Annotated in this window: 35 protein-coding genes and 1 pseudogene; 8 read left to right on the forward strand and 28 right to left on the reverse strand. The window is 48.1% G+C overall.

The window, feature by feature from the left end; translation table 11 throughout:
- The 3 genes from L696_RS0107475 to L696_RS0107485 form a co-directional block, all read right to left on the reverse strand.
- Positions 1-815, reverse strand: an 815-nt coding sequence (locus L696_RS0107475; protein ID WP_025683087.1) for an NAD-dependent malic enzyme, incomplete at its 3' end; no start/stop codon positions are given.
- 235 nt (positions 816-1,050) lie between these two features.
- Complete coding sequence (locus L696_RS0107480) at positions 1,051-1,806, reverse strand: response regulator (RefSeq protein ID WP_025683088.1); 756 nt, start codon at positions 1,804-1,806, stop codon at positions 1,051-1,053.
- Complete coding sequence (locus L696_RS0107485; protein ID WP_025683089.1) at positions 1,799-3,397, reverse strand: ATP-binding protein; 1,599 nt, start codon at positions 3,395-3,397, stop codon at positions 1,799-1,801. Before L696_RS0107485 ends, L696_RS0107480 begins: the two co-directional genes overlap by 8 nt.
- An 87-nt stretch (positions 3,398-3,484) precedes the next feature.
- Between L696_RS0107485 and L696_RS0107490 the strand changes: the two genes are divergently transcribed.
- Positions 3,485-4,519 (forward strand): DctP family TRAP transporter solute-binding subunit, encoded by a 1,035-nt coding sequence (locus tag L696_RS0107490; RefSeq protein WP_025683090.1) that lies wholly within the window; start codon positions 3,485-3,487, stop codon positions 4,517-4,519.
- Between the two features lie 114 nt (positions 4,520-4,633).
- Positions 4,634-5,935, forward strand: coding sequence for a dicarboxylate/amino acid:cation symporter (locus L696_RS0107495; RefSeq protein ID WP_209440942.1), 1,302 nt, complete (start codon positions 4,634-4,636; stop codon positions 5,933-5,935).
- A 213-nt stretch (positions 5,936-6,148) separates the two neighbouring features.
- On the opposite strand, the gene L696_RS0107500 is transcribed toward L696_RS0107495, so the two are convergent.
- The 13 genes from L696_RS0107500 to L696_RS0107560 all read right to left on the reverse strand — a co-directional run bounded on the left by L696_RS0107500 (position 6,149) and on the right by L696_RS0107560 (position 24,884).
- Positions 6,149-6,805: a DJ-1/PfpI family protein gene (locus L696_RS0107500; RefSeq protein WP_025683092.1), complete on the reverse strand. Its 657-nt coding sequence runs from the start codon at positions 6,803-6,805 to the stop codon at positions 6,149-6,151.
- A 250-nt stretch (positions 6,806-7,055) separates the two neighbouring features.
- On the reverse strand, positions 7,056-8,888 hold the full coding sequence (locus L696_RS0107505) for an ABC transporter ATP-binding protein (RefSeq protein ID WP_025683093.1): 1,833 nt from the start codon (positions 8,886-8,888) through the stop codon (positions 7,056-7,058).
- Positions 8,869-10,605 (reverse strand): ABC transporter ATP-binding protein, encoded by a 1,737-nt coding sequence (locus L696_RS0107510; protein ID WP_081750697.1) that lies wholly within the window; start codon positions 10,603-10,605, stop codon positions 8,869-8,871. The genes L696_RS0107505 and L696_RS0107510 overlap by 20 nt, the downstream gene beginning before the upstream one ends.
- 246 nt (positions 10,606-10,851) lie before the next feature.
- On the reverse strand, positions 10,852-11,988 hold the full coding sequence (locus L696_RS0107515) for a homocitrate synthase/isopropylmalate synthase family protein (RefSeq protein ID WP_025683095.1): 1,137 nt from the start codon (positions 11,986-11,988) through the stop codon (positions 10,852-10,854).
- Complete coding sequence (locus L696_RS0107520) at positions 11,966-12,730, reverse strand: HesA/MoeB/ThiF family protein (protein WP_025683096.1); 765 nt, start codon at positions 12,728-12,730, stop codon at positions 11,966-11,968. Before L696_RS0107520 ends, L696_RS0107515 begins: the two co-directional genes overlap by 23 nt.
- Before the next feature lie 92 nt (positions 12,731-12,822).
- Complete coding sequence (locus tag L696_RS0107525; RefSeq protein ID WP_025683097.1) at positions 12,823-13,212, reverse strand: NifB/NifX family molybdenum-iron cluster-binding protein; 390 nt, start codon at positions 13,210-13,212, stop codon at positions 12,823-12,825.
- Positions 13,209-14,516, reverse strand: a complete 1,308-nt coding sequence (nifN, locus tag L696_RS0107530) for a nitrogenase iron-molybdenum cofactor biosynthesis protein NifN (protein WP_025683098.1) — start codon at positions 14,514-14,516, stop codon at positions 13,209-13,211. The genes L696_RS0107525 and nifN overlap by 4 nt, the downstream gene beginning before the upstream one ends.
- Positions 14,506-15,867: a nitrogenase iron-molybdenum cofactor biosynthesis protein NifE gene (nifE, locus tag L696_RS0107535; protein ID WP_025683099.1), complete on the reverse strand. Its 1,362-nt coding sequence runs from the start codon at positions 15,865-15,867 to the stop codon at positions 14,506-14,508. Before nifE ends, nifN begins: the two co-directional genes overlap by 11 nt.
- Before the next feature lie 79 nt (positions 15,868-15,946).
- Positions 15,947-17,476 (reverse strand): nitrogenase molybdenum-iron protein subunit beta, encoded by a 1,530-nt coding sequence (gene nifK / locus L696_RS0107540; RefSeq protein WP_025683100.1) that lies wholly within the window; start codon positions 17,474-17,476, stop codon positions 15,947-15,949.
- Positions 17,473-18,921 (reverse strand): nitrogenase molybdenum-iron protein alpha chain, encoded by a 1,449-nt coding sequence (gene nifD / locus L696_RS0107545; RefSeq protein WP_025683101.1) that lies wholly within the window; start codon positions 18,919-18,921, stop codon positions 17,473-17,475. Before nifD ends, nifK begins: the two co-directional genes overlap by 4 nt.
- Positions 18,922-19,009: 88 nt before the next feature.
- On the reverse strand, positions 19,010-19,876 hold the full coding sequence (nifH, locus tag L696_RS0107550) for a nitrogenase iron protein (protein WP_025683102.1): 867 nt from the start codon (positions 19,874-19,876) through the stop codon (positions 19,010-19,012).
- Between the two features lie 6 nt (positions 19,877-19,882).
- Positions 19,883-21,355: a nitrogenase cofactor biosynthesis protein NifB gene (gene nifB, locus L696_RS0107555; RefSeq protein WP_025683103.1), complete on the reverse strand. Its 1,473-nt coding sequence runs from the start codon at positions 21,353-21,355 to the stop codon at positions 19,883-19,885.
- A 271-nt stretch (positions 21,356-21,626) separates the two neighbouring features.
- Positions 21,627-24,884: a glycoside hydrolase family 32 protein gene (locus L696_RS0107560; protein ID WP_025683104.1), complete on the reverse strand. Its 3,258-nt coding sequence runs from the start codon at positions 24,882-24,884 to the stop codon at positions 21,627-21,629.
- Positions 24,885-25,408: 524 nt separating this feature from the next.
- On the opposite strand from L696_RS0107560, the gene L696_RS0107565 reads away from it, so the two are divergent.
- Positions 25,409-26,458 (forward strand): substrate-binding domain-containing protein, encoded by a 1,050-nt coding sequence (locus L696_RS0107565; RefSeq protein ID WP_025683105.1) that lies wholly within the window; start codon positions 25,409-25,411, stop codon positions 26,456-26,458.
- 145 nt (positions 26,459-26,603) lie between these two features.
- Here L696_RS0107565 and L696_RS0107570 read toward each other — a convergent pair whose 3' ends face one another.
- The 4 genes from L696_RS0107570 to L696_RS0107585 form a co-directional block, all read right to left on the reverse strand.
- A complete protein-coding gene (locus L696_RS0107570; protein WP_049827305.1) occupies positions 26,604-29,051 on the reverse strand; it encodes a rhamnogalacturonan lyase in 2,448 nt (815 codons plus the stop codon).
- A 112-nt stretch (positions 29,052-29,163) separates the two neighbouring features.
- Positions 29,164-29,502: a hypothetical protein gene (locus L696_RS0107575; protein WP_025683106.1), complete on the reverse strand. Its 339-nt coding sequence runs from the start codon at positions 29,500-29,502 to the stop codon at positions 29,164-29,166.
- A gap of 175 nt (positions 29,503-29,677) precedes the next feature.
- The gene (locus L696_RS0107580; protein WP_025683107.1) at positions 29,678-32,893 is read right to left on the reverse strand and encodes a DUF5704 domain-containing protein; all 3,216 of its coding nucleotides are present in this window, start codon (positions 32,891-32,893) and stop codon (positions 29,678-29,680) included.
- A 4-nt stretch (positions 32,894-32,897) separates the two neighbouring features.
- Complete coding sequence (locus tag L696_RS0107585) at positions 32,898-33,842, reverse strand: copper amine oxidase N-terminal domain-containing protein (RefSeq protein ID WP_025683108.1); 945 nt, start codon at positions 33,840-33,842, stop codon at positions 32,898-32,900.
- 847 nt (positions 33,843-34,689) lie between these two features.
- Between L696_RS0107585 and L696_RS0107590 the strand changes: the two genes are divergently transcribed.
- Positions 34,690-35,235 carry a GNAT family N-acetyltransferase gene (locus L696_RS0107590; protein ID WP_025683109.1) on the forward strand — a complete coding sequence of 182 codons (546 nt, stop codon included), beginning with the start codon at positions 34,690-34,692 and terminating at the stop codon, positions 35,233-35,235.
- 60 nt (positions 35,236-35,295) lie between these two features.
- Here L696_RS0107590 and L696_RS31820 read toward each other — a convergent pair.
- A pseudogene (locus tag L696_RS31820) lies at positions 35,296-35,424 on the reverse strand (helix-turn-helix domain-containing protein); the annotation flags it as partial.
- A gap of 374 nt (positions 35,425-35,798) precedes the next feature.
- Here L696_RS31820 and L696_RS0107595 point away from each other — a divergent pair.
- Positions 35,799-36,089 (forward strand): DUF6809 family protein, encoded by a 291-nt coding sequence (locus L696_RS0107595; protein ID WP_025683110.1) that lies wholly within the window; start codon positions 35,799-35,801, stop codon positions 36,087-36,089.
- A gap of 336 nt (positions 36,090-36,425) precedes the next feature.
- On the opposite strand, the gene L696_RS0107600 is transcribed toward L696_RS0107595, so the two are convergent.
- From L696_RS0107600 to L696_RS0107610, 3 genes are read right to left on the reverse strand one after another with little or no spacing between them, the layout of a single operon-like run.
- Positions 36,426-37,178, reverse strand: a complete 753-nt coding sequence (locus L696_RS0107600) for an amino acid ABC transporter ATP-binding protein (RefSeq protein WP_025683111.1) — start codon at positions 37,176-37,178, stop codon at positions 36,426-36,428.
- 15 nt (positions 37,179-37,193) lie between these two features.
- Positions 37,194-37,853 (reverse strand): amino acid ABC transporter permease, encoded by a 660-nt coding sequence (locus L696_RS0107605; protein ID WP_025683112.1) that lies wholly within the window; start codon positions 37,851-37,853, stop codon positions 37,194-37,196.
- Between the two features lie 40 nt (positions 37,854-37,893).
- Positions 37,894-38,658, reverse strand: a complete 765-nt coding sequence (locus L696_RS0107610; RefSeq protein WP_025683113.1) for an amino acid ABC transporter substrate-binding protein — start codon at positions 38,656-38,658, stop codon at positions 37,894-37,896.
- Between the two features lie 497 nt (positions 38,659-39,155).
- Here L696_RS0107610 and L696_RS0107615 point away from each other — a divergent pair, with 497 nt between their 5' ends.
- Positions 39,156-40,127: a Fic family protein gene (locus L696_RS0107615; protein WP_025683114.1), complete on the forward strand. Its 972-nt coding sequence runs from the start codon at positions 39,156-39,158 to the stop codon at positions 40,125-40,127.
- Here L696_RS0107615 and L696_RS0107620 read toward each other — a convergent pair.
- The 3 genes from L696_RS0107620 to L696_RS31400 all read right to left on the reverse strand — a co-directional run bounded on the left by L696_RS0107620 (position 40,058) and on the right by L696_RS31400 (position 42,391).
- Positions 40,058-41,317: a HAMP domain-containing sensor histidine kinase gene (locus tag L696_RS0107620; protein WP_025683115.1), complete on the reverse strand. Its 1,260-nt coding sequence runs from the start codon at positions 41,315-41,317 to the stop codon at positions 40,058-40,060. The two genes, L696_RS0107615 and L696_RS0107620, sit on opposite strands and share 70 nt — an antisense overlap.
- Before the next feature lie 3 nt (positions 41,318-41,320).
- A complete protein-coding gene (locus L696_RS0107625; RefSeq protein ID WP_025683116.1) occupies positions 41,321-42,016 on the reverse strand; it encodes a response regulator transcription factor in 696 nt (231 codons plus the stop codon).
- Positions 42,017-42,205: 189 nt separating this feature from the next.
- A complete protein-coding gene (locus tag L696_RS31400; RefSeq protein WP_134902189.1) occupies positions 42,206-42,391 on the reverse strand; it encodes a hypothetical protein in 186 nt (61 codons plus the stop codon).
- Between the two features lie 540 nt (positions 42,392-42,931).
- On the opposite strand from L696_RS31400, the gene L696_RS0107635 reads away from it, so the two are divergent.
- Entirely contained in the window at positions 42,932-43,840 is a 909-nt protein-coding gene (locus tag L696_RS0107635) for an arginase family protein (RefSeq protein ID WP_025683118.1), read from the forward strand.
- Between the two features lie 113 nt (positions 43,841-43,953).
- A complete protein-coding gene (locus tag L696_RS0107640; RefSeq protein WP_025683119.1) occupies positions 43,954-44,577 on the forward strand; it encodes a TetR/AcrR family transcriptional regulator in 624 nt (207 codons plus the stop codon).
- A 79-nt stretch (positions 44,578-44,656) separates the two neighbouring features.
- Here L696_RS0107640 and L696_RS0107645 read toward each other — a convergent pair whose 3' ends face one another.
- The gene (locus L696_RS0107645; protein WP_025683120.1) at positions 44,657-44,914 is read right to left on the reverse strand and encodes a DsbA family oxidoreductase; all 258 of its coding nucleotides are present in this window, start codon (positions 44,912-44,914) and stop codon (positions 44,657-44,659) included.
- Positions 44,915-44,952: the final 38 nt, after the last annotated feature.

The following is a 44,952-nucleotide window of genomic DNA, read 5'->3' on the forward strand; positions in this document are numbered from 1 at the left end:
CATATTGATACACCGGCGGCACCAATTCCGTTCACAACGATTCGAACGTTTTCAATTCGCTTATTAACGACTTTCAAGGCATTCAGCAGGCCTGCAATCACCACGACCGCCGTGCCATGCTGATCATCGTGAAAGATAGGAATATCCAGCTCCTCGGCCAGCCGGGTTTCGATCTCGAAGCAGCGTGGGGAACTAATATCCTCTAAATTAATTCCCCCGAAAATAGGACTGATCGCCTTAATCGTACGGATGATTTCCTCCGTATCCTTCGTATCCAGACAGATAGGAAAGGCGTCGACTCCGGCGAGTTGCTTAAACAGCATCGCCTTGCCTTCCATCACCGGTGCAGCCGCATGCGGGCCGATATCGCCAAGCCCCAGCACTGCGGTACCATCGGTTATAACCGCGACCGTATTCCGTTTTATGGTCAGCGAGTACGCTTTTTTAGGATTCTCATGAATGGATGTGCACACCCGGGCCACCCCTGGAGTATACACCCGCGACAGATCATCCCGATTTTTGATCGGCAGGTTGGGTTGGATTGATATTTTACCCCCCAGGTGCGCAAGAAACGTGCGGTCAGAAACGTTAATGAGTTGAATGCCTGCTAACGATTTGAGTGATTCGATGAGCGAAGTCTCCGCTATTTCAGCGACGTGGACGGTGATGTCACGAACGGACGAATCCTGTCCGGGACGAATAACATCAATGGAAGTAATGTCTCCCCCAGCGCGGCTGATGGTTGATGCGACATCACCGAAGTTTACTTTGGAATGAACAAGCTCCAATCGAAGAATCAGACTATTAAAGGCCACGGTACATCCGCTCCTATTCTATTCATAGCACGTGTGCGGCCCAAAGGCAGACACATGTACTGTTCGTGTCCAGACGGTAACAGACACAATATGGTACAGCCAAAAAGTCGAACACTCAGGTAGTTGCCAGTTGCACCTCAGCACTCCCCTTTTCGTCTGAACATAATCATGTAGCTCCCCTGCTTTTACATGTTACCGCTTTCATAAAAGCGTTGGGAAGCTTTTGTTCATATTGTTATTTATGGTCATTTTGATCACGCAGCAGCTCATACCGATTAACGGGACGACCGACCCCGCCATAATGCACAACAAGGCGCACGATCCCTCTTTTCTCCAGATAATCCAGGTATCTTCTTGCCGTTACACGAGCAATCCCTACTCCCTCCGCGGTTTCTTCAGCAGACAGCTTGCCGCCATGCTGCTCCATGACCGCAAGCACCTGCTTCAAGGTGGCAGCATTCAAGCCCTTTGGCAGCTCATCGTAAGACATCGCCCATTCCTCGTACACTGGAGTAGGGACTACCGCTTCCTTGGCTGCTTCTCCATTTTGCATAATGAGGTCCAGCTCTTCCTGGGTTCCTACTTCTTCTGCCCATAATCCGGCCTGCTGTACCCGGTAACGCTCCAATGTATGGTGGATACGCTCTACCTTGAACGGCTTCATGATATAATCGAACGCTCCGTTTCGCATCATTTCACGGATCGTCTCCGTATCCTTCGCGGCGGTCACGACAACTACATCTACAGGCAATCCCATAGAACGGATGCGCTGCAAGGTCGTTATCCCGTCCAGCGACGGCATGAACACGTCAAGAAAAACCAGATCAGGCTTTAGCTCCTCGATCAGCTCCAACCCCCGAAGCCCATTGGAAGCCAGACCTACGACTTGGAACCCTTCAACCTGTTCGATAAACTGCCGATTCACCTCTTGTACCATCGGATCATCCTCGACCAGCAGCACACGAAAATGTGATTTAATAGGTTTACTCATCGTCGCTCCCTCTCTCCTTTAACGGAAATAGAATCTCTATCGAGGTTCCCAAGCCAAGGGATGACTCGCATGTCAGGCGGCCGTTCCCCTTGGTGACAATCCCGCTCAGTAAATGCAGCCCCATGCCGCGGCTCTCTCCGTCCTTGGTTGTAAATCCGCGGTCGAGCATTCGTTTCTTCGTGGTCTCCGACATTCCACAGCCGTTATCCTCAACCAATATGGACATATATTCGTCATCCTGCTGGATGCTGACATAAATCTCCTTGGAGCCGACTTCTGTATCCGCCAGTGCATCAAAGGCATTCTCCATTAAATTTCCGAGTAACAGAACAAAATCATGTCGGTCAATCAGCCGGGGAAACTGATTCATTCTGCTGTCAGGATCAATCCTAATATCAATGCCAAGCTCTTTACCACGGCTAATTTTACCCAATAGCAGACCTGCAACTCCGTCATCATCGAAATGCTGTTGAAGGAAGCGTGTAATCTCCTCCTGTTGTTCGGTCACCTCGAACAGATAGCTCAAAGCCTCATTCTGCTGCCCAAGCTGGAGCAAGCCGGCGACGGTATGCATTTTGTTCATATGCTCATGATTTTGTGCACGAAGCGCATGAACAAACTCTTTGACACCTGTGAGCTCCTCGGCCATTCTCGTCACCTCGGTCTTGTCCTGAAATATGGAGATTGCCCCCATCGTAACTCCCCGTTCGCGAATGGGAATTCGGTTGCTCCAAATAATAGTTCCGCCAATTTTTAGCTCCTGGCTCAAAATTGCGACTCCCGAATCCAGCACTTCCGGCAAACGAGTATCCGGGATGACCTCACGGATCGGCAATCCCGCTACATCGCGGTGCACATCGAAAATTTGTTTGGCCCGTTCGTTGAAAATCGTAATGATGCAGTTGCGGTCAATGGCAATGACGCCCTCGTGCATCGCCTGAAAGGCGGCGCTTCGCTCACGAAACATTCTCGCAATCTCCTGCGGCTCCAGATTGAACATCTGGAGCTTAATATGACGGGCCAGCAATGCAGAGCCAATCACACCAAACATCAACGACAGCAACGAAGTCATGACGATGGATTGTTTCTCCTGGCGGATAATCTCCGTCACGCTTGGCAGCAGGCCACCCGCCACGACGACGCCCACCTGCTCCGAGGAAGCATTCATAATCGGCACAAAGGAACGCAAGCCGATGCCCGCTTCGCTGCGCACTTTGGAGACATACGTATGTTCAGCGAATGCGGCATCATCATCCCGAGCCTCAAACGTTCCGCCGATTCGTTCCGAAAGCGGATGAGACAGCCGTTTGCGGTTCATATCGAGCACGATGATATAAGCCGCATCGTTTAATATCCGAATTTTGTCCGCCATAGGTGCAATCACGGCAGAAGCATTGGGGTCGTCAATTCTTTCCACTACGTCCGGCAGGTTCGCAACCGTCTGAGCTGTAATCGTAAGCCGCTGTTTGAGTTCTTCTTCCTTGAGCCGGGTGGCGCTACCGAACAGAAAAAGACCGCCGATCAAAAGAGAAAAAAGAACGACTCCAAATGAAAGTATCATTATTTTCCAATATATGCGAAGTCTGTTCATCCTCTTCACCTTCCCCTTAAACCGTTTACCTTTGAATATCATTGTGGAATAATGGGACTAAAATAGCAACAGATGGGAGGTTCCTTTGTGAAAAGAGCTGCTGGATTTGGTGTTTTGCTCGTACTGGGTATCCTGACGGCTTATCTAATCGGTTTTCAAAAGAATTTTGGTGAAGAGCTCCCTTATGATAGTGAATTTACCGGTCTTAAAGATCGGATCGTGATTAAATTTAGCCATGTGGTGGCGGAAAACTCGCCCAAAGGGCTGGCCGCCGCTTATTTTGCACAGCGGGTGAAAGAAAAATCCAACGATCGGATTGAGATTCAAGTGTTCCCCAATGGGATGCGCTATTCAGAAACCACAGAAGTTGCCGCACTTCAGCGAGGAGAAATCCAGATGATCGCTCCTTCGTTTTCCAATTTGAACGCGATTGACCCAGCCTGGCTGGTGATGGATCTTCCGTTTGCCTTTGAGGATCAGGCTGAAGTCGATCAGGCACTGAACGGAGAATTGGGCAAGCGGTTATCGCAAACACTTGACCCCTATGGCATGAAAGGCGTTGCCTTCTGGTCCAATGGCTTTCGACAGATCACGAATAACGCCCGTCCAATTGGCAAACCCGCAGACTTTGCGGGCTTGAAATTCCGTATCCAGCCAAGCCAGGTGTTGCAACGTCAGTTTGAAGCGCTTGGTGCATCAACCATTAGCACTCCTTTCAATGAAATATACCACAGCCTAGAAACGCGAACGGCAGATGGACAGGAGAACACGATATCCAATATCCTTACCAAACGGTTTTACCAAGTGCAACGCTATATGACCATCAGCAACCACAGCTATCTGGGTTATGCCGTCGTATTTAACAAATCTTATTGGGATCGCCTCCCAAGTGACGCTAAGCTGGTGCTGCAGGAGGCACTTGAGGAAACGACGCGTTGGAACAAACGGGAAACAGATGAAAATGCGGATCGACTTAGCCAGTTGCAGCAGACCGGAGACATTAAAATTACCCACCTGTCCGAGGGTGAGCGTAAGCTTTGGAGGGAAAAACTGCGCGTTCTCTATCAGGAGTTCACTCCCATCATCGGGTCAGACCTGATGGATATGATTCAAGGACCATAAAGACCAAAAAGAACGTTATGACCGTATTCTTGTTTGCCAAGAACGCAGCTTTTACACTAGGGATACAAAAATAAAGCGTTTTCAAAAACTAAAAGAAAGCGAGAGCGTATCCCTATGAAACTGAGAATTAATTTTAAAAACTTGACGGTTCAGGTCGTTATCGCTATTGTTCTGGGCATTCTTCTTGGCCACTTTTTTCCTGCAACAGGCGAAAAGCTCAAAATACTCGGAGACTCCTTTATCAAGCTCATTAAGATGGTCATCGCACCCATTGTATTTTTTACAGTTGTACACGGGATTGCCAGCATGGGAGACATGAAGAAGGTCGGTCGCATCGGCGGAAAGGCCCTTCTCTATTTTGAAATCGTTACCACAATTGCGCTGGCTATTGGTCTAATCGTTGTTAATCTGGTAAGACCGGGAGCGGGCATTGATGTGAGCAAAGCAACCGGAGAAGTATCTCAATATGCTCAAAAAGCAGCGGAATCAAGTCATGGGCTCGTTGATTTCATCGTTGGCATTATTCCTGAAAATGTAGTGAGCGCTATGGCAGGCGGAGATTTACTGCCTATCCTGTTCTTTGCCATCCTCTTCGGACTGTCACTGACGGCCATGGGGGAGCAAGCCAAACCCGTCATTGTCCTGTTCGACAAGCTGTCGCACGCCTTCTTTGGCATCGTGAATATGATCATGAAATTGTCTCCAATCGCCGCATTCGGTGCCATGTCTTATACGATTGGTAAATTCGGCATTGGGTCGTTAACCTCTCTTGGCAAGCTGATGGGTTCCGTTTACCTGACCATGGCCTTATTCATTATCATTGTGCTCGGTATGATTGCTCGTATGTACGGTTTCAGCATTTTCAAGTTTATCGCTTATATCAAAGAAGAAATTTTGCTTGTACTCGGTACTTCATCCTCCGAGTCTGCCCTGCCCCGTATGATGGACAAAATGGAGAAATACGGCTGTTCCAAATCGGTGGTCGGCCTGGTCATTCCAACGGGCTATTCGTTTAACCTGGATGGTACGGCGATCTATTTGTCCATGGCTGCCATATTCGTAGCTCAGGCCTCCGGCGTCGATATGACCATATGGCAGCAGTTGACACTGCTTGGTATCCTCATGCTGACCTCAAAGGGAGCGGCGGGCGTCACGGGCTCCGGATTTATCACGCTGGCAGCCACACTCGCGGCGTTCCCTTCCATCCCGCTGGCCGGAATGGCGCTGCTGCTCGGTGTGGATCGCTTCATGTCAGAAGCGCGGGCCATCACCAATCTGATTGGTAACGGGGTCGCTACCGTCATCGTCGCCAAATCGGAAAATGAGTTTCATCCCGACAAGCAGCCAGAAATTGCTCCGGCATCGACTGAGCTTGAAACCCGTCCTTTAAACAGCCCGGTTACTAAATCTGTATAATAAAGTATGCTTTATAGTAGAGCCGGTATAAACAATTGAATGTGTTAAAAAAGAAGGAGCACTTACCGCTCCTTCTTTAGATATTTCTGTTACCAAATACCAACAACATTGAACGTTTAAGCCAAGTTAATACCGGAAGAGGTCTTGGTTAGATACCTTACACCTTAACCTACCCCAATACCGCTATTGAGAACGTACTGATTTATTCTTGATTTACACATTGGGTTCCCGTTTTGCAAACTCTTGTAACATACCTCTTATTTGTTCTACCAATAAAGTAGGCGCTTTCTTTGGTGAACCCGTGTCAAACGGAGGCTGCGGATCGTATTCCAAAATCAGTTGGACTCCTTTACCCATATCTTCTCCCAATTCCCATGCTATTAGTTGGAGTGCCATATCAATACCAGAGGAGACACCGGCTGCTGTAACGATTTTGCCCTGACGAACCACTCTCTCATCTGTTGGAATGGCTCCAAGAGATTGGAGCAGGTCTAAGGAACCCCAATGACTGGTGGCTACGGTTCCATTTAACAAGCCTGCGGCGCTCAAAATCAAAGAGCCGTTGCAAACCGACGTGGTCCATTTCGTAGTTTCATGTATTTGGCGAATCCAATTTAACGTTTCTTCGTCATTCATTGGAGTTTTATAATTTGGCGGACTGCAACCTGGAACAACAAGAATATCAGCTGAAGTAACTTCAGAAAAACTGTAATCGGCATGCAAATAACCCATATTTGAGTCCAGCTTGATTAACCCTTTTTTCTTAGCGACAAACTTCACTTCACATTTCAGTGTAGCAGCAAATACATCGTATGGACCAATTGCATCTAATGCTGTGATTCCATCGAAAAGCATGATTGCGATTTTCATGATGATCTCTCCTCTGATGTGGGATTTTTTTCTTTCACACTAATACTAACATACCCATAGGGGGTATGGGTATATAAAATATTGCGAAAACTTACCAGTGTAAAACCCTCTGTCCTCGACCGAGGTATCTTAATTTCAAACATCTCTTGTCACAAAAAGGCTTACTTAAAAAGGACTGCCCCAGGGTAGTCCTTTTTAGCATTATAAAGCTTCTACATCATGCCTACAAATCTGCTTATCCAGAGCCGGCTTAAGAGCTTTGCTTTCTCAACTGACCATAATATAAGTCGCTGTAAAAGCCTTTATGGGTCAGCAGCTCATCATGAGAGCCCTGCTCCTCCAGACGACCGTCCTTCAGGACCAGAATCCGGTCAGCCTGACGAATGGTATTTAGACGATGCGCGATGACGAAGCTTGTTCGCCCCTGCATAAGCCGCTCCAGTCCTTCTTGTATTTTTATCTCAGTAATCGTGTCGATGCTGCTGGTTGCCTCGTCGAGTACGAGGATTGAAGGGTTAGCCAAAATAGCGCGGGCGATAGCCAATAGCTGTTTTTGCCCTTGGCTGATACCGCTGCCGTTAGCCTCCAGCACCTTGTCGTATCCGTCCTTCATCCGCATGATAAAGGAGTGGGCATTCGCCAGCTTCGATGCTTCCTCTATCTCTTCATCGGTGGCATCCAGTCTGCCGAAGCGGATATTTTCGCGGATTGTCCCTTGGAACAGAAAGGAATCCTGTAGCACAAACGCCATACGGGAGCGCAAGCTTTCACGCTGTATGGTGGTAATGTCACGTCCATCTAGCGTGATCATTCCCTTGTCGGGACTGTAAAAACGGGATATCAATTGGATCAGCGTCGTTTTTCCGGCCCCGGTCGGACCGACCAGTGCGATCATCTCACCCGGCTTGGCTTCAAAAGAGATACCTTTCAGCGTAGCGCTTCCCTCATCATAACCGAAAGAAACATCCGTAAACCGCACTGCCCCCTCAACATGCTCTACCTCCACTGCACCGCGTTCATCCTTGGACTCTTCATCCTCATCCAATATTTCAAATACACGCTCAGCTCCGGCAATAGCAGACAGCAGTGTGTTCCACTGGTTAGCCAGATCGTTCAGCGGTCTGGTGAACTGGCGGGCATATTCTACGAATACAATAATTGTACCTATAGTGATGGAGCCGCGAATGGCCAAAATCCCGCCGATCCCCGCTACAATGGCAAAGCTGAGATTATTCAGCCCGTTCATCAGCTTCGGAATAAAACCGGAAATCGTTTGTGCCCAGAAGCCCGACAGACGGATACGATCATTACGTTCGCCAAAGCCGCGAATAACTCTCTTTTCCTGCGAAAATGCTTTGATAATCTGCTGCCCGGACAGCGTTTCTTCAATATAACCGTTCAGTTCCCCCAGGTTCTTCTGGCGTTCCTTGTATAAAGGCCCGGTGCGGCGCGTAATCCAGCGCATCCCGACTGCCATCAGCGGCACCACGATAAAGGTCAGCAGTGTCATCAGCGGGCTTAACCACAGCATGACCGCAAGTGTACCCACCAGCGTCAATATGCTCGAAAAAATCTGAATGGCCGAGCTGTTCAGCGTAGAGCTGACATTTTCGATATCATTGGTCAATCGACTCATGATCTCTCCCTGCTGACGTTTGCCGTAGAAAGGAATCGGTAGCCGATGCAAATGTGAAAACAGATCGAAACGCATACGATACACCGTCTCTTGGGCAATCTCGATCATCCAGATATTTTGCAACCAGGAGGTTAGCGAGTTGAGCAGATATACAGCCCCCAGCCCAATGAGAAAATAAATCCACGTGCGTCCGCCCGGACCTTCCAGAAAATCGTCCACTGCGACGCCGACCAAATACGGACCCAGCAGAGCCAGTCCGGAGCTGAGCAGTACCATGAACAGTACCAGCATCAGCTTGGCCTTGCGACGGGCCAGATACGCCCATGTCCGTCCTAACGTGCCGGACCAGTTCTTGGCCTTGCGGCGTCCCTCTGCTCCTGCCGGGTTCCGCAGCACACCGGACGGCGGTGTAGGCTGACGGAACGGATCAATGAGTTCCTTGAACATGCGACTCCTCCTTTCCGTATTGTGATTCATAGATGCGTCGATACAGCTCCGAACTGTCCATGAGATGCTCATGACTTCCACTTGCCATCAGGCGCCCCTCATCCAGCAGTAAAATCTGATCTGCTGATGCGGTCGAGCTGATCTTCTGCGTAATGAGAAATGTCGTGCAGGACAGGCCATCGAGTGCATTCAGTAATGCTGATTCTGTCCCTACATCCAGCGCACTTGTGCTGTCGTCCAGAATCAGCACTGCCGGCTGGCGCACCAGTGCGCGGGCAATCGAAAGCCGCTGTTTCTGTCCGCCGGACAGATTGACGCCACGCTGTCCGAGCATCGTGTCATAGCCTTGCGGCAAGCGTTCAATCATATTATGGATCTGCGCCATACGAGCCGCTTCCTGAATCTGCTCCAGGCTGGCATTCTCCAGCCCCCAAGCAATATTATCCCGAATCGAGCCGGTGAATAGCAGCACCTCTTGAGGAACATAGCCAATAGCCTCACGTAGTATGGACCCATCCAGTTCACGAGCGTCCTTTCCATCAAAACGCACATGACCCTCAGCTTCTTCATACAGACGTGTAATCAACTGCACAAGTGAGGATTTCCCCGAGCCAGTGGCCCCCATAATAGCTATCCGCTCACCCGACCGCGCCCTAAAAGATATATCCTTTAGTACAGCCAAATCACTGCCCGGATAATGAAAGCTCACCCGGTCCATTTCCACCTGTCCCTCAATCCGTGTATGATGTGTTGAAACAGGCTCCAGCTCTTGCCTATCTTCATTAGATGTTTCCAATACCTCTCGAATCCGCCCCGTAGATGCAGTTGCCCGGGAAAATACAACAACGATACCTGATAAGGCAGACAAGGCTCCAATCGTCCGCAATGAATAATTGACGACAGCGACCACCTGTCCCACACTGGCATCCCCTGTTGCAATCTGACCCCGTCCGAACCAAAGCACAGCGATAATCCCTGCATTCATCGTAAACAAAATGAACGGCATCGTCGTTTCTGTCCAGCGCAAAGCGGAAACCGTCCCTTTCATCAGTTCGCCCCCGTAGTGGGCAAAACGCTCGATTTCATGCCGCATCTTTACAAAAACCCGAATGAGCCGGATACCTGTCAGGTTCTCCTGAATCACCCCGTTAACATCATCCAAGCGTCGCTGGACACCCTTAAACAAAGTGACCGTCCTCCGCATCATCACCAGCACAAACACGAACAGCACCGGGGCCATAACCGCCAATAGCAGCCCAAGCCTGAAATGTACAACCAGTGCCATCACAATACTGCCGATGACTACAAGCGGAACCCGTGTCATAAACCGCAGGCTCATAAACACCGTATCCTGTACTTGCGTGACATCTCCCGTCAGGCGCGTAATCAGCGACGAAGTGGCAAAACGTTTAAACACAGGATACGAAAAGGACTGTACTTTACGATACAGCTTTTCCCGCAAATCATAGCCGAAGCCCTGACTTGCATGTGAAGCAAAAAAAGAGCTGGATATGCCCGCCATAAAAGCGATAACTGCACTCCCCACCAGTACACTGCCCCATAACCAGACGACGGACAAATCCTGCTGCCGGATGCCCTCATCAATGATTTTGGAGATCAGATATGGCTGCGACAATTCCACCGTCAGCTCCAGCAGCATCATCACGAGCGCTGCGATGGCTGGAACCCGATATTTTTTTAGAAAAGAGAACATCATCCCCACAAGCATTCCTCCAATTGCCCAATAGCCGTCCTTCCAGATCAGCGTGTAATGGTTATAAGAATCGAACCTGCCTGCTGTAAAACCATATATACGCACTTTATACAGCACTATATTTTATTATACCCTTCTGAACGGCTTCGTTTAACCAGCAAATTGGAGACTCCGGTTGCAGGAATTAAAAAATATACAAGAAAGCGTTCCAGTCACGGTCACACTTACCGGACGGGAACGCTTTTTCGGTTATTTCGATAGCTCTGCCGGATAATACTGGAGCCAGCGCCTTAAATCCGCGCTATGGATGACACGCTTGGGATCTTCACCGACTAGGCGAAGCCGCTCTAGCAGGAACTTGATTTCACCGGAGTCTGCCTCGATTCCTTCCTGTTCCAGCATATATTGAACTGCACTTCTGCCCGAATGCTTGCCGAGCACGAACGAATGGTCAGTACCCAGCTCGGTCGGATCAAGGGCCTGATAGGCGGCGCGCTCCTTTAGCAGACCATTGATATGTATGCCGGATTCATGGGCGAATACCATGTCTCCCACAATTGGCTTGGCTTCTGGAATGATTCGGTTGGAGGCTTTGGCCACCAGTGCAGCCAGCGGGTTCAGCAGTTCGGGACGGACACTGCAGGTTCCTTGATATAGGTCCCTCCACGACATCACCACCTCCTCCAGCGCCGTATTACCTGCCCTTTCCCCAAGGCCCGACACTGTGGTACTGGCCCAGACAGCTCCCGCCTGCAAAGCTGCCAAAGTATTGGCAAGCGCTAGACCATAATCATTATGACAGTGAATCTCAAGCTCCACATCCTGCGGCACGCGCGATACAAGCCTGCCTATGCGCGCCGCTATGGCTTCGGGATGGTGAACGGACAGCGTGTCGGCATATCTAAACCGCCGAATACCATCCCTATAGAGCTGATTCGCCAGCTGCTCCAGGAATAGTTCATCTGCCCTTGAAGCATCCTCAAAGCCTACGGAAACAGTCAATCCTTTACACTGACCGTAATCGACAGACCTGCGGATCAGCTCCGTCACCTGCTCAGGATTCATACCCAGCTTGGCCTTCATCTGCACCGTCGATACGGGAACCGAAATATGGGCCCAGCCGACACCCGTCGATTCCGCTGCATCAATATCCGTGAACACCGCGCGATTCCAGGTCATCAGCTTCATCCGTAGTCCGAGAGCGGCAATCCTGGCAATAGACCTGCACTCCGCCTTTCCCATTGCCGGAATTCCGATCTCAGCCTGCTCCACCCCGGCCAAGTCCAGCATAATGGCAATTTCTGCTTTCTCTGCGGCCGAAAAGGCAACGCCCGGAGCCTGTTCTCCGTCACGAAGTGTCGTATCACAAATATGCAACTGACTCATCTGTATCCCCTCCCGTTCCGCAGCACAGACAACGCGGGTTGCGTTTGACCGCTATGGTGCAGCTGCTCATATCCAGCACATTCATACGGTACATGCGGTCAGTGAACAGATTGCCCGCATCCGTAATCCATTTGACCGCTTCCAGTGCAGCCATACAGCCAATCAAACCGGAGGTGGCTCCCAGGACCGGGAATCCCAGAGGCTCCCAAGACTGTCCGCCTTCCGGGTAGAGACATTCCAGGCATGCCGTCCTACCGGGATCAATGGTCAACAATGATACTTCATAGGCGTACATGGCGGCTTCTATCATCGGTCTGCCATGTCGAACACATAGTCTGTTCAGCGCATATCTTTCCGGAAAATCATACCGTGCATCAATCACGATATCCGCCGCTTCTACCCATGGTCCAGAGGATTCTTCCGTGATTCTGTCGGCGTGGCCCTCAAGCTGGGTCTCCGGATTGATACGATGCAAATGCTGCAATGCCGTCTCCATCCGTTCCTCCCCGATTCGTCCGCTGTCCATCAGCACCTGCCGGTTCATATCCGGCAGATGGATTACGCCCTCATGGGCCAATATCAGCTTTCCCACTCCGGCAGCGGCCAGGTACATGGCCGCTGTCCCTCCCAATCCTCCGATGCCTGCAACCATAACAGTAGCCTGCTTTAGTCTGTTCTGACCTTCCACTCCCAGCAACTTCAACTGGCGTCCGTATCTGCTGTCTTCCAGCAGCTGTACCATTCGTCCACCCCCTCCATGTACGGCCCCGCCTTTAAGATATTCGATCCGCAGGATCTTGACACCCTATATGGTTGCCCTTCCTTACAGAAGGCTCATGATTCGGCTTTGCCGATGCCCTCCTCAGCGTGCAGGATTTTGGCAAGCCACATGGGCGGATTGCGAGCCAGCATATGCTGGAGACGCTGGATCTGCTCCTCAATGGTGCTGCCGAAGGCCACCTTCACAGGCATAATGGTCCGCTTGGTCACCTGTGCAGCGGCCGAAGCGCCGATCTGTACCAGGAAGATCAAGGCACAATCCTCGATCAGGCCAATGCGGCTGGCGATCTTGCCCGCCTCGTTCTCATCGCTCCCCAGGGCTATCCGCCGATGCTCCAGGAACTGGACGCCTGAGTACCGGATTTCGAATACAGTAAACATGGGACTCTGCCCAAAATGAGCATTCACAAGCACACCGTCTTCCGTCGCAAATGCAACCTTCATCCTCCCCTCCCCCTCTCGGCAAGCAATACATTGCCCACCTTGTTCACCCACTCCATGGTTCCACGGTATCCGACGCTTACGGAGGTGTGGGCGCCCAGCTCGTCATACACCGGCAAGCCTGCCGGTACGAATGAGGCCCCGGCCCGTGCCGCTCCCTTTCTTCCATGTGAATTGCTGATCCACAAATCAACGCCCTGCGCGCTCTCCTCTGCATCATCCAGATCACCGAGCCAGACTTCCCGTTCTGTCTTTTGCAGTGCGGGCGTGCTGCAGGATGTAATTAGCCGCTTCAGTTCCACTCCCATCTCCTCCAGCCAGGCTGCGGTCGACAGCATATGATCCGGTTCAAGCGCCACTACAGCCGAAGCGCCAGAATAATAGAAATGGGCATCCAGCATGCTGTCCAACAGATTTTCACGCTGCCAGCGGAAGCGAACGGGGGCTGGCTCGCGGCTGATCTTTTGCAGAAAATGTATGAATGCATCGCTCGCGGCCAAGCCAGACAGACCAGCGAACAAATGGTAGGGAATGCCTGCGGCATGATCCAGCCTGCGCGCCGGACGTTCCATGCTCGCGCCAATGGCAATAGTGCAGGAGGACTCCAGCATCTGGCAGGCTGAATCCAGCGGAGTCCCCCCTCTCGTCAAAGGGGAAAAGCCTGTCAGCAGGTGACCGGACAAGGAAGTGGAGATATCGGGAAGCGTAATAACCTCCAGGCCGAAGGAAGCGATCATATCCTTGATTTCCATGACATCTCCGGCAGTCAGATAAGAAGCCGGCAGCAGATTGACCTGCGTCCGGCGCTGTTTTTTGTGGGACTTCCCCCCGGCCAACCCGAGTACGGCATCCATTAGCGACTCTACTGTACTGCTGTAGCCCGTCTCCAGAGAACCGTGAAAATCAGGCAGCGATACAGAAAACAGCAGACTGTCCTTCAATGCCCGTTCTCGCTTGAACGCCTTTACCCTGGAATGAAAATCAACGCCTGCCACCTCGGTGAGGGCCGTGCTGATCACGCCGATGACATCTGGATGGTGCTTGGACCAGATATGATCCAGCGCCTCCTCCAGATTCCGGTCTGCGTCAAATATAACGTCCATCTCTTGCAGTGCAGAGGTCTGAACGGCGATCGGCTCTCGAAAATGACGAGTCAGCAGCGCCTTGGAGAAGGCCGAGCAGCCCTGAGCGCCGTGCAGCAAAGGCATTGAGCGATATATCCCCTGCAGAGCCAGCACGCCGCCCAAAGGCTGTCCTACCTTGAGCGGGTTGACACTGACAGGCTTCGTGGCGGATTTAATCGGCAAATTCCGTCTCCTCCTCCCAGGGAGCCAATTTGGCGGTCAGCTCCCATACCGGATGCTGCAGCGTATGCACAAGCTGTTTCGCCAGAGACAACAGCCCGTCATAGCCCGCATAGGCTTTGTGCCGCTCCTGATTGATGTCCACAAAAGGAATCTGTTCCTTAAGCGCCATATACATGTTCCGGCCTCCGGCAATGACCATGTCTGCCTTGCGGCTCCGTACGGTCTTGAGAATCTGCCGGGCGCCGCCTTCCGGGATGTATTCCGCATCATCTCCGATACGGTCAGCAATCCGGGATACATCCTCGGCAGTGCTCTTGTTCGTGCCTACACCAACTACCTTAATGCCCAGCTCCTGCAAAGCCGTAATGACAGACCAGCTCTTCACACCCCCGGTATAGAGGACTGCCCGCTTTCCTTTCAGCTGCTTGCGGTAGGGCTCCAGCTCCAGCGATAGCCTCATTTCCTCCCGTGCGGCCAGCTTATCCACCCGTCGCTCCACATCACGATCTCCGGTCAGGTAAGCCATCTGCCGCAAGGAATAACTCGTCTCCTTTGCTCCATAAAATGAACCTTCAAAATAAGGAATGCCGTATTTACGCTCCATTTGGACTGCCAGACCCAGCAAAGCCCGGCTGCATACGACCATGTTGGCCTTGGCACGATGCGCCCAGCTCACCTCACGGAACCGGCCGTCCCCGGTAATTCGGGACAGGATACTCATTCCCGTCTGCTGCATCAGCCGCTCGATATGCCACATCTCGCCCGCAATATTGTATTCCCCGATGAGATTGATATCATGGGAGGTTGTCTGTTCCGGCTCGGTGCTGCCGATAATATGCTGGAACAGCACATCTCCAGCCAGCCGGGTCCCGAGATTCTTGCTGCCCACAAATCCCGGACTGTTCACCGGAATGATCGGCGTCCCCAGCCGCTCCGATTCAGCCTTGCAGACCCCCTCGATATCCTCACCGGTGAGGGCTGTGACGCATGTTGTATAGACGAACACAGCCGGAGGTGCAAAACGACTGACAATGTAGCGAATCGATTCATGCAGCTTCTGTTCACCACCAAAAATGATATCCTGTTCTCCAAGATCAGTAGTGAAGCCATACGCCGACAGCTCCGGGCCGCTGGACAGGCTGCCTCTGCTCTCCCAGCTATTGCCGAGACACGCAATCGGCCCGTGCACCAGATGAGCCGCATCTGCAATGGGGATCAGTGTAATCTGGGCCCCGTCAAAGGAGCAGCCACCCGAAGCCTCCCCCGGCACAGGCCGGGGACAGGGCGTGCTTTTGGGAATTTTGTTGCCGCAGGATACCTCCAGCCTTCCGTTAGACACAGCCGGCTCCATCCGCAACCCCCCTTATTTCAGATAGAATCCATTGAAATCACAAGCCAAGCTGTCAACTTCCATCTACGCGATACAGCAATTAGCGCACTAGATCAAAGCTATGATCCGGAGCCTGCTCCTCCATGACATCCAGTATGGTATTCACGAATTGGGTAAGCAGATTCAGCGCACCCTGGTAGCCGATAATCGGATAACGATGCAAATGATGCCTGTCGAAGATCGGAAAGCCCACACGGAGCAATGGAATTTTCGCTTCTTTCGCCGCGAACTTCAAATGGGAGCTGCCAATAGCCAGGTCCACCGGGTCCTCGAACAGCAGCGAACGCATATGCCACAAATCCTGACCACAATGCACCGTCGATTCTGCACCGTAAGGGCTGGACTTCAGCAGAAGCTCTGCTTCCTTCTCAAATTTCCGGTCCCCATTGGAGCAAACAATATGCACCGGCTCCATGCCCAGCTCCAGACAAAAGCCAATCAGGCCGATGAGCATATCCGGGTCTCCCGCCATAGCCACTCGTTTGCCGTGCAGATAAGCATGCGAATCCATCATGGCATCCACCATTCGGGCGCGCTCCTGCTTCAATGCCTCGGGAATTTCCTTTCCGGACAGACGACTGATCTCTTCAAGCAAGCGGTCTGTAGCGCGGATGCCCAGCGGTGTGGAGATGGAGGACACCTGCTGCTCCCAGGTTTGCTTCATATAGCCTAATGTTTTACGAAGAGAGTACTGCTGGATCGCCAACGTGCCGGCAGCATCTGCGGCCTTGGGCACATCCTCAAGCGGCGTTCCCCCGTAATAGTAGCTGTACTCTCCAGTAGCCCCTGAATCAAAATTACTACTGTGGTCACCCAGAATGGTATACGTAACGCCGAACATTCCCAGTATGCGCCGCATTTCCGCAAAATTGCCCGTATACCCGTCAAACCCGAGCAGTACATTCAGCTTCAATTCATGACCAGGCTGCGGCGTCCGGCCTGACTTGTTATACAGCGTCTCCAGCACAGAGCGCAGCATGGCGTCATAGCCTGTAATATGTGAACCGGAGAAGCTGGGGGTATTGGCAAAAGGAACCGGCATATCCTCGGGAAGGGCTCCCTCCTGACGGGCATTGGCCAGGAAGGCAGACAGATCATCCCCGATCACCTCTGCCATACAGGTCGTGCATACCGCAATCATCTGCGGCTGATACAAGGCAATGCAGTTCTCTATACCGTCAATGAGGTTGCGCATGCCGCCGAATACGGCGGCATCCTCGGTCATCGAGGTGGAGACGGCAGGAACAGGCTCCTTGAAGTGGCGGGCAAGATGGCTGCGGAAATAGGCCGTGCAGCCCTGTGAGCCATGAATGAACGGGAGCGTTTTTTCGAAGCCCAGCGCAGCCATAACCGCTCCCAACGGCTGACAAGCCTTGGCCGGGTTCACGACTACGGCTGTACGAGCGAAATTCTTGTCCTTGTATTCCTTGGTCTTGGTGTACTCCAGGGTGGCTCGAGCCTCCTCCGGCGAGCAAGGGGCCTCGAAGGCTCGTTTCTCCTCACGCTGGCGCACATATTTATCCTGCCGAAACAGCTGATTGTGATCGACAATATTCAGACGCTCGCTCATACCGGCACCTCCGCAGTCTGCCGGGACGGCAGCAGGCTCCATACTGGACTGTTTATGGTCATATCCATATCACGTGCAAAAATCTTGAAGCCGTCAAAGCCATGATAAGGCCCGCTGTAATCCCAAGAGTGCATTTGGCGGAAGGGAATGCCCATTTTGTGATACACGTATTTCTCCTTGACTCCGGCGCCCATTAAGTCAATATTCAGCCGCTGGGCCAATTCCTCCAGCTCATAGGCCGTTGGATCATCGTACAGAATAGTGCCTTCTTTTACATCGGGAAACGTCTTTTCGTAATCATCCTTATGGGCAAATTCATAGCCTGTAGCCACAATTTCCATACCCAGGTCCTCATAGGCACCGATGGTATGCCTTGCCCGCAGCCCGCCAATCAGAAGCATCACCTTTTTGCCTTCCAGACGTGGGCGGTATTTACGGATGACCGCCTCCATCTGCGGCATATACTGGGCGATGACCTGCTCACATTTTTCCTGAATCGTCTCGTCAAAGCGGGCAGCAATCGCTCTTAGGCTTTCCATCGTCTTCGTCGGGCCAAAGAAGTTATATTCCATCCAAGGAATTCCGTATTCCTGCTCCATCGTTGTGCACATATAATTCATGGAACGATGGCAATGGATCAGGTTGAGCTTGGATTTATGGGCAATCCCCAGCTCATTGATCGTTCCGTCACCCGACCACTGCGCTATGACCCGCAGTCCCATTTCCTCCAGCAGAATGCGCGAGGCCCAGGCATCACCGCCGATATTGTAGTCCCCGATAATGGAGACATCATAAGGCCCACATTCCTTCAGCTCCCGGCGCCCCATCAGAAAATCGCGGATAGCATCATTGGCAATGTGATGGCCCAGAGACTGACTCACCCCGCGAAAGCCCTCACAGCGTACAGGAATGACCGGAATGCCCAGCTCCTCTGTCATTTTCTTGGCCACAGCCCCGATATCATCACCAATCAGTCCGACCGGACATTCAGATTGTACGGAGATGCCCTTAGCCAGCGGGAACATCTCCTTAATTTCCCTACAGATCACCTCCAGCTTCTTATCTCCGCCGAACACGATATCCTTTTCCTGAAAATTGCTTGTAATCTGCATGGCGGTAAAATTATTGATTCCCAATATCCCATTCGCATAATTGCGTCGGGTACCCCAGCTGTATTGTCCGCAGCCGATGGGACCATGGCTAATGTGCACCATGTCTTTAATCGGGCCCCATACCACACCCTTGGAGCCTGCATAAGCACAGCCCCTTGCTGTCATGACGCCGGGCCGTGATTTCATGTTGGACTTAATGGAACAGGTTCCGCAGTTCACAAGCTCCTCATCCGCGATCTCAAAATGCTTGGTCCGGTCCTTCTTTGCCTTCTTGGGATATACCTCCAGTATTTCCTCTACGATCTGCTTTCCCTTATCCACAATACTGCTCATTTGGCCTATTCCTCCCTCCTGCAAGCTGCGCGCTCAGCTCCCCCATCATCACACAATGGTTCCGTCTTAAAGCCCCTCTGGCTGCGGTCTACTGCCCGGACGCCTCAGCTTTGTTAATTGCGGTCTCTTCATCCTCAATAATGCCGAATTCCATCAACAGATCCTCCAGCTCTTCCATGGAAATGGGCGTAGGAACCGTTAGCATGTCATTATTCAAAATCTTACCTGCCAGCTCTTCATACTCCGCAGCCTGCTTATGTTCCGGGTTATATTGGGTAACGGTCATACGGCGCAGCTCCGCGTGCTGCACAACATTGTCACGCGGCAAAAAGTGGATCATCTGCGTGTTCAGTCTTCTTGCAAGCTCTGTAATCAATTCCGCTTCCAGGTCCGTATTCCGGCTGTTGCAGATTAAGCCGCCCAAACGCACCCCGCCGCTGTTGGCATACTTCAAGATCCCGCGTGCAATATTGTTGGCAGCGTACATAGCCATCATCTCGCCTGAGCATACGATGTAGATTTCCTGTGCCTTCTTCTCCCGGATCGGCATGGCGAAGCCCCCGCACACGACGTCCCCCAGTACATCGTAGGACACGAAATCCAGCCCTTCGTAGGCGCCCTCTTCCTCCAGAAAATTAATGGCTGTGATAATGCCGCGCCCTGCACAGCCGACACCAGGCTCTGGCCCGCCGCATTCCACGTTCAAAATGTCACCGAAGCCCTTCTGGACAACATCCTCCAGCTCCAAATCCTCTACCGTGCCCCTTTCAGCCGCCAGATGCAGTACGGTCTGTTGGGCCTTCGTATTCAGAATAAGACGGGTGGAGTCTGCCTTGGGATCACAGCCTACGATCATAATTTTTTGTTTGAATTTGGTTGCGAGCTGAGCCAGTGTATTCTGCGAGGTTGTCGATTTGCCGATACCGCCTTTACCGTAAAAAGCAATTTGTCTCATATTTTCTCAGCCTCCAAAATGTTGAATGGATGAATGCTTACTTCCCTTACTGCTCTGCACAGGATACATATAACGCAGAAATTTTACATATTCCAGAACGGATTCCTCAATATCCCCGCCGCATACAATAGGCAGTACGCCAGCTTCCTGCAATGCCTCTTTGGGGGCTTCGCCTATGCCGGACGACAGCAGCAATGCACAGTCATGCACCATGGAAAGGATCTCCTTCATCGTCTCGGCCTTGTCCCCATTGCAATCGGCTTTCCCGTGGCAGTAGGATTGCACCTTACGAATGCCTATGAAATTTACGATGGTCCCGTCGCTTTCATAAATCATAAATTCCTTGGCACGACCGAAATGCTGATTCACCTTCCCTCCGCCACGACTGGTCACAGCGATTAGGACTGGCTTGGAGGCAAAGCTGGCTTCATGCTCCTTATCCCCCGATAACGGGCAGCTACAGCCAGACCCGGTTGACGGTTGTTTGTGGTGCAATTGTCCCTCCTTGCGTTCCATTCTCACTCTCACCTTCTCATCCAGTTCTTTCTGAAATTGTGCCCTTGCCCCTTCATCCATGGGAGGAGCAGCCGCAATGTTCCCCCATGTAAAATCCTGATTGCGATCCTCGCCCAGCAGTCCAATCGCATCCGCCCTGCACTGACGGCAATGGCGCATAATGACAGCTCCCGCCTCAGCACATTGCTCCTGCAGCTGCCGGACCAGACGGGGGCGGGGGGCCCGCATCCCTTCCTGCTCATACCGGCTACCGGGTGCGATGATGAGCGGCATAATGTTGTGCAGCACCGCGCCGTGCTCCTTGACCACCCTGGCTACTTCCGGCAGATGGGCATCATTGACTTCGGGAATCAGCACCGAGTTCACCTTGCACAATACGCCTCTCGAAGCCAGCATCTTCAAGCCTGCCAGCTGGCGGTCAATCAACAGCCGTGCGGCCTCCTCTCCTGCATAGCGTTTTCCTTCATCGTAGACCCATCCATAAATGCGGCTCCCCACGACGGGATCTACAGCATTGATCGTGATCGTGACATGCGAAATGCCCAACTCTACAATCCTGTCGACATGCCTGATCAAGGTAAGGCCATTCGTGCTGAGACAGAATATGACATCCTTAACTGTCTCACGGACCCGGCGGAAGGTATCGAAGGTTGCCTCCGCATTGGCCAGCGGATCTCCAGGTCCCGCAATGCCGACAACGGACAGCTGCATGAGCTGTGCCGCTACGCCATAGGTCTTGCGCGCCGCCTGCTCCGGCGTGAGCAGTTCACTGACAACGCCGGGACGACTTTCATTGACGCAATCGAATTTGCGGTTGCAATAATGGCACTGAATATTGCATGCCGGGGCCACCGGAAGATGAATGCGCGCAAAATAGCGATGTGCCTCTTCGTTATAACAGGGATGTCGTCTGAGGGCTTCTAATGCTAAGGGGGTCTCCGAGAGATCAGCTAAAGAGTCCATTCATTCCCTCCTCTCCACGTTATATTACCTAACACAAATATCTGTTTTTGTCTGGGATATAATTACATCTTAGAGACAGGGATCAATCCAGTCAATTTGCTTCTCCATGAAATCCCTGACATATATCCTCATTTCACATATGTGTCAAATTTTACGTTATATAATATATCACATACTTTACATGTCTGCGGTTACATTTCATATTCTCAATGACATCAAGCCGTAAAAAAAGAGAGTCCGTATACACGGCTCTCCTGATGAATAAGAAAATTCAAATTTTTTCGCTCCTGACATGTTGGTAAAATGCCTGCCCTCCAAATACATTCACACCCACATGTCCCTCGGTAAACGTACCATCTTCCAGGTCGATGACCTGCTCACCGTTTACGTCAACGCGAATGCGCAGGCCCTCTGCCACGATTTTAATATGATGAAACATTTCCGGCAGAACAAACCTCGGGACCTTGGCAAGCACCTGCTGATCCTCGAATCGACCGTCTTTTTTATAAAACAGACGGATGGATTTCATATTGGGGTCCACATTCAGGTAATAGCCGCTTGATCCGTCAGCATTGGCGCGGAAGAGCATGGAGCCTGCACTCCCATGTTCAGACAGCTTCACATCTGCCTCATACGTGAAATCTTTCGCCTGCTCACTGGCCATGTAATTCGCATCCATAATATAGCTTCCACGTATCCCATCCGTTGTCACGATCCACTGCGATGCGGTAACATCCGGCTTCCAGCCCGTCAGGTTGGTATGAAACACCCCGCCGTGCACTTTGACCAAGGTACTGCCACGCACCTTACCCTCCAAGTCGGAAGCTGTAATAACAGCTTCTCCGGGCGAACTCGCTTTCATTAGTGCACTTCCGTCCTCAGATGCGGTGATCTTTACAATCCCAACATTACTGGAGGCCCAAATCAACAAGTTTTCTTTTACCCCAGGCTCATTCTCCACACTCGCGTACAAACGCTTTGACTGCTCCCTCGCAAGCTCCACATACGTGTGATCCATGATCACTCTGGCGAACGAAGCATCTGGCAGCCTCCAGCTGTTTCGTAGCGCATATACACGAAGGGAAACGATTTTGACCTCACCGCCTTGGACGAAAAAGCTCATCCCTCTTCGCGCCGAATCGGGCAAGATAATATCCGAAAATACGACCTCTCCGTCATTCCCAAACACCTCGACCGAGGATTCATCCACGAATATTCTCATTTGGATTCGATTTCCGACGGGTGCAAGTGATGCTTCATGAAGCGTTGAAAACAGACTGGAGAAATCAGTAAGCCCTGAATCAGCACGGTTTACAAACAATTGTTGTACGTCTGTTTTATAGCCGACTACCGTTCTTTGCTCACCGCCATCCCATACGTAAAACCCCAAAGTCGATGCAACCCCAACGGAAGGCAGTTCGAACTCCGCTTCAATCTCATAGGCACCTGCGTTCAAACCTTCCAGTACATTCGGAGAAGATTCCGTGACGCTCTGGTTGTCTAGCGAAAATAAACCAGTACGCAGCGAAGTCAACTCAGATATCGGATGCTGTATCAAACGGATGCCTTCACGGGTTGTTTTTAGCGATAACTCTCTCGGGATGCTAAACTGCCCCTTCCAGGGAGAGGTCGGAAAGCTGAACGGGTAGTCCCAATTCGTCATCCATGCCAGCATAATGCGCCGCCCGTCGGGTACATTGGAGAAGGACATAGAGGCATAGAATTCCTTTCCCCAATCGGTTCTTAACACATTCCCAGACGAAAGATCATTAAGAAATTTGCCATCAGGCGTCAGTTCACCGATAAAATATTCTGCATCCGAGCCTTGAGTGTTCGTGCTGGCTCCAGTGCTAATCATCAGCACCCATTTAGAGGTGTTACCATCGTCTACCGGAAGCCGGAATAGATCCGGGCATTCCCACACCCCGCCACGTATATAATCGCCATAGCCGAAATTATCCGTCCATAGCCAATCTATTAGATTCGTGGAGGTAAAAAAACGGATATGATCGCCTCCTGACACGACCATGATCCAGCGCTGATGGGTTTCGTCCCATACCACTTTTGGATCACGAAAATCCCAGTTGCCAGGGTCTTCTTCACTTTTGCCCGGATTCTCTATCACAATGGGACGGTCTTTCGGGTATTGCCATGTACGCCCCCGGTCCGTGCTGTAGGCAAGACCGATTCTCTGGTTGCCCCTGGACTGATCGGGATTGAAAGAAGTATAATAAGCGATCAGTCCTTTTCCGCCATAGTCGCCGAATAAGTCGGAGGCATTGGTTAGGTCTGCTACAGCCGAGCCGGACCAGATATGGCCGAGATCATTCCACTCCAATGCAAACGGTAGCCTTTTCCAATCCAATAGATTGGTGCTGACCGCATGTGCCCATTGCCCTCCATCCTGATGGAGCAGGTGATACTCGCCTTCGAAATAAACCAATCCGTTCGGATCGCTGGCCGAACCTCTGGCAGGGGAATAATGATATTGGGGTCGGTACTTTTCTGTATAGTAATCCGGGGCCGGGGTGAGGTAGAAATCCTGAAAATAAGCTGTCCCCCCAGCTACCTTCATGCCTGTAAAACCACTGGAATAGCTATTATCCACAATGTCAATCGCCGCAGGAGTATAGCCATCTATAAATACGCGAATCCGCTCTCCATGTGCGTTGATTTCCAAACTGTGTTTGCCGCCCGTTGTACCCGGATACGTCTGCGCCGACCTTGTAATCACCGTTCCGTCCGCCTTCTTCAGTTGTACACGAACCTGATTGCCTTCGCCTTGCACAGAAGCAACATATCCATCCTTTCCGTCCTGGCTCCCTCTCAAAAATAATCCTGCCTCCATTCCCGGTTCAGAAGGATTCAGCGTCATACTCCCTTCCAGTACCAAGTCTGTAGCTGCGGAGCCATATATTTTCAACGCACCTTCTGCACTTGTTCCCTCAGCCCTCTGTCCCCTCAGGTCAGGCTCCCATTTTCCACGGATCAGCAGCGGCTCACTTACATTGGTATCCATATCACTAACCTGAATGTTCTGAAACAAGGCCGAGCCATTCCAAACATTCAGCCCCAAATATCCTGCTGTATACGTCGTATCGACTACATCCATGATTGGACTATAGCCCTCATCCCAGTACACCTGAAGATGAGATCCTTCCACGCTCACCTTGAGATGATAAATATCTCCTTTTTTAAAATCTACCCGACGTTCCTCTTTCAGTCTTTCAGTGTCTCCGACAGCATCCCGCAATCGCAACAATCCGGCATCCGGCGCGATCTGGAGCATGTAGGAGGAGCGTCCATCCTCACTGGAACGGAATACAAGCGCAGCATCTGCATGTGTGTCTATGACCATAACATCTGCTTCAAAACTAAAATCCTTTGACATTGTCCCAGACATAGCCATCACAATTTCCTGTGGCTCCGACCTCAGCAAAAGACCCTGGACGTTATCCTCCATGTGCCCCTGTCCCTTAATCTGCCAATCGGTCAGGTTCGTTCGCGTGTTTGTAAACTCCACCTTCATCCCCAACCCCCTACCTTCTAGTACGGATCAACACCGCGCATCCACTACAAAATAACTGGAAAATCCGCTGTTTAAATCGTCATGGAGAACGTCTCGTTTCAGCGTATAAAGGTTTAGAGAAAAACTCGCAATTCCCCCAATCTGTAATAAACCGTCTGTACAACAAATTTGAAAGGGCTTACAATTTCCATCTTCAATTTACCAAATCAAAATGTTATTCGTCAATGATTTTTGTAAAACAATTTATTTACATTTGACTAAAAAATACTATTAATAAGTTATTATTTTGTAATATAAAATGTATAAAATTGAATTTAAATTCATTTGTCGATTCGATGAAGATAAATATAAGTTATCAAATAAATCTTCCAAATGTAAATATTGTTTGTTCATTTGTAATGTAAAAGTTGCTATTTTATGCGAACTATTATACATTTAAGATACATTAAGGTCTGAACGGAGAGCCGTAAGAGGCAACTGTATCTCTCAAGCAATCCATTTATTAGTGAAGGTGGAACCTGTCTATGAAGAAAGAAAAAGTCACCATTCAAGACATTGCTGACGCTTTGGGAATCTCCCGAAATACCGCGTCCAAAGCGATTAACGGTAATGACAGCATCCCGGTTGATACTCGGAACAAGGTCATAAAAAAAGCCATAGAACTCAAATATAAGCAATTTGCCTATATGGAAACGGAGAGCATCATCCCGAAAAATCAAGGTAACATTGCCCTGTTCACATGCAATCTGCCGAACAGCTCACATTTTGGCTCCTTCCTCATCAGTGGTCTGGAGAAAAGAATAAGTGCAGAAGGATATAACCTGTCGATTCATATTGTGCGGGAAAATGAAGTACATGCAGGAACACTTCCTAACAATTTTGAAGCTTCCAAGGTCGATGGAATCATTTTTATTGAAATGTTTGATCCACAATATAGTGAGCTCATTACGGATTTGGGACTGCCCACGATCTTTATTGATTGCTCTGTGGACATTTTTCACCTTGATTTGAAAGCGGATTTATTGTTGATGGAAAATGAACATAGCGTTTATTCTGTCACCAAAAGCCTGATTGATGAAGGATTTACACGGATCGGTTTTGCTGGGAATTATAAGCATTGCAAAAGCTTCAACGAGCGGTGGATTGGATATAACCGAGCTTTAATCGAAGCGGGTCTAGATGTGGATTTATCTTGCTGTATCGTCGATCAGGACCGAAATTTTTTCTCCGAATCGGATTGGATGGATAAACAATTGGAGGGCATGAAGGTGCTACCATCTGCGTTCGTGTGCGCCAATGATTTTATTGCCGTCAGTGTCATGAAAGCGCTCAAAAATAAAAATTTGAAAATTCCTGCGGATATTGCTGTGTTTGGGTTTGATAACGCTCCTGAATCCCGGATTGTGGAGCCTCATTTATCTACCGTCCATATCTACAATAACGAGATGGGCATTACGGCGGCTGAGATGCTATTGGCACGGGTCAAAGATCCTTCCCGACCTTATCAAATCACGCATATCAAAACAGAGCCGATATTTAGAGAGTCCACTCCAGCTTTACAAATAGAAGGGTAGGAGTAAAAGAGGTGTTCTAACGACGCTCCGCGTTCTATGCTGCTGTTAATGCTTTAAAAACGCAAAAAGGCAAGCGTCTAAATACTTGAGAGGCTTGCCCTTTTTCTAAACCCATTAACTAATTTTATGTGGTAAAGTCTTAGTCTTACTCTACCTCTATTTCCTTCGCATCTATTTCCTTTATCTCTACCTCCGTTGTCTCTGTATCTTCTGCCTCTGCCTCATCCACCTCATCACTGCTCTCTTCCTCCATCAAAGCTCTTGGCGTGTAGAGCTTGGGAATCGGCACATTCGCCCAATTCATATCGGATGCAAGGTAAAAGCTTGTATAGGATGGCTGGTTATAGGCCGAATTCTGGCGGGCCACGTCCGCCCGATACTGCGGATCATGCATCAACGTGTATAATTTATGTGTTGTAGGTTCGGCGCTCACATAGATACGGATCGCCGAGCTATCCGCTGTACGGACAAGCATTTCCTCGCGCCAATCTCCGAAAACGTCCGCAACCAGCGATGGCGTTCCTTTCGTATAATTGTTCGTTTTAGTTCCAGTTGCGGTCAACAGTGTGCCCCGTCTCCAGTCCTCAATGGTTGGAGTCACGTCAATCGCTCCGTTTACGATTTGGGTGGTCATATCGGCGGCCCATTTGATATTCATATTGGTGCCCGGCATCTTCGTATCGAGCTGTTTACCCGTAGCAGTCCACAAGCCCATGGCCCAGGTTTCCAGCCCTCGCTGTTCAGGGTCTATATCACCGATCATTCCCCGGCCTGTATCTTTACCGGAATATCCTCCGTAAATGACTTTGCCCGTTTTGGCATCCCTTAGAGCATAACCATAAGGAGCATAGATACCGCCCTCATACACCATAAAGATTTCCTTACCTGGTCGATCCGGGTCAATGTCCGTCACATGCAGCGCATCGCCATGTCCCAGTCTAGCTGTTTGGCCCGGAATCGCGCTTTCAGGAGGCATGACATCAAACGAGCTGTACAGCAAGCTGCCATCATGGTCGATCGTGGCGGCGCCGTACACGATTTCGTCCTTTCCGTCACCGTCCACATCCGAGACGCTAAACGAATGCGCTCCCTGTGTGGTCAAAGTACCGAATTGCGAGTCCGTTCCGTCACGCCCGTGCGGACTGTCGTTAAACGGATTCGTCATCGGCGCCCAGCCGCTGTCCACCATCCAGTGCTTTTGGAGATGGCGTCCATCCCACGTGTAGGTGACCAGCGTGGAACGCGTATAATAGCCGCGTGCAAATACGGCATAAGGCTTGCGTCCGTCCAGATAAGCCACTCCTGCCAGGAAGCGGTCCACACGGTTGGCGGGTTCAATTCGGGCCATAGCGTAATCGCCCCACTTGAGCCCATCGTCATAACGCTCCGGCTCATAGCGGACGGTATCCAGCTCAGCCCCCGTTTTTCCTTTGAAAATAGTCAAATACTCCGGTCCATCCACAATGAAGCCTTCGAACTCTCTCAGCTTGTTTTTGCCGCTCCGTGCAGGCGCATATACATCCATAAAGTAGTCTGTCAGGCTTTCTGCATCCTTTCGAGATAACGGATAATTATACTTCGGAGCGATACCAAAGCATTCCTCTAGCGTAGCAGGCCATTGTCCCTTGACCACTTCTTCATGCTTCGTCCAGTTCATAAACATGTTCACCACATGCTCATAATAATCCGAGCGACTTAAACGGTAATCGTCCTTGTGCGTAATCCCTGCTTTACGATCCTCACGAGGCAGGGTAATATATTTTTCTTTTTTCGGCTTGCCCTTCTTATCAAAAGAAATCGTTTTGGTACCCGGAGCCGTTTTGAACATCAGCTCAGCTTTACCATCGCCGTCAAAATCGTACACCATCATCTGTGTATAATGCGCACCTGATCGAATATTCACACCCAGGTCAATCCGATATAACAGCTTGCCTTCGACCGTATATGCATCGACATACGTATTTCCGGTATACCCCTTTTGAGATACATCTTTGGAGTTGGACGGGTCCCATTTCACAAAAAATTCATATTGCCCGTCTCCGTCCACATCCCCCACACTCATATCGTTGGCCGAATAGGTATAGGATTCACCTGCTGGCGTTACTCCATCGGCAGGCTTTTGGAGAGGAAGTTCATAGTAACCCTGCTGCCACGGCGTCACTTTGGCGCTGCGATCCTTTTCCCGCCCATTAACGACCGAAGCCACGCTGTACACTGCATTTCCGGTTCCTTCCTTATCAACATAGTTGGTGCTGTCGGTTACCGTCGCGATCTTCTTGCCGTCACGGTATACGTTAAAGTCTGCTCCCGTCAGCCCTGTTGAGCCGTAGCCCTTCACTTCCTGGGCCAGCAACCGCCAGCTTAAAAATACCCCCTCCTGCGTCACCGCAGCTATCAGTCCCCGATCCAGCTTTTCCAGTTGGATGCTGCCGCTACGGTTCTGTTCAGCAGCGATTGTTGATTCCGCCTGTAGCGTCGTCGGTTCGGGCAAGTCTTCCGCAGCCACCGCTTCAGTCATACCCGTCATCGCCAGCATCGCTGCCAACGCGGCGGTCAAGCTCCCCCTTCGCCATGCGCCTTTCCTTTGAGCCATCCAAGTCGTCCTCCTCAATTGTGTTGTGATGACAAGCAAGTACGCCAAGATGATTGCGCTTACAAAATTTAAATTCTTTATTATTATAGTTTTGCAGTTCTCCCAAAGGCGTTTAAATATCCGGGGATTTCTCTTCACAAATCCGTGTTGTTTGCGGCCAAAAGAAACGAACCCATTTCTGATACGGAATACCCGATACGGCCAAGCTCCCCATTAAGGCTGAGGAAGTAGGCAAAATCATATTTGAAAATCCATCTCCCAATTGGAAAGCAAGCACTGTCGTCTGGCGAGTAATGCCGATCAAGATGACCAACAGGATGGCACGAAGCCACAGCCCTGAAAAAATAGGAATTTGCGCAATCGCCTGTGCCAAGCCGACATTAAATGGATTCAGCAGACCAGCGGTAAATCCGCACAAAGCCCCCAACGAAATCATAGCTGTACCCGTCATCGCATCAAATTTCAACGCCCGGGCGAAAGAAACTCGCTTTTAAAGCGACCGCTTCGCTTGTACAGCACCATTCCGCCTACTCCGTTTACTTGTACATTTTTTAGTTCAGCTTGCATAGAAGAAGCTCACCGAAGGATGAAAAGCATCTCCCATCAAGTGAGCTTCTTTTGGGTTCTTAATGTGGAACAAAGGAACTAAAATCATCCCGGCTCGACTGATCCGCATGATAAAACGCTACATCCCCATCCTGTAAAAGAAAGGTATGTCCATACGGGTCTTTTACTTCTCTCCGGTAGCCTTCCAGTTGCCACTGGTTCAGCAGCGGGCCGTTAATATACTGCAAATGTGGATGCTCGGTATCCCCCTGACGGAGCGACTCCAAATTGAAGTTAACAATGATGTAGCCCGTTTTCTTAAATATGCTCGCATGCTCGTTTAGCTCCCGGCGACGGCTTTCTTCACGTAAATCCGTCCCTTTAGGAACCACGTATACATCAGCAGGCAAGCTATATTCGCCATACCAGCGCTGAATCGACGCATTGGCACGGTCGACATCGACTCCATCCGGCAGGTCCGTCTTGGGACCGATCAAGGTACGCACCGCCGCAGGCAGCACCAGCCAATCGTAACGGCCGATCCACGTCTTGCTGCGCATGATACGCTGGGCATACAAGGAAACATAGCGTTCCAGCGTCGACTGGCTCCGCTGTGCTTCACTCAGCTCATGCTTGTATTGATAGGCTGCTGTATCCTGCATTTCCTCTGTCGGTACATTGCGCAGCCTCTCATTTAAAATGACATATCGCTTCTCCCGATCCTCCGCCGATCCCAATCGGATGAACTTGCGGCTCCCCGCATGTGTATACAGCTCCACCTCTTCTCGCTGACGCCCATCTTTGCTCACCCAATAGAATGATGGCGTGATGCGGATACCATCCTTAGGGCTGAACATATTCCCTTTGGTTTTGAGGTCAAACTTGAAGTGGTAGCCTGTCTTGATCGCCACATTTTGGTAGCCTTCATGCGGATGACTGCCAGGACGGACAGGCAAGGTAAACGGCTCCTGATTCCCCCTTGGCAATCCGTCGATGTTCCCTAGTCCCGTCCAATAGGACAGTCCGCTATGCACCGGACTTCCTTTGCGCTGTCGGAACACCCGCTCCCAATGGTAGTCGGCAATATCCGTGATATGAAAATCATACATCCGTCCGATGACCTCGATCTCTACCACATCATTGGCGACATGATGCTCGATATCCGTATTGGCATGACGCTGCTCAGTGAACCCGTCCGGTGCGTTTTCCGCAATCGTACGAAACTCAACGGTATAATTCCCTTCATCCACCCATACGGGCAAATAGAAGTCTGTGTCCAGTTGCCTTACCGGAATGTCGATCCAGGTTCCATGCGGATAGAATTGAGTTTTCCCCTTGTCGTACACATCAAACGGAAATCGCACCTGCTTGGTTCGCACATATTTGGCATACTCCCGATCACCATAGCCGGGAATATTCAGATGCGGACCCGCCGTTGAAATCGTCACGCGGAAAGGACGTTCCAGAATGAGTGCCGATCGGCCTTTCGTCGGTTGGGTTTTCTGGTTGTGGGCCGCATCGTCTGACACACTTGAAAGATTCACCACGGGCGTATGGACGGTCACGGTGTTGATCCCTTGGATCGGCAAAGTCTTATCTGCACCGCCATTGATATTTCCTTTTAAAATCGCATAGGTGATATCACCGCTACTAGGCGTATTGGGCCTATTGATCTTGTGCTTTTCAATCACATGGCCCGGGCTATAGAGGGTATCCGGACCGATTTTTACGGGTTCAGGGATTTTGCCAGGAGTCGGGCCCTTTTCCTTGACACGCTGATGTTCCATGATCGTCTGACCGTTGAATTTCACAGTATCGTTTTCCACTTCTACGTCTGGTGTAGCCTTCTGGGCCACAGGCTCCAGTGACCTTTGTTCATTGGGCACCTTCGGCATACTCTTGCCGCCATAAATATAAAGTGAACCCCCATCGATAATCCCCGGCGAAGGAGCCGGATAGTATTTTCCGTTGTTCGCTGATTCTACAGACGGCGGCGTGTAATTCCGTGGTGGAATCGTAATACTACCTCCCGGCAGTGCATAGTTGCGTAGCTGCGCGTTCTTGATACCGTACACCTCGAGGTTGTCGATCGTCCAGTAGGAGTACGGTTTTACAATTTCGTATTTGTAATATTCCACGACCTTCATGTGCCGGGTATCGTTAATATCTTCCCATTCCAGATCATACGTGCGCTTCAGCTTGACGTTGTAGGTGCATTCGCCCTTGAGCTGTTGGTAGGTGTTTTGAAACAGGTAATTCCGGGCCAGCACGTTTCCATACAGGCTTTCAGAGGTCGGGATGCCCTTGGCTACATCAAAGCGTGACGCGCCTCGCTGGTCGGCCTTTATGACCGCAGAAACCATCGGGTCAAGGTATTTGTCCGACTGGCTACCGCTAGGCGTAGGTCGGGTACATTTCGTGTCTGGAGGAGGCTCCTTCTCTTTGTAGTAAAGATTGACCGTGTACTGCTCAAACTTGCCGTCATACGTCAATGCCGGGAGCTGACCGGGCGTAATGTTGCCACTTGGAGGCGCCCCGGTGGAGCTTTTCTTGTAGCCCACGTATTCGTAATTTTCATCACTTCCTGGAGTAAAATCATACGTTTGACCAACTTTCAGGTCTTCGTGGCGTGGTGGAAATACGTTGTCAAGCGATTTTCCTGTCTCGGTATAATGCTTCACGGTCAGGCCGCCGTCTAACTGAATTTTAAACAAGACAGGTACAAAAATACGCCAAGCCTTAACTTCTTCAACACAGTTAGGGCAAGATTCATCTTTTATATTTTTAGGACTATCAGCATCGAGCATCATATTAACAGTAATAGGAATTACAGTAGATTCAGTTCCAATACCTTGCTTTTGGAAAGGCTGAATATCATTATTAGTCGTCCCAATACTCATGGGAAACAAGTAATCCAAATAGTCATCTTGCCGAGATTTCTTAAAATATTCGATATAGTCAGGATTATCTTGATTTTTCTCCGGCTCATACAGTGAAGCTTCAACGCTCTTTATTTTACGTCCCGGGAACTGGAATTTGTACTTGAACGTGGCTTCACCATGCATATGCTTGTTAGGCTCCTTCTTTTGGGTCACCCATTCCCCACCTGTGTTCCTCCACATGTCAAAGTACATCATGCCGACAAAATAACGATCATTCTTATCTGCAAAGTAAGACAGTGGTGTAATTTCCGACTCGGCTGCCGCCTTGTTCGTAGAAAAAGAAAAAGGTGGGAGCTGCAACAGTAGCAGTACTCCCACCAGCAATACGGCCAGAATGCGTTGTGTCTTCTTCATGCGCTTAATTACCTTTCCACGGGTTGACCATCATTGGGATGTAACCTTCCGATGCAAGAGGAAATCCAATATATTGAACGTCCTGTAGCTTGAATGATTTGTAATTTTTATCACCTTGAAACAATTCATCTGACGACGAATAGATCGGATAATACTGCATTTTTGTTCCATCTCCGTTATCAGTGGTCAACTGATCAACAGCATATCGGTGTCTTGTTTCATTGGATTTCGTTATAAAGAAAATACTTCCCGTTGTAGACTCAGTTTTCACTCTCACTTTCAAGTAAGGTGTCCCCTTAGCGTTAGTGTATGGCTCAACAGAATAAATATCTCTAAGCAGCTTTATCGGTAAATCAGATTGCTTAAAAATCACTACTTTATCGTAAGTTCCACCGTATGGTTTTTTCAGAAGATACGAATTGGTCGCAAATGCTTTTTTATACGGTTCAATGCTCGCAGGTTGAAGTCCCTTATTCTCCAGCGCTACAATTTCCTTCTTCCCAATCCAAACCCAACGGCTAATCTTATCCCATTCCACCGTCTGACCTAAGCCTTCACTTACCAGCCGTAGCGGTACAAAAGTACGGTTCTGCTTCAAAATAATCTTCGTCTCATATGTTTTACTCTGTCCATCCACGGTAGCCGTGTTCTGTCCCACCGTCATGTTGACCAAATGCACGTCATTCTTAATCGACACAGCCAACTGACCGCCTGCTTTCTCCCAGCCTACCTTAGCCCCCAGCGCTTCGGATACAAAACGAATAGGAACCATCACATAATCATTATCATCCTGAAATGGTTTAGCGTCCGGAAACTGTATTTTTTTCGCATTCAATAATACTTCAATCGGTTTGGAGCTACTTGCTGCTTCCGTCGTTGGAATTGTACTTGTTGCTCCCCATAGCAATGTGACTGCGGTCAAACTCAACATCCATTTTTTCATACTCATCTCTCTATCCCCTTTGTCTGCTTAAACTATAAACTATGTACTATCAGTCCTAATCCCACGAACTTATCACATCCCCACTTTCGGAAAATAATGGATACAACTTATATATTATATGGTTTCTCTATCACAAAATCTATAAGAAAAACTTCTAATATCAAGCATTCTAAAAAAGCCGCACTACATTTCCCCAAAATCTCAACAAAAAAGGGCTGCCTCTCCCCTATAAGGAAGAAACAGCCCGTGTGCTTCACGCGCAATAAACTATAAATATATCAGTTCAAACCATAATGATTGTTCCAGCATCATCCAATATTTCTTCCATCATAAATCATAACTGACTAAAAATCAAACATTACTTTTTTCTCACGAAACATCTTAAATATCATTCATACAAACCTGAACTGCCAGTTTGATATAGCTGCTCATACACGTCCTGTTTAACCACTATCAGTAAAAATCGGCAATGTAAGCGTTACAACTCCAATGTACAAATCCTTTTCCATTGGTAAAATCAACATTTTCAACCGATTTATATATAATTTCAACCTATAGTGGGATGAGTTACGGCGGTGGGCAGCGAGCGCTACGCGTGCAGATTGTTCTTCCGATCGCTGTTATCCCCGGATTTATCTATTGAATAGAATCTATAAAGGGTAAAATCCGGGGATAGCCTATGCTTACGATGCGAGCTTTCCTCTAGAAAGCTTTTAGCCGAGCGGAAAGAGGGCTTGTAGCTTCTTGATTTGTAAAGAAAAAGGAGCCCCTCCTGCTCCTTTTTTCATTATAAAAGTTATACTAAAAAATAGAACAAGTCGAACACATCAACTCAATATGAATGGAATATTTCATGATCATTAACAAGCAAGAATTTTATGTGAATGGGCTAAATTATACCGTTAGATCGGCAATCGACAAGGATGCGGCAGATTTATCTGAATTAAGATTACAGATTGATGGAGAAACAGAAAATTTGGATAGAGAGCAAGGGGAGGCATTTATAGATACATCGGGGTTTGAACAGATTATACAAACGGACACTGTAAAACCAAGAAATTTATTTTTAGTTGCTGTAGTTGGTGAACGAATCGTGGGGTTTTCAAGATGCGAAGGAATTTATTTAAATAGATTCGCTCATAAAGTAGAATTTGGAGTCTGCGTATGTAAAGAATTTTGGAGATATGGTATGGGGAAAAATCTGCTGAAAGCATCTATCGACTGGGCTGATTCCAATGGCATTCAAAAAATGGCATTGAATGTTTTAGAAACAAACCATAAGGCCATTGCACTGTATAAAAAACTGGGGTTTGAGAGCGAAGGTATATTAAAAAAGGACAAAATTCTGTCCGACGGTAAGTACCACAACACAGTTATGATGGGACGATTTAATGAATAATTCCAGAAATAAAGCTCCTGTGAATCATCACGGGAGCTTTATTTTGCATGTTATGCCTTTTTACCTGTAACGTTTAGGATTATCTGTCTGATCAAGAATAAAGTCGATACTCACTTTGTGGAAATCCGCCAATTTGATCAAGACAACACTCGGGACGTCCAGGTTCCCATTTTCATATCGGGAATACGTAAGAAGTTAGCCAAGGTCTATTGCTTTATCTATTTAAAATGAACTAAAGAATAAGCCAAGTTGAACAAGAACGGAGTGGGCGGAATGGTGCTGTACAAGCGATAGCGTTCGCCTTTGTGCCCGGATTTCAACCTTCTTAGCTTAATTAAGAAATCTGGGCGCAACAGCGATGGGAAGCACCATCCGACCGCGTAGTGGCGCGTAGTGGCACCTCATGTACATCTTTAGCTAGCTTATATACTAAAAAACTCTATGCGAAAAGCGCATAAATATCAACATGTAGCTTACTTATGCCGTATACTTTGCCTTGGGTGATGGATTTACGTGAGGACAAAGACTTAACACAATAGTATTCATAGGGAGGCATAATGAAAATGATTTTGGAGGATATGTATTATGGGAATTGGCGTCCTAGTGAACAAATAAAGTCAACCGAACCTGAGTCTCAAAAAGTGAATCAAAAGATTAGTGATCTTATGGAGATATTGAAAAATAAATTACCAGAAGTCGATTTTGAGCAAATTGAAGTCATGTTTGATTTATTGAGCGAGTCAACTTCCCTGCACTCCGCAGCAGCATTTATCCACGGGTATCGAACGGGGGCCTTAACGATGATTGAAATATTTAGCGGGGAGAAGGAATTTGCGAATATTAATAAACCATGAAACGAGTGCGTTCCGCACCAATTATGATGGGAAGATTTAACGGATGACTTCAAAAGAAAAAGCACTTCAAGCGGCAAAATTGACCTTCTGCCTTGAAGTGCTTTGCTTTATACAAATCTTTTTACTTCGCTTCTGCCACTGGTATTGTGCCAGTTGTTCCTTGACCACGGCGGGGTCAGCTTAACGACCTGATACCTGCCCTACACTTTCTGCTTAAAAACATGTTGCCTGCACAGCTGGTCGGTGAGCGGAGCGGGCAGAATTGTTCTGAAGAAGCGTGAGCGATCGGAAGAACAATCTGCACGCGCAGCGTCTCCCCTGAGAACAACTATTTTTTTAAGCCTCCACCCGATTCAAAAACACCTTTGTCCGCTCCAGCTGGGGATTGCCGAATATCTGCTCCGGCGTACCGGATTCCGCAATTTCTCCATTGTCCATAAAAATGACACGATCCGCCACATCTCTCGCAAAGTTCATTTCGTGGGTCACAATGACCATCGTCATATGCTCCTCAGCCAGCTTTTTGATAACACGCAGCACCTCGCCCGTCAGCTCGGGATCAAGGGCCGAGGTCGGTTCGTCGAATAGCAAAATGTCGGGATTCATCATCATTGCCCGGGCAATCGCCACACGCTGCTTCTGTCCACCCGACAGCCGGGATGGATACGCATCCGCTTTATCCGCCAAGCCGACTTTAGCCAGCAGCTCAGCGCTTTGACGACGCAGTTCAGCCTTGCTAACCTTTTTCACCAGCTTCGGAGCCAGCTCCAGATTATCCTGCACCGTCAAGTGAGGGAACAGATTAAAATGCTGGAACACCATGCCCATCCCGGTAGTAATGCCCTTAATGTCACCTGCTGGAGCGTACTGACCGTTTTCCACCAGTGCTTTATCATGGATGCGGATCGTCCCGCCCGTCACATCTTCCAGGTGTACCAAACTACGGAGCATGGTACTTTTTCCTGAACCCGAAGGACCGATGACAGCTACAACCTCGCCCGCCTTAACATTAAAGCTCACTCTTTTCAGAACGTCGAGCTTGCCGAACGATTTTTTCAAATCGGTTACTTCAATTGCGTTAGTGTTCATATCCCGACATTCCTTTTACTCAAATTTAAAACGTTTTTCCAGCGCTCTAAAGAATAGCGTCAGCACCAAAGCCAACAACAAATAGATCATAGCCGCTACAAAATAAGGCACAATCGTAAAATCACGGTTCACAGCCGTATTCGCAAAATGCAGCAGTTCCGGTACAGCTACCGCGTATAGCAGAGCCGTATCCTTGACCAATGTTGTCGCCTCATTCGTGACCGCAGGCAAAGCAATCCGTACCATTTGTGGCACAATGACTCTAATCAGCGTCTGCGACTTGCTCAGGCCCAGCACTTGTGAAGCTTCGTATTGCCCCTTATCAATCGACAACATCCCGCCTCTGAAAATTTCAGCAAAATAAGCCGCATAATTCAGCACAAACGCCAGCAACGCAGCCGTTGTCCGGTCCAGAACCAGATACTCCCCGATCACAGGCAACATCGGCAGACCAAAGCAAAAGAACAGCAATTGCAGCAAAAGCGGTGTGCCCCGTATGACATAAATGTACGTATGCATCAGCCAGGCAATAGGCTTAATTCGGCTTTTCGCTAGCAACGTAACGATAAATCCCAGCGGAATGGACAAGATGAGCGTGATAAAAAATAAAATAACCGTCATCTGCGCCCCTTCGAGCATAGGCTTCATAATTCGTAAAATATAATCCATACTCATAACCTTCGACTCCTAAACCCTTAGTTCAATACGCTACGTATTAATTCAAAACTTTATCTTCACCAAACCACTTTTTCGAAATCTCAGCAGCTTTGCCATTCTTGTGCAGCTCATCCAAAGCAGATTGCAATTGCGTCAGCAGCTCATCGTTCCCTTTTTTCACGCCGATGCCATACTCCTCAGGGGCCAGCGATTCATCAAGCAGCTTATACGTTCCTGGCTCTTTGGACATATAGTATTTGGCTACCACTTCATCAATGACAACCGCATCCAAACGTCCAGTTTTCAGGTCGGTCAAAGCGAGCACATTATCGGGATACTCAGACACCTTCACCTTGCTCTTGATCGGATTCGCATCTAGTGCATCGGCTGCCGAGGACAATGTTTGAAGACCCACGTTTTTGCCCGCCAAATCGTCCAGCCTCGTGAGATTGGATTTGACCGGAAGCGCGATCACCTGACTATTTTTCAGATACGGCTTCGTAAACAGCACTTTTTCCTTGCGCTCATCCGTAATCGTATATCCGTTCCAAATCAGATCAATACGGCCGCTGTTCAGCTCGGATTCTTTGGTAGACCAGTCAATGGGCTGAAATTCCACTTGCTTACCCATCTGCGCCGCAGCCGCCTTGGCGTAATCAATATCAAATCCGGTCAGCTCGTTATTTTCATCTCTAAAACCCATCGGTGCAAATTTATCATCAATTCCGATGATCAGCTTGCTGTTATCTTTACCGCCGGAACATCCGGCTAAAACGATCATAATCAATCCAATCATCATTGTGAACATGGCTGTTTTTCTCATTTTATTCCCTCCAGCAATGGTAACTTCCCTATCCTAAAGGACAGGCGGCAAACGCTTTAGTTCGTTAACACGTTATCAGAGTATCATCATAACATACCGCAGGATACTCGTCGAGAGGAATAAGCGGAATCTTAGCCTTATAATAATGGAAAAACTGTGACGAAAATTTGACCAAGGTTCTATAATGTAAAACCTTACCTAAACGTATGAGAAGCTTTCTTGCGGTTGGTAGGCGCTGCGCGTACAGATTGTTCTTCCGATCGCCATCGCCCTCGGATTTTTATTATTTTATACAACCTGTAAAGGTTAAAATCCGGGACAAAAGCGAACGCTTCGCTTCTTCAGAACAATTCTGCCCGCTCCGCTCGCAACCGCCGTAATGCTTCTATACTTTTTTGACTTTTCCTGAAATCGTTAAGGGACAGTTACATAAATATATTGATTTGCGGTAATTTAGCGGCAAATGTGTTATAAATCAGTGAGAAGGAGGTTTTATAATGTTTAAACCGAGATATACCATTACGTCGTCGATGATTAATGATTTACTGAAAATAGAACGCTCCAGCGTAGTTGTAGAACAGCTTCCACTTCCGGCAACGATTCTTGAGGAATTAAAAAAAGAAGCGCAAGAGGTGACTGTACTACTTTCAACCAAAATGGAAGGTAACACACTGGACAATGAAGCAAAGCGGAAGGTTCTTTATAAATCTAGTAAAAACGACGAAGAGCAAGAGGTTTATAGCTTGATGAAGGCCATTGAATTTCTAGATGAGTCGGAGCAGCGTGAACTGCCCATCACCGAAGAATGGATTAAAAAACTACATGCTATCATCAAAGTAGTACATGGACGCAGACCTAGACTGAGCGAATACCGTAATGAACAAAATAAAGTCGGCGACCGCAATCAAGCAGGTTTTTATCTCCCGCCGGAGTCTCAAGATGTTCCCGTTCTGATGGAAGACTTGATTGCATGGGTTAATTCGCCGCATAATGTGAATTTAGCTGCTCCAATTCAAGCAGGAACAGCCATGTGGCAGTTTCTAACTATTCATCCGTACATGGATGGCAACGGACGAACTGCTCGTATGATCGCTACGTACATTTTGCGTAGAGGGGGTTATGGTCTGAAAGGATTGTTCGTTTTGGAAAATTTCTACGATCGAAACCTAAATGATTATTACCGTGCTTTGCAGATGAAGCTTTCCCATAACTATTATTTTGGTCGAAATGATGCAGATATAACTGTTTGGTTGGAGTACTTTTTGAGTGGATTGGCCGAAGTATACTCAGAAGCAGCAGAGATCGTTCGACAAAAAAATAGCGAGCTGCTCAGGGTAGAACCTGAACTGATCCGTAAACTGGACATACAGCAACGTACACTATTCCGTCAATTGGTATTCTATTGTAAGCTTCCTCTACTATCCCATTTATTAAACGAAACTCTAAATTCTGTTCCTAGCCCTAACTGACTTACAACGGTGATCATACCGCCTTGCTCTTCAATAATAGACTTGGATAAGGACAAGCCAATGCCAAGACTTTGTGGCTTTGTCGTTCTTCTCCCTCTATAAAATCGTTCAAAAATGTGAGGCAAATCTTCTGGGGAAATGCCTTCTCCTTGATCTCGAATGATTACTGTCTGGAATAATGAATTTTTTTCTAAAATAACATCAATTCCTCCCTCTAGTGGCGTATGTTCCAGTGCATTTTTAATCAAGTTAATCAAGGCTTCTGTTAGCCATTCTTCATCCGCCCAAACATACATATCTTCTCCACCATGAATGTGAATCTTCTGCTTCCTTTGCTCGGATAACATTCGCAACGAATGTACAGCATGATCGATCATTTCTCTTACTCGAACGCGTTCTATCAGGAACGTTATTGCTCCGGCTTCAACCCGTGCCATCTTCAGTAAACTGATAATCAGCCATTCCATTCGCTCTAGTTGTTGACGGCCTCGATCCAGAAATTTCGTTCTCATTTCTTCCTTCATATGAGGATCATTTAGCAAATTTTCATTAAAAACGATGAGGGTTGCTAGTGGCGTTTTGAGCTGATGCGAAATATCGGAAAGCAGGTTGCGTAGAAACATTTTCTCTTGTTGGAGTTGCCGAAGACTGTTGTGTAACCTTTCGGCCATCGCGTTAAAGTTTCGTCCTAATGCGCCAAAGTCTCCTTCATCATTCTCGGGAAGCGGTTGATCAAACTGATGTTCAACAACCTGCTCCGCTGCAAAGGTTATGGTTCGAATCTTGTTAAATATTTTGCGGTATTCCCATCCCAATAACAGCAGTAATGGAATACTATAAAGCAAAACCTGAGTCGCCGTTTTCATGGGTAAGGCGTTATCCGAGAGTACAGGTTGATCGTTTACGGGCATATCTTCCTTATATGCATATTGAGCCAGGCTGCGTTTTCCCTCTACGATTTCATCTTCTTGTGCACCCTGAGTGATAAAGTGGATAATTTCATTTTCTAGTTGAGGAGCTTGCTTCAAAACATAACCAATCAATGCAGCATTTTGATTAACCACGGCCTTATTGATCTGACTGACTTGATAACTCATATAAAAGAATATGATTACCGCTAACATAACTTGTAATACGATCGCTTTAACAGTAATAGACTTCCACTCTGGATTACGGACGAATTCATTCATGGTTTATCTCCCTACAATATCTGCATTCCATTTATATCCGACTCCTCGAACGGTAATGATGTATCTCGGTACCGCAGGAACATCCTTGATCTTCTCTCTTAACCTTCTGATATGAACTGAAAGGGTGTTGTTATCGATGAATTCTCCTGACATATCCCACAGACTGTTAAGGATGATACTTCTGCTGCAAATTTGCTTGGGGTGAGTCATTAACATCAATAGCAATCGATATTCCAGCCCCGTCAATAAAAGTTCCTGATTGTTTTTAAGAACAATTCCTTCTAGAACTCGAACTTCAATATCGTCGGATATCCATCTATTCGGTTCATCCGTGGGCTTATGATTGCGCCTTAATACGGCTTTCATTCTAGAGAGAAGTTCTTTGGTACGGAGCGGTTTGGTCATATAATCATCTGCTCCCAAATCAAGACCAGCAACAACATTTGTCTCCTCATCCAAAGCTGTCAAAAAAATGATGGGAACCTGAGATAATGCACGGATTTCCCTACACAGGTCATACCCTGAACCATCAGGTAAATTTATATCCAACAAAATTAAATCGATGTTGTCTGTCTTTAATGCCTTTCTGGCTTCTTCCAAGCTACCGGCAAGAACAACGGCATATCCTTCACTTGTTAAAGTATATTCAATACCGAACACCAAATTATCATCATCTTCAACCAGTAAAATTCGATTCATTGAGCACCTCAGTTTAATTCAAGAAAGTTTTTAAAATGCTTACTTATTATCGTACAGAACTCCATACAATTCCGTTTTTCAAAAAAATGGCGGCGGTAAAACTACACCGTTTTTCCACTGTATCATGAAAGATATCTTTCACAAAGCTGTTTAGTGGAAAATTTATTAAAGACAACTCTGGTTCACCCATTAAACGTCCCAAAAATCATCAACCAATGTGGAATAATTTTTAAGTTGAGAAAGCCTATTTCTAAGCCACGCCCAGTGAGGGAAAATTTTCTGTTGTTCATGCCCAAATGGAGAAGGCAGGCTCCCTTTCGGACTAAATGTCGGGCTATTTTCTTCACATTCTGTCATCAACGCCTGTTGCTGCATTTTGGCTTTGCCCCGCATTCGGCAACGACGGTACCCGTGTAGATTTTTGGCATCAGCAAGCTACGCTCAATGGCTTGAGCGCGGCACTTGTAGATCTGCTCGTCTTCGGCGCTTATCCGGTTTTGGTGTACTTTCTTTTTGTAGTCCTCTAAACTATCAAGTTCAATGCTGTGATACAAAATAGAACTTATTCTAGTCCAGTTAAGCTTTAAGTCTACTAAGTATTCTTCGAAATAGCGTTCATAAAAATGACCTTTGGGGAGCCATTACAAATGTGATCCGATCTAGTTCATCTATATCCAAAAAAAATTTTCTCATTTGCTATACACTTCTTTTGTTTTCTTTATAGTATTGATCAAGAGTGTCAAAAATAATAAAAGATAAAAAAGCTTCCTTTAGAATTTCATGATTGTCATTGTATAATCAGCATAATTTCAAATAGGCATTCCCTGTTATTTAGGGTTTGCAATATAAAAAGTAATCTTGTATCATTTTCAGTGAATGAACGATCACTAACTTAAATAAAAGGAGAAATGTCTTATGAATGAAATGGATACAAGCCGTACACTGCGTTTGTTATTCCCTCAATGGCAAGGAGGGAACAATCCTCCTTACGTTCTGGGAGCTCACTTGTTAAACTGGCTTGCTCCCAAGTCTAATGGTCCTTTTGAAGAAGTACCCGTCGATATGAACCCTAATGTAGAAAAAGAACAAGGTATAATTGCCAAAAGTACCGTGTTACAACAAGCTAGATCAGCCAAAAGTCTAATTCATAAACATAACCCTGAACGTATCGTTGTCCTTGGAGGGGATTGCAGTGTAGAACTTGCTCCTTTTTCTTATTTGAATGAGAAATATGATGGAGATGTTGCTCTGTTATGGGTAGATGCTCACCCTGATGTCTCGATCCCTGAAGACTTTGAAAACCATCATGCTCATGTTCTTGCCAATTTGCTTGGGGTAGGTGATCAGGAATTTGTTGCAGAGGTGCCTCATCTTTTTAAACCTGAACAAATCCTATATGTAGGATTGAACGACATGATCGATGCTCTTCACTCAGAGCCCATGAAAAACATGAAATTAGATATTGTAGGTCCCGATGAAATTAAGAAGGATAGTTCTAAAGTGCTCCAATGGCTAGCTGAGAAAAAACCGTCCAAGATTATTATTCATTTTGATCTGGATGTACTGGATATGAAAGAATTCCGCTCTATTCTGGTTGCTTATCCGGGAACATACGAAGAATACACCAAAAGCTTCCCACAAGGATCAAGTATGGAAACCATTATCCGAGTTTTGCAAGATGTAGCCAAATCCTATGATGTAGTCGGTCTAGGGATCACCGAACATTTCCCTTGGGACTCTTATTTCTTGGCGAACATGCTGTCTCGTTTACCTCTGCTTGGAGATATTGATAATAAAGAGCGTCCAGTCTTTAATACACTTTAATCCAAATGCAGACTATGGTAATGTACATGGTATGATGGATGTACATTATTTCGAGAAACAAGGAGGTTGCAGGGATAAGAGCCAAGAAGGTATCCCTGTACATTTGAAGTACAATGAATAACTCTGAACCGCCTAAATCGAAACGAATGAAACAAAAAGACGATAGCAGACGCTTGCTCATCGAGGCTGCTGTTCGATGTTTTTCACGCAATGGATTTCACAAAACAGGCATTGTCGAAATTGCAAAAGAAGCAGGAATGAGTGCAGGGAATCTGTACCGCCACTTTCCAAGTAAAGATGCATTTATTATTGCATTGGTGGAAGAAGAACAGCGCCATGCCTTGGCCAAAATGGAATTTAAAGAAACCGAAAAAGATCCTCTCGGACAGATTCTGACGATTATAACTAGTTGTGTCAGTAATCCCGTATATCCTATGGACCAGAGATTATGGATCGAAATTTTGGCTGAAGCTTCACGCAATAAGGGTGTGCGACATGTCTTCAATCAAAGTGATATCATCATGCGCGAATCATTCAAGAATCTGCTTACAAGTGCTATTCATGAAAAACAAGTAGATCCAGATTATGATGTGGAGACCCTTTCTCTCTGGTTGTATGCGCTGATTGACGGCCTTATTGCACGTACAGCCACTGACGAACAATTTAGTTTCGATCACCATATGAGTCAATTCAATCAACTGATTCGCCAAGCATTAAATCCCAAAGAGCTCCAGTAAAAGAAACAGCGGTAGCTATGGACGAGAAAATAAAGTCCTAGACTGCCGCTGTTTTACGATTACTTTAATGGCGCCTCCGTCAGCTGTTTTTTGGCGTACAATAACCATCCTCGCAAACATTGCCTGATTCTTGGTTTAGAGTTGTATCTAACGTCATCAGCGGATGTTCCTCGTCCCATACTTTTTGCAGCGCCTCCAGAAACACTTCACTTGATTGTGCACCTGAAATCGCATATTTGCGGTTGATGACAAAGAAAGGTACACCTGTAGCTCCAAGATTGCTTGCTTCGCGCCCATCTGCACGAACTTCATCCGCATATTGCGTGCTTTCCAGCACGTGGAGCGTATTCCTCGCGCTTTTTCAGCTCCGCACGC

The sequence above is a fragment of the Paenibacillus maysiensis genome (assembly GCF_000520815.1).
GTDB lineage: Bacteria > Bacillota > Bacilli > Paenibacillales > Paenibacillaceae > Paenibacillus > Paenibacillus maysiensis.

Bases quoted from the DNA above. Each gene is read 5' to 3' on its own strand.
- L696_RS0107480 (WP_025683088.1), bottom strand. From the start codon at position 1,806: ATGAGTAAACCTATTAAATCACATTTTCGTGTGCTGCTGGTCGAGGAT.
- L696_RS0107485 (WP_025683089.1), bottom strand. From the start codon at position 3,397: ATGAACAGACTTCGCATATATTGGAAAATAATGATACTTTCATTTGGA.
- L696_RS0107495 (WP_209440942.1), top strand. From the start codon at position 4,634: ATGAAACTGAGAATTAATTTTAAAAACTTGACGGTTCAGGTCGTTATC.
- L696_RS0107500 (WP_025683092.1), bottom strand. From the start codon at position 6,805: ATGAAAATCGCAATCATGCTTTTCGATGGAATCACAGCATTAGATGCA.
- L696_RS0107505 (WP_025683093.1), bottom strand. From the start codon at position 8,888: ATGTTCAAGGAACTCATTGATCCGTTCCGTCAGCCTACACCGCCGTCC.
- L696_RS0107510 (WP_081750697.1), bottom strand. From the start codon at position 10,605: ATGATGTTCTCTTTTCTAAAAAAATATCGGGTTCCAGCCATCGCAGCG.
- L696_RS0107515 (WP_025683095.1), bottom strand. From the start codon at position 11,988: ATGAGTCAGTTGCATATTTGTGATACGACACTTCGTGACGGAGAACAG.
- L696_RS0107520 (WP_025683096.1), bottom strand. From the start codon at position 12,730: ATGGTACAGCTGCTGGAAGACAGCAGATACGGACGCCAGTTGAAGTTG.
- L696_RS0107525 (WP_025683097.1), bottom strand. From the start codon at position 13,212: ATGAAGGTTGCATTTGCGACGGAAGACGGTGTGCTTGTGAATGCTCAT.
- nifE (WP_025683099.1), bottom strand. From the start codon at position 15,867: ATGGAGCCGGCTGTGTCTAACGGAAGGCTGGAGGTATCCTGCGGCAAC.
- nifK (WP_025683100.1), bottom strand. From the start codon at position 17,476: ATGAGCGAGCGTCTGAATATTGTCGATCACAATCAGCTGTTTCGGCAG.
- nifD (WP_025683101.1), bottom strand. From the start codon at position 18,921: ATGAGCAGTATTGTGGATAAGGGAAAGCAGATCGTAGAGGAAATACTG.
- nifH (WP_025683102.1), bottom strand. From the start codon at position 19,876: ATGAGACAAATTGCTTTTTACGGTAAAGGCGGTATCGGCAAATCGACA.
- nifB (WP_025683103.1), bottom strand. From the start codon at position 21,355: ATGGACTCTTTAGCTGATCTCTCGGAGACCCCCTTAGCATTAGAAGCC.
- L696_RS0107560 (WP_025683104.1), bottom strand. From the start codon at position 24,884: ATGAAGGTGGAGTTTACAAACACGCGAACGAACCTGACCGATTGGCAG.
- L696_RS0107565 (WP_025683105.1), top strand. From the start codon at position 25,409: ATGAAGAAAGAAAAAGTCACCATTCAAGACATTGCTGACGCTTTGGGA.
- L696_RS0107570 (WP_049827305.1), bottom strand. From the start codon at position 29,051: ATGGCTCAAAGGAAAGGCGCATGGCGAAGGGGGAGCTTGACCGCCGCG.
- L696_RS0107575 (WP_025683106.1), bottom strand. From the start codon at position 29,502: ATGACGGGTACAGCTATGATTTCGTTGGGGGCTTTGTGCGGATTTACC.
- L696_RS0107580 (WP_025683107.1), bottom strand. From the start codon at position 32,893: ATGAAGAAGACACAACGCATTCTGGCCGTATTGCTGGTGGGAGTACTG.
- L696_RS0107585 (WP_025683108.1), bottom strand. From the start codon at position 33,842: ATGAGTATGAAAAAATGGATGTTGAGTTTGACCGCAGTCACATTGCTA.
- L696_RS0107590 (WP_025683109.1), top strand. From the start codon at position 34,690: ATGATCATTAACAAGCAAGAATTTTATGTGAATGGGCTAAATTATACC.
- L696_RS0107595 (WP_025683110.1), top strand. From the start codon at position 35,799: ATGATTTTGGAGGATATGTATTATGGGAATTGGCGTCCTAGTGAACAA.
- L696_RS0107600 (WP_025683111.1), bottom strand. From the start codon at position 37,178: ATGAACACTAACGCAATTGAAGTAACCGATTTGAAAAAATCGTTCGGC.
- L696_RS0107605 (WP_025683112.1), bottom strand. From the start codon at position 37,853: ATGAGTATGGATTATATTTTACGAATTATGAAGCCTATGCTCGAAGGG.
- L696_RS0107610 (WP_025683113.1), bottom strand. From the start codon at position 38,658: ATGAGAAAAACAGCCATGTTCACAATGATGATTGGATTGATTATGATC.
- L696_RS0107615 (WP_025683114.1), top strand. From the start codon at position 39,156: ATGTTTAAACCGAGATATACCATTACGTCGTCGATGATTAATGATTTA.
- L696_RS0107620 (WP_025683115.1), bottom strand. From the start codon at position 41,317: ATGAATGAATTCGTCCGTAATCCAGAGTGGAAGTCTATTACTGTTAAA.
- L696_RS0107625 (WP_025683116.1), bottom strand. From the start codon at position 42,016: ATGAATCGAATTTTACTGGTTGAAGATGATGATAATTTGGTGTTCGGT.
- L696_RS31400 (WP_134902189.1), bottom strand. From the start codon at position 42,391: ATGCAGCAACAGGCGTTGATGACAGAATGTGAAGAAAATAGCCCGACA.
- L696_RS0107635 (WP_025683118.1), top strand. From the start codon at position 42,932: ATGAATGAAATGGATACAAGCCGTACACTGCGTTTGTTATTCCCTCAA.
- L696_RS0107640 (WP_025683119.1), top strand. From the start codon at position 43,954: ATGAATAACTCTGAACCGCCTAAATCGAAACGAATGAAACAAAAAGAC.